53 protein-coding genes and 1 pseudogene (1 of these 54 running past the window's edge) are annotated in these 57671 nt (G+C 45.2%); 46 read left to right on the top strand and 8 right to left on the bottom strand.

What is annotated here, in order from left to right:
• Together ppx and ppk1 are read right to left on the bottom strand one after the other, a co-directional pair.
• A protein-coding gene (gene ppx / locus AB6D58_RS16105; protein ID WP_136978151.1) for an exopolyphosphatase crosses the window boundary here: on the bottom strand, window positions 1–1047 show its 5' portion. 465 nt of this gene lie to the left of the window's left edge; 1047 of the gene's 1512 nt are visible here — the first part of the coding sequence; its start codon is at window positions 1045–1047; the stop codon falls past the left edge of the window.
• Window positions 1038–3134: a polyphosphate kinase 1 gene (gene ppk1 / locus AB6D58_RS16100; RefSeq protein WP_372157771.1), complete on the bottom strand. Its 2097-nt coding sequence runs from the start codon at window positions 3132–3134 to the stop codon at window positions 1038–1040. Before ppk1 ends, ppx begins: the two co-directional genes overlap by 10 nt.
• 200 nt (window positions 3135–3334) lie before the next feature.
• Here ppk1 and AB6D58_RS16095 point away from each other — a divergent pair, with 200 nt between their 5' ends.
• The 4 genes from AB6D58_RS16095 (at window position 3335) to phoU (ending at window position 8963) form a co-directional block, all read left to right on the top strand.
• On the top strand, window positions 3335–5551 hold the full coding sequence (locus AB6D58_RS16095; RefSeq protein ID WP_372157768.1) for an ABC transporter permease subunit: 2217 nt from the start codon (window positions 3335–3337) through the stop codon (window positions 5549–5551).
• 111 nt (window positions 5552–5662) lie between these two features.
• Window positions 5663–7372 (top strand): phosphate ABC transporter permease PstA, encoded by a 1710-nt coding sequence (pstA, locus tag AB6D58_RS16090; protein WP_029235348.1) that lies wholly within the window; start codon window positions 5663–5665, stop codon window positions 7370–7372.
• The gene (pstB, locus tag AB6D58_RS16085; RefSeq protein ID WP_009848269.1) at window positions 7373–8191 is read left to right on the top strand and encodes a phosphate ABC transporter ATP-binding protein PstB; all 819 of its coding nucleotides are present in this window, start codon (window positions 7373–7375) and stop codon (window positions 8189–8191) included. It begins immediately after the preceding gene.
• Window positions 8192–8264: 73 nt separating this feature from the next.
• Window positions 8265–8963, top strand: a complete 699-nt coding sequence (gene phoU, locus AB6D58_RS16080; protein ID WP_009848270.1) for a phosphate signaling complex protein PhoU — start codon at window positions 8265–8267, stop codon at window positions 8961–8963.
• A 9-nt stretch (window positions 8964–8972) separates the two neighbouring features.
• Here phoU and AB6D58_RS16075 read toward each other — a convergent pair.
• The 3 genes and pseudogenes from AB6D58_RS16075 to AB6D58_RS16065 form a co-directional block, all read right to left on the bottom strand.
• Window positions 8973–9236: pseudogene (locus tag AB6D58_RS16075) on the bottom strand (hypothetical protein); the annotation flags it as partial.
• A 146-nt stretch (window positions 9237–9382) separates the two neighbouring features.
• Entirely contained in the window at window positions 9383–10126 is a 744-nt protein-coding gene (locus AB6D58_RS16070) for a copper homeostasis protein CutC (protein WP_372157766.1), read from the bottom strand.
• Between the two features lie 311 nt (window positions 10127–10437).
• The gene (locus AB6D58_RS16065) at window positions 10438–11046 is read right to left on the bottom strand and encodes a peroxiredoxin C (RefSeq protein ID WP_004740353.1); all 609 of its coding nucleotides are present in this window, start codon (window positions 11044–11046) and stop codon (window positions 10438–10440) included.
• Window positions 11047–11256: 210 nt separating this feature from the next.
• On the opposite strand from AB6D58_RS16065, the gene AB6D58_RS16060 reads away from it, so the two are divergent.
• Entirely contained in the window at window positions 11257–12162 is a 906-nt protein-coding gene (locus AB6D58_RS16060) for a hydrogen peroxide-inducible genes activator (RefSeq protein ID WP_372157764.1), read from the top strand.
• 69 nt (window positions 12163–12231) lie between these two features.
• On the opposite strand, the gene AB6D58_RS16055 is transcribed toward AB6D58_RS16060, so the two are convergent.
• Complete coding sequence (locus AB6D58_RS16055; RefSeq protein WP_017062524.1) at window positions 12232–12678, bottom strand: CBS domain-containing protein; 447 nt, start codon at window positions 12676–12678, stop codon at window positions 12232–12234.
• Between the two features lie 334 nt (window positions 12679–13012).
• Here AB6D58_RS16055 and queA point away from each other — a divergent pair, with 334 nt between their 5' ends.
• From queA to secF, 5 genes are all read left to right on the top strand, one after another.
• A complete protein-coding gene (gene queA / locus AB6D58_RS16050) occupies window positions 13013–14065 on the top strand; it encodes a tRNA preQ1(34) S-adenosylmethionine ribosyltransferase-isomerase QueA (protein WP_017062523.1) in 1053 nt (350 codons plus the stop codon).
• A 195-nt stretch (window positions 14066–14260) separates the two neighbouring features.
• Window positions 14261–15397 (top strand): tRNA guanosine(34) transglycosylase Tgt, encoded by a 1137-nt coding sequence (gene tgt, locus AB6D58_RS16045; RefSeq protein WP_017056177.1) that lies wholly within the window; start codon window positions 14261–14263, stop codon window positions 15395–15397.
• Between the two features lie 111 nt (window positions 15398–15508).
• Window positions 15509–15838: a preprotein translocase subunit YajC gene (yajC, locus tag AB6D58_RS16040; protein WP_010440492.1), complete on the top strand. Its 330-nt coding sequence runs from the start codon at window positions 15509–15511 to the stop codon at window positions 15836–15838.
• Window positions 15839–15858: 20 nt separating this feature from the next.
• A complete protein-coding gene (gene secD, locus AB6D58_RS16035; protein WP_102320714.1) occupies window positions 15859–17715 on the top strand; it encodes a protein translocase subunit SecD in 1857 nt (618 codons plus the stop codon).
• 14 nt (window positions 17716–17729) lie between these two features.
• The gene (secF, locus tag AB6D58_RS16030; protein ID WP_017062837.1) at window positions 17730–18677 is read left to right on the top strand and encodes a protein translocase subunit SecF; all 948 of its coding nucleotides are present in this window, start codon (window positions 17730–17732) and stop codon (window positions 18675–18677) included.
• A gap of 286 nt (window positions 18678–18963) precedes the next feature.
• Here the strand turns inward: secF and suhB are convergent, their stop codons facing one another.
• Window positions 18964–19767, bottom strand: coding sequence for an inositol-1-monophosphatase (gene suhB, locus AB6D58_RS16025; protein ID WP_017062836.1), 804 nt, complete (start codon window positions 19765–19767; stop codon window positions 18964–18966).
• Between the two features lie 181 nt (window positions 19768–19948).
• Here suhB and trmJ point away from each other — a divergent pair, with 181 nt between their 5' ends.
• The 34 genes from trmJ to ureG all read left to right on the top strand — a co-directional run bounded on the left by trmJ (window position 19949) and on the right by ureG (window position 52470).
• A complete protein-coding gene (trmJ, locus tag AB6D58_RS16020) occupies window positions 19949–20677 on the top strand; it encodes a tRNA (cytosine(32)/uridine(32)-2'-O)-methyltransferase TrmJ (protein ID WP_004735091.1) in 729 nt (242 codons plus the stop codon).
• A 116-nt stretch (window positions 20678–20793) separates the two neighbouring features.
• Window positions 20794–21315, top strand: coding sequence for a Fe-S cluster assembly transcriptional regulator IscR (gene iscR, locus AB6D58_RS16015; protein WP_010440512.1), 522 nt, complete (start codon window positions 20794–20796; stop codon window positions 21313–21315).
• A gap of 27 nt (window positions 21316–21342) precedes the next feature.
• Window positions 21343–22557 carry an IscS subfamily cysteine desulfurase gene (locus AB6D58_RS16010; protein WP_372057527.1) on the top strand — a complete coding sequence of 405 codons (1215 nt, stop codon included), beginning with the start codon at window positions 21343–21345 and terminating at the stop codon, window positions 22555–22557.
• A gap of 33 nt (window positions 22558–22590) precedes the next feature.
• Window positions 22591–22968 (top strand): Fe-S cluster assembly scaffold IscU, encoded by a 378-nt coding sequence (iscU, locus tag AB6D58_RS16005; protein ID WP_004740340.1) that lies wholly within the window; start codon window positions 22591–22593, stop codon window positions 22966–22968.
• Window positions 22969–23065: 97 nt separating this feature from the next.
• Window positions 23066–23389: an iron-sulfur cluster assembly protein IscA gene (gene iscA, locus AB6D58_RS16000; protein WP_010440519.1), complete on the top strand. Its 324-nt coding sequence runs from the start codon at window positions 23066–23068 to the stop codon at window positions 23387–23389.
• 84 nt (window positions 23390–23473) lie between these two features.
• Window positions 23474–23989: a co-chaperone HscB gene (hscB, locus tag AB6D58_RS15995; protein WP_048608145.1), complete on the top strand. Its 516-nt coding sequence runs from the start codon at window positions 23474–23476 to the stop codon at window positions 23987–23989.
• A gap of 22 nt (window positions 23990–24011) precedes the next feature.
• A complete protein-coding gene (hscA, locus tag AB6D58_RS15990; RefSeq protein ID WP_372097130.1) occupies window positions 24012–25862 on the top strand; it encodes a Fe-S protein assembly chaperone HscA in 1851 nt (616 codons plus the stop codon).
• Window positions 25863–25882: 20 nt separating this feature from the next.
• On the top strand, window positions 25883–26221 hold the full coding sequence (fdx, locus tag AB6D58_RS15985; protein WP_010440525.1) for an ISC system 2Fe-2S type ferredoxin: 339 nt from the start codon (window positions 25883–25885) through the stop codon (window positions 26219–26221).
• A 134-nt stretch (window positions 26222–26355) separates the two neighbouring features.
• Complete coding sequence (gene iscX / locus AB6D58_RS15980) at window positions 26356–26556, top strand: Fe-S cluster assembly protein IscX (protein WP_004740335.1); 201 nt, start codon at window positions 26356–26358, stop codon at window positions 26554–26556.
• Window positions 26557–26762: 206 nt separating this feature from the next.
• A complete protein-coding gene (gene pepB, locus AB6D58_RS15975; RefSeq protein WP_017062517.1) occupies window positions 26763–28058 on the top strand; it encodes an aminopeptidase PepB in 1296 nt (431 codons plus the stop codon).
• 106 nt (window positions 28059–28164) lie between these two features.
• Entirely contained in the window at window positions 28165–28599 is a 435-nt protein-coding gene (gene ndk, locus AB6D58_RS15970; RefSeq protein ID WP_016797173.1) for a nucleoside-diphosphate kinase, read from the top strand.
• Between the two features lie 441 nt (window positions 28600–29040).
• The gene (locus tag AB6D58_RS15965; protein ID WP_017062516.1) at window positions 29041–30183 is read left to right on the top strand and encodes a bifunctional tRNA (adenosine(37)-C2)-methyltransferase TrmG/ribosomal RNA large subunit methyltransferase RlmN; all 1143 of its coding nucleotides are present in this window, start codon (window positions 29041–29043) and stop codon (window positions 30181–30183) included.
• A 440-nt stretch (window positions 30184–30623) separates the two neighbouring features.
• Entirely contained in the window at window positions 30624–31580 is a 957-nt protein-coding gene (gene rodZ, locus AB6D58_RS15960; RefSeq protein WP_017062515.1) for a cytoskeleton protein RodZ, read from the top strand.
• A 7-nt stretch (window positions 31581–31587) separates the two neighbouring features.
• Complete coding sequence (ispG, locus tag AB6D58_RS15955) at window positions 31588–32709, top strand: flavodoxin-dependent (E)-4-hydroxy-3-methylbut-2-enyl-diphosphate synthase (protein WP_009848294.1); 1122 nt, start codon at window positions 31588–31590, stop codon at window positions 32707–32709.
• 70 nt (window positions 32710–32779) lie between these two features.
• On the top strand, window positions 32780–34048 hold the full coding sequence (gene hisS, locus AB6D58_RS15950) for a histidine--tRNA ligase (protein ID WP_017062514.1): 1269 nt from the start codon (window positions 32780–32782) through the stop codon (window positions 34046–34048).
• A gap of 79 nt (window positions 34049–34127) precedes the next feature.
• On the top strand, window positions 34128–34742 hold the full coding sequence (locus tag AB6D58_RS15945; protein ID WP_102320710.1) for a YfgM family protein: 615 nt from the start codon (window positions 34128–34130) through the stop codon (window positions 34740–34742).
• 10 nt (window positions 34743–34752) lie between these two features.
• Window positions 34753–35913, top strand: a complete 1161-nt coding sequence (gene bamB / locus AB6D58_RS15940; protein ID WP_372157761.1) for an outer membrane protein assembly factor BamB — start codon at window positions 34753–34755, stop codon at window positions 35911–35913.
• Between the two features lie 158 nt (window positions 35914–36071).
• A complete protein-coding gene (der, locus tag AB6D58_RS15935) occupies window positions 36072–37553 on the top strand; it encodes a ribosome biogenesis GTPase Der (RefSeq protein ID WP_017062511.1) in 1482 nt (493 codons plus the stop codon).
• Between the two features lie 131 nt (window positions 37554–37684).
• Window positions 37685–38587: an alanyl-tRNA editing protein gene (locus AB6D58_RS15930; RefSeq protein WP_372157758.1), complete on the top strand. Its 903-nt coding sequence runs from the start codon at window positions 37685–37687 to the stop codon at window positions 38585–38587.
• Window positions 38588–38876: 289 nt separating this feature from the next.
• Entirely contained in the window at window positions 38877–39878 is a 1002-nt protein-coding gene (locus AB6D58_RS15925; RefSeq protein ID WP_372157756.1) for a diguanylate cyclase, read from the top strand.
• A gap of 36 nt (window positions 39879–39914) precedes the next feature.
• Window positions 39915–40142 carry a zinc ribbon domain-containing protein gene (locus AB6D58_RS15920; protein WP_017062829.1) on the top strand — a complete coding sequence of 76 codons (228 nt, stop codon included), beginning with the start codon at window positions 39915–39917 and terminating at the stop codon, window positions 40140–40142.
• Window positions 40143–40435: 293 nt separating this feature from the next.
• On the top strand, window positions 40436–41722 hold the full coding sequence (gene urtA / locus AB6D58_RS15915) for an urea ABC transporter substrate-binding protein (RefSeq protein ID WP_017069306.1): 1287 nt from the start codon (window positions 40436–40438) through the stop codon (window positions 41720–41722).
• Window positions 41723–41882: 160 nt separating this feature from the next.
• Window positions 41883–43511, top strand: coding sequence for an urea ABC transporter permease subunit UrtB (gene urtB / locus AB6D58_RS15910; RefSeq protein WP_372157753.1), 1629 nt, complete (start codon window positions 41883–41885; stop codon window positions 43509–43511).
• Between the two features lie 10 nt (window positions 43512–43521).
• A complete protein-coding gene (urtC, locus tag AB6D58_RS15905) occupies window positions 43522–44694 on the top strand; it encodes an urea ABC transporter permease subunit UrtC (protein WP_372083902.1) in 1173 nt (390 codons plus the stop codon).
• On the top strand, window positions 44691–45533 hold the full coding sequence (gene urtD / locus AB6D58_RS15900) for an urea ABC transporter ATP-binding protein UrtD (protein ID WP_017056203.1): 843 nt from the start codon (window positions 44691–44693) through the stop codon (window positions 45531–45533). Before urtC ends, urtD begins: the two co-directional genes overlap by 4 nt.
• 1 nt (window position 45534) lies before the next feature.
• Window positions 45535–46230: an urea ABC transporter ATP-binding subunit UrtE gene (gene urtE / locus AB6D58_RS15895; RefSeq protein WP_017062505.1), complete on the top strand. Its 696-nt coding sequence runs from the start codon at window positions 45535–45537 to the stop codon at window positions 46228–46230.
• Complete coding sequence (locus AB6D58_RS15890; protein ID WP_017071843.1) at window positions 46227–47174, top strand: urease accessory protein UreD; 948 nt, start codon at window positions 46227–46229, stop codon at window positions 47172–47174. Before urtE ends, AB6D58_RS15890 begins: the two co-directional genes overlap by 4 nt.
• Window positions 47175–47307: 133 nt before the next feature.
• Entirely contained in the window at window positions 47308–47610 is a 303-nt protein-coding gene (gene ureA / locus AB6D58_RS15885) for an urease subunit gamma (RefSeq protein WP_004735119.1), read from the top strand.
• Window positions 47611–47621: 11 nt separating this feature from the next.
• Entirely contained in the window at window positions 47622–47957 is a 336-nt protein-coding gene (locus tag AB6D58_RS15880; RefSeq protein ID WP_017062503.1) for an urease subunit beta, read from the top strand.
• Window positions 47958–47996: 39 nt separating this feature from the next.
• Entirely contained in the window at window positions 47997–49700 is a 1704-nt protein-coding gene (gene ureC, locus AB6D58_RS15875; protein ID WP_017071844.1) for an urease subunit alpha, read from the top strand.
• Window positions 49701–49777: 77 nt separating this feature from the next.
• Window positions 49778–50230 (top strand): urease accessory protein UreE, encoded by a 453-nt coding sequence (gene ureE / locus AB6D58_RS15870; RefSeq protein WP_017062501.1) that lies wholly within the window; start codon window positions 49778–49780, stop codon window positions 50228–50230.
• Window positions 50231–50465: 235 nt separating this feature from the next.
• A complete protein-coding gene (locus tag AB6D58_RS15865; protein ID WP_372157749.1) occupies window positions 50466–51062 on the top strand; it encodes a HupE/UreJ family protein in 597 nt (198 codons plus the stop codon).
• 42 nt (window positions 51063–51104) lie between these two features.
• Window positions 51105–51785 (top strand): urease accessory protein UreF, encoded by a 681-nt coding sequence (locus tag AB6D58_RS15860; protein ID WP_372157746.1) that lies wholly within the window; start codon window positions 51105–51107, stop codon window positions 51783–51785.
• Between the two features lie 46 nt (window positions 51786–51831).
• Window positions 51832–52470, top strand: coding sequence for an urease accessory protein UreG (gene ureG, locus AB6D58_RS15855; protein ID WP_017062498.1), 639 nt, complete (start codon window positions 51832–51834; stop codon window positions 52468–52470).
• A 93-nt stretch (window positions 52471–52563) separates the two neighbouring features.
• On the opposite strand, the gene xseA is transcribed toward ureG, so the two are convergent.
• A complete protein-coding gene (gene xseA, locus AB6D58_RS15850) occupies window positions 52564–53910 on the bottom strand; it encodes an exodeoxyribonuclease VII large subunit (RefSeq protein ID WP_065584650.1) in 1347 nt (448 codons plus the stop codon).
• A 244-nt stretch (window positions 53911–54154) separates the two neighbouring features.
• Here xseA and guaB point away from each other — a divergent pair, with 244 nt between their 5' ends.
• Both guaB and guaA read left to right on the top strand, forming a co-directional pair.
• Window positions 54155–55618, top strand: a complete 1464-nt coding sequence (gene guaB, locus AB6D58_RS15845) for an IMP dehydrogenase (protein ID WP_017062496.1) — start codon at window positions 54155–54157, stop codon at window positions 55616–55618.
• Between the two features lie 378 nt (window positions 55619–55996).
• On the top strand, window positions 55997–57550 hold the full coding sequence (gene guaA, locus AB6D58_RS15840; RefSeq protein WP_372121939.1) for a glutamine-hydrolyzing GMP synthase: 1554 nt from the start codon (window positions 55997–55999) through the stop codon (window positions 57548–57550).
• The last annotated feature ends 121 nt before the right edge of the window (window positions 57551–57671 follow it).

Raw genomic sequence — 57671 nt, 5'->3', positions numbered from 1 at the left:
TTGAGGCTGTACTTGTTTCAGCAATGAAAGAGCGAGCACTTTCACTTTCTCGCCATGAGTTACGTCTACATGGTATCGAGAGACGAGCGTTTCGGCAGTTCTTGTTCGAATATCAATATCTTTAAACCTATCCTCCATGTCATAAAGAACGCCTTCTCTCAGGGCACCATCAGAAAAATGTAACTCCTTGATGTCTAGCGTATCCATTGCTGCTGAAAGAATGGTGACGCCTGCAGCAAACACAGGCTTTCTCTCATCACTTAAGCCTGAAAGATTTACGGTGTTGGATGATGAAAACTCACATAAGTGATTCTTTAAATAGGACAGGCGTTGGGGCGTAATGAGACCATCGGTGAACCCTAAGCCAATGAGTACTTCTTTTATTGATTTCGTGGTACCAGATGAGCCAAAAGCGATTTCCCAAGGGGCTTTTGTGTATTCTTCAATCAATGGCATCAATAGACGAGTAGCTGCGGTATAAGCATCTGAGAAGTGTCGTGAAGTTAGCCCTTCGTCAGCAAAGAAACGTTGAGTGAAGTTGACGCATCCCATCGGTAAACTGCGCATAATTAGAGGAGTAAAGCCTTGTCCGGCGACGAGTTCCGTACTCCCTCCACCGATATCAATAACCAACTTAGATTCAGAAGCGGTTTGAGTGTGTTCTGCTCCGTTATAGATTATTCGAGCTTCTTCTTGACCGGAAATGATCTCTATTGGAAAAGGAAACAGTGGCTTGGCTTGCTCTAAGAAGTCTTTAGCGTTTTTGGCTTTTCTTAGGGTATGAGTCGCAACAACTCTGACATCATCAAGCTCAAAATCCGCCAGTCGTTCTGCGAACACCTTGAGGCATTCTAGGCCTCGCTCGATAGCGCTTTCAGATAGGACGTTACGTTCATCCAATCCATCACCTAATCTCACTTTCTGTTTGTGTCTGCTGACTAATTGCAGGTGTTGATCGAATACTCGTGCAACCACCATATGAAAGCTGTTCGAACCTAAATCGATAGCGGCAATACATCGAGAATGTTTGTTATCAATTAGCGGCATGATTTCTTCTCTTGTTTGTACTTCTTGCGAGCAAGTTTCTCCATACGTTTAATATAGTGGTAAGTGGAGAGTTGTGACGTCGGGTATTCGAGTTGGTTTGCTGGTGCTTCTATGTAAGGGTTGCTCATCGCTTGGTCTAGCACTCGAGCTTTGTTGCTGTCATCGAAATGAAATTCGGTGATATCGATAATGGTTTGCTTGATATTTGGATCTAAAATTGGAGTGGCGACTTCGATCCGATGATCGAAGTTTCGCATCATCCAGTCAGCTGAAGATATATAGACTTTCGGCTTTCCAGCGTTACCAAAGATCATCACTCTTGGGTGTTCAAGAAAACGATCGACCACACTGACAATCTCAATATGGTCACTGATGTTGGGTATGCCAGGGACAAGAGAGCACATGCCGCGAATGACCATTCTCACTTTTACATTGGCTTGGCTAGCCTGATAGAGCTTTTCAATGATCTCTCGATCGACCAAGTTGTTGAGTTTTAGAGTGATGCTTGCAGGTTTACCTTCTATCGCGTTTTGTATTTCATTATCTATCAATTGGTACAGACGTTTTCTAGTATTCTTTGGTGACACAATCAGTTGCTTGAACTGGGACTTTTGATAAGGGTTTTCAATATACTTAAAGACTTGTCTCACCTCTTGAGTCAAATCTTCATTCGCAGTGAGCAGAGAAAAATCGGTATACACGCGCGCTGTAACTTCATGGAAGTTGCCAGTGCCAATATGGGCATAATGCTCGGTATGCTTGCCTTCTTTTCGTTTGATGAGCAGCAACTTGGAATGGATCTTCAAACTTGGGATGCCATGGATGACTTTTACACCCGCTTCTTGAAGTTTCTTGGTCCATTGAATGTTGGCTTGCTCATCAAAGCGTGCTTGCAGCTCGACAACCACAGTGACCTTTTTGCCATTGTGCGCCGCATCGATGATCGAGCTGAGGAGTTTTGAGCCTTCCGCAACACGGTAAACGTTTATTTTTATGGAGGTTACTTTCGGGTCAAAGGAAGCCTGCCTCACGAGCTCAGTGATGTGATTAAAGGTGTGATAAGGGTAATGCAACAAGATGTCACGAGCTTTGATCGCTTCGAAATAGTTTGGGTAATGGCTGAAATGCGCGCACTTAATCGCGGGTAGAGGACGATTAACTAAATCACGTCGGTTAAGGCTTGGGAACTCAGAGAAATGTTTGAAGTTATGATAGCGACCACCTGCGATGACACTGTCATAGTCAGACAGTTTAAGTCTGACTTGTAAGAAGTTGAGCATTTCAGTTGGCATTTCAGATTCATAGATCAGACGTATCGGCAGTGCCGTTAAGCGCTGTTCTAAACCTAAAGACATCGATTCTAATAGGTTATTTTCATTGTCCTCTTGCAGATCATAATCGGCATCACGTGTCATTTTTATCGCAAAACAACGCAATGAGTCATACTCAAAGAATCCTTTAAGTAAGTCATCCAAACAAAATCGAACTATATTATCTAACAAGATCAAAGTTGTACGCTGCGAACCCGAAGTTTCCGGTAACTTAACAAATCGAGGGAGTGCTTCTGATGGGATTTCGAGTAAGACATATTGAGATGATGCATCACGCTCGATGTCGATGGCTAAGTAACTTTGTTCATCTTTGAGAATATTAAGTAACTGGCTATCTTCGTTCAAGAGAATCGGAGTTAAGTGTGGCAGCACTTTTTTCTTAAAGTACTTTTTTATCCAGCCACTTTGTTCTTCGCTGATTTTTTGTTCGTTGACCAGAAAAATACGATTGCGTATCAATTCCAATAGCAAGTCGTTATACAGTTCATGGAATTGAGCATCGAGCTTGCTTGCTTTGCTCTGCATTTTAGTCAGTAGGCTTTTCGGCGAGTTGGAGGTTAGCTGTGGATCTTGAAGTAAGATCTTTCGCTTCACATCAGCAAATCGGACTTTGTAAAACTCATCGAGGTTTTTCGAGTAAATACCTAAAAAACGAACTCTTTCGATTAAGGGGACTGACTTATCTGCCGCTTCTTGGAGCACTCTTTCGTTGAAGGATAACCAGCTAAGTTCTTTTGTGACATAGTCTTTTTCCATCGAGATGAGAATCCTTGAGTACTGGCTATAGAGCTGATTACTTTAAATTAGAATGGCAAAATTCACAAAATCTATGATCTTACTTTAAGAAATATGGCTAACAAACTTGTTATTAGTTTCAGTTGTTTAACGTAACTTGTAATATAATTGTCATCTAACGTACATATTATGTCAGTAGCTAAAAAAAGGTAGATAAACAGATGGCATCAGCCCAATTTTCATTGAAAGAGCGCGACAAAAAAAGATGGTTGAAAGATCGTCTCGTCCGTTTTTCGGTGACATGTGGCGCGGTCAGTGTTCTAGCTGCTCTGGTATTGATCTTTGTTTACTTGGCGATGGTCATTTTACCGGTGTTTTCTGATACTGGTTTAGAGACAGACCAAGCCGTAAAGACCGTTGCTGTAGAAAAGCCTATCGCCTTATCTGTTGATGAATACGGTCAGCATGCATTTACTATCGAAAAATCTGGTTTGGTACAGTTTTGGGATTTAGAGTCTCAAAATACACACTCTTACTTTGAGCGTGATGTTGTAGCCAACCCCATCGCCTTTTCTCGAAACACCCCATCTGAAAACTGGTTTGCCTTTGCCGACAGCGCAAGCAATCTTACTTTTTTCTATCCTGAGTATAGTGCGCCTGTGCTGAAAAAGGGCAGTGAAGCCGATCCTAAAATTGAGCAAATCGATCTCCCAGAACCATTTTTAAATGATGAACCCTCAAATGGGGCGACGATCGACAAATTCGCGTTCTCTAAGAATGGACGTGGGATTACGGTTGCCGCGCAGTTAAGTGACCAACGAGTCTTGGTTAAGTGGTATCAGAGTGACCTTACTGGTCAGTATGTTTTTCAGAAGAGCCAATGGCTATCGGATAAGTTGGGCTTGCAGCAGCAACTGCTTGTCACACCTGATGGGCAAACCTTATACCTACGAGCACAATCGGATTTGGTTGTTTTGAAACTATCAGATAACGGTTTTGATGTTCGTGAAGTGATTGATCTTAGCTTAAATGATGCGAAGCATTCCGTGAAAAGCATCGATTTATTGTCTGGCGCATACTCGTTGTTGGTTACGCATGAGGACGGACAGGTTTCTCAATGGTTCGATGTACTCAAAGATGAAAAGCATAGCCTGACCCATATTCGAGACTTCCAACTTGCTGAACAAGTGCAATTTATTCTTCCTGATACTTATAGAAAGGGTTTTTATAGCTTCTATAAGAACGGCACATTACAAAGCCACTATACGACCAGTGAAAAGCTGTCGTTGTTTGAACGCGCATTTGATAAATCACCACAACTAGCCGCTATGTCTGCCAATGAACTGCATCTGGCAACGTTGATTGATGGCATCATCAGTGTGGCTAAAGTCGATAATGAATACCCGCAAATATCATTCTCATCGCTTTGGCAAAAAGTCTGGTACGAAAGCTACCCTGAGCCACAATATGTTTGGCAATCAACCTCGGCGAATGATGACTTTGAAGAGAAATTCAGTTTAGTACCCATTACGTTCGGTACCATTAAGGCCGCTCTGTTTGCGATGATGTTTGCCGTGCCGGTTGCTGTGCTCGGAGCCATTTACACCGCATACTTCATGTCTCCACGCATGCGAAGAGTGGTGAAGCCTTCGATAGAACTGATGGAAGCACTTCCGACCGTGATCATCGGATTCTTGGCCGGGCTTTGGTTTGCTCCAATTGTCGAAACGCATTTAACGGCCGTCTTCTCATTAATGGTGTTATTACCGTTGAGTACATTGTTGACGGGGTTAGTTTGGTTCTGCTTACCGAAGATGGTGACGAGTCGTTTCTCTAACGGTTTGCATGCCCTAATATTGATCCCGGTATTGGTGATTACGGTGGTGGCTGTCTTTGCTGGTGGAAACAGCATTGAAGCCTTGTTGTTTGGTGGTGATATTCGTACTTTCTTAGCGAGTTATGGCATCGACTTTGACCAACGCAATGCGCTGGTGGTTGGTTTTGCTATGGGCTTTGCGGTCATCCCAACGATTTTCACTATTGCTGAAGATGCTATTTTCTCTGTACCTAAACATTTATCTGATGGCTCATTAGCGTTGGGTGCGACGGCGTGGCAGACGCTTATTTATGTGGTGTTATTGACGGCGAGTCCAGGTATCTTTTCAGCGGTTATGATGGGCCTAGGTCGAGCGGTTGGCGAAACCATGATCGTCTTGATGGCGACAGGTAACACTCCAATTCTTGACTGGAATATTTTGGAAGGGATGAGAACCTTATCGGCAACGATTGCTGTTGAGCTACCAGAATCAGAAGTAGGCGGTTCTCATTTCCGCTTGCTGTTCTTGGCTGCACTCTTGCTGTTTATCTTTACATTCGCGGTGAACTCAGTTGCTGAGTGGGTTAGACAAAGACTGAGAGATAAATATCGTGCGCTGTAGTTTTAAAGGTTTGCCTCAATGTGTATCAATGGCTTTTAGTGGCTTGACTAGCGTGTCTCTTGATCTTTGCAGCTCCTTGATTTCAGCACGCCAAGAGCAAGGTCGATCATGATGAATAAACTGAAGTCATTATTATCTTGGGTTAAATCGGGCTCTCCGTGGATCTGGCTTACGGGCGGGGCGGTGAGCATCAGTATGCTTTCTGTTCTTGGCCTAATGCTGCTGATTGGTTGGAAGGGCTTAACCTATTTTTGGCCCGCACCTTTGTATCAATGGCAAGTTGACTCCAAAGACTTATCGCTAGTGGTCGATCTTGACGAAACCGTATCAAAACAAGATGTATTGGTTGGTCAGTTATATGAACGAAAATACATCCCGATAGAGCAAGTTCCACAAGTCCATGACCTTTTGTCTCCTCAAAATTTGTCGACTGGGCTGATACAGCGCTTAAGCATCAAAGTTGCTAACAGAGAACTGTACCCTGCGGACTTTGTTTCTATTCTGGATGTTAACTTACGTGAACCCACTACCCCGCTTGATTGGGTTGTGATTGAACGAAGTCGAGGTGGTTATTTCTTTGGTAAGCCGGTGGGTTTTAAAACCGCTTCTGGCACCTTTGATTCGAACATAGACCAAAAGCTCGAACAAGGCTTGGCGTTCGCTGATGCGCTACGTAAAGAAACGTCGCGTGTCGTGAACCAAGAAATTCGCAATATCAGCTGGCAATTGGAAAACCTGCGCTTAGAAAAGCGTAAGCTTGAACTCAATGAGTCAGTGAGCGATGAATACCTTAAAACCTATACTCAAACTAAACTGGAATTAAACCGCCAGTTAGGTGAAGCCGAAGTTAAGCTTGAGCACCTTAGAACGCAACTTAATGTCGAAAGCTTACTCGTTGAGGATATGACAGGCGAGCAGGTCGAGATTTCGCTAAGTCACATTCTGGATTATTGGTACCCAAATAATATGTCTTACCTAGAAAAGGTTGGGCACTGGGGCAAACAAGTTTGGAAGTTCTTATCAGAGAACCCACGAGACTCAAACTCTGAAGGCGGTGTGTTTCCTGCTATTTTTGGCACAGTACTGTTGGTTATTCTCATGTCGATCGTCGTGATGCCTCTTGGGGTAGTCGCTGCGATATATCTTCATGAATACGCAAAAAACAACGCACTAACACGTTTAATTCGTATCGCCGTGATTAACTTGGCGGGTGTACCGTCGATTGTGTATGGCGTTTTTGGTTTAGGCTTTTTCGTCTATACCATTGGTGGCTCGATTGATACGTTGTTCTATGCAGAGCGATTGCCAGCACCGACATTTGGTACGCCGGGTCTACTTTGGTCAGCACTAACCTTAGCGGTCTTGACGCTTCCAGTCGTTATCGTAACCACGGAAGAGGGCTTAACGCGTATTCCTAGTGCAGTGAGGCACGGTTCATTAGCGCTTGGTGCGACTCAATTTGAGACGCTTTGGCGCATTGTTTTACCGATGGCAAGCCCAGCGATTATCACTGGTTTAATTTTGGCAATCGCGAGAGCCGCGGGGGAAGTTGCACCACTTATGCTGGTGGGTGTTGTTAAATTGGCATCTAGCTTGCCAGTCGATGGTCAGTTTCCGTATTTACACTTAGATAGAAAGTTCATGCATTTAGGCTTTCATATCTATGATGTTGGTTTTCAAACCTCTAATATCGAAGCGGCACGACCTTTAGTGTATGCGACTTCATTTTTATTGGTTACGGTGATTGTTGGGTTGAACTTAACAGCCATCAATATCCGTAATAACTTGCGTGAAAAATACCGAACCTTAGGACAAGATTAGATGTTCTCGATTAATGAAACCTTGGGTTACCAAGCACCACTTGATGTTCACAATCTGAAGGATGAGCAAATTGCTATCTCGATCGAAGGGCTAAATCTTTACTATAAAGAGAGCCAAGCACTTGATGATATCTCGATGCAGATCCCGAAGGGGCAGGTGACGGCGTTTATCGGCCCTTCTGGGTGTGGTAAGTCGACTCTGCTGCGCTGCATTAATCGCATGAACGATCTTGTTGAAGGCTGTAAGGTTTCCGGGAAAGTGAAGCTTCATGGCAAGAACGTCTATCACCCTAAGGTGGATGTTGCGACCTTACGACGCCGTGTGGGTATGGTATTCCAGCGTCCAAACCCTTTTCCTAAATCTATCTATGAGAATGTGGTTTATGGCTTGAGGCTACAAGGCGTTAGCAACAGCCGAGACCTTGATGATGCGGTTGAACGCTCTCTGCGCGCTGCTGCGTTATGGGATGAAGTGAAAGATCGGTTGCATGAGAATGCTTTTGGTTTATCTGGCGGTCAACAGCAGCGTTTGGTTATCGCTCGTGCGGTTGCGATTGAGCCTGAAGTGCTGTTGTTAGATGAGCCGACATCGGCACTCGATCCGATTTCTACTTTGACGATTGAAGAGTTGATCAACGATCTCAAAACGCAATACACAGTGGTGATTGTTACCCACAACATGCAACAAGCCGCGCGTGTAAGTGACCATACTGCCTTTATTCATATGGGAAAATTGATCGAGTACTCAGATACGGACTCAATTTTTACGTCTCCATTGAAAAACCAGACGGAAGACTACATTACTGGTAGATATGGCTAACCTCTCCAAAGGTGTCACTAGAGCTAAGTCACTCTACAAAAATGGCTTTCTTCATTTCTTTCAAGGAGCAAGTATGCATTTCGGTCGCCACATTTCAGGGCAATTCAATGTCGAGTTAGAATCGATCCGTACTCATGTATTGACCATGGGCGGGTTAGTGGAGCAGCAACTCTCGTTTGCAATGCAGGCGCTTCATAAAGACGATGTTGAATTGGCCAAAAAAGTGATTCGTGATGACCACAAAGTGAATGCGATGGAAGTGTCGATTGATGAGGCGTGTACTCGAATCATTGCAAAGCGTCAGCCGACAGCGAAGGATCTGCGTTTGATTATGGCGATCATCAAAACCATTACCGATCTGGAACGTATTGGCGATGTTGCTTCTAAAATTGCGCAAGGTGCTATTGAGATCCCTTCAACCAAAGAGCAAAAATTCCATGTTTCGTTAGAGCCTCTTTGCCGTCAGGCAATCACCATGCTTCACCAAGTGTTAGATGCTTTTGCTCGTATGGATGTTGATGCGGCTGCTGAAGTTCACAAACTTGATGATAAGTTGGATGCGGAATACGAAGCCGTTATTCGTCAGTTAATGACCTATATGATGGAAGACCCTAAGAACATCCCTAATATTTTGCAGGTGATGTGGTCAGCTCGTGCGATTGAGCGAGTGGGAGACCGCTGCCAAAATATCTGCGAATACATTATTTACTTTGTGAAGGGTAAAGATGTACGTCACCTCGGTGATCAAAGCCTTGATGACGCACTAAAATAGAGCTTATCTTTAGAAACTAATAATGGCACCAAGATTGAAATTGACCGTTGTGTCGTAAGGCACAAAGGTTTTGTTGTGATCAAAAATATTCATATCAACACCAGCACGTAATCCAAGCATTGGTGTCGCTTGGTAAACGTAGGCACCACCTAGGCTTATACCATGTGTTGTTTTCTCTTCTACTTCGCCTGAGCGCGTTTTCGTACCGTCATAACTTGCCACGCCAATTTCAGCCTGAAAGCCGTGGATTTGGTTTCTTCCAAACATGTTTTGCTTCGTAACAGGTTTAAATCAAGAGAGCTGAATAAGTCTTTAGCCATATCTATCCATGAAAATTTTCTGCGCTATTAAATCTAATATACGTCAGTCAGTTAGATTAGTCAGCGAGGTTCTCTGGATTTATGCTGGCGACTATTGCCCTAAGCGGTGAGGGCGGCTCTCACACTGGATATCTTGCTAGCATCAGTTACTGGTATCTGATAATCATCAATATCATCACTGCCCATTTGAGCACTTGAGTTGTTTTCCATTAGACTCGGCCTTGTCGATTTACCTGAAAGGTGAAGAGCAGGTACTTGGGTAGCGCTTTGAATCATTTTGGCATTCGCAGCGTTAACGCCAGCCCCCGCCATGATATCAATTCGTCCATCGGCTTGTTTGACCATTGCAGCCAATACATCGATACCTTGCTCAGCATTAGCAGCAAGCCCTGATGTCAGGACTCTTTCGCATCCAAGTGTAATGATTTGTTCTAATGCTGCTTGGAAATCAGAGCTTTGATCGATGGCTCTGTGGAAGGTAATCCCAAGCTTTAACAAGTGCGCTTTGTCAGCCAGTTGTTGCATCTTTGGCATATCAATACTTCCGTTCGGCGCTAACACACCAAGTACGACCCCATCCAATCCTGCATTTGCGCAAGCTTCAATATCTTCAAGCATACAGAGCATATCGTCGTTATCGAAAATGAAGTCGCCTTGTCTTGGGCGTATCATAGCGTAGACCGGAACCGACGAAACTATTGCCGCTTGTTTCATCATTCCGAAGCTTGGAGTTAATCCGCCAAGTGCTAATGAAGAGCAAAGCTCAATTCGATTCGCGCCACCAGATAGTGCGTTATGAAGAGATTCTAAGTTATCGATACAGACTTCAATTTCGGTGTTCATCGTGTTTATCCGTTCAAAAAGATACTGATGAAATAATAGCAATCTAGGTGTGATTCTGAATAGATGGGGATAAGGGAAAATAGAGGTAAAGTTTAGGTTTATCGCTACCTCAATTATCTATTACAAGAGTCAGTCTAGGGGAGCGAGGAGGGGGAAAACAAAAAGCCCGAAGCGTTAACTTCGGGCTTTTAATAGGACTTTACTTCTTAACTGATTGGCGGTGCGCTTTGCGCTATTAGCTTATGCTTTATGTCTCTTTAAAGAGAATCTTCCAACCATTAACCCGCGTTGAGTTCGGGCTTAAGAGGTAATTACTTGCTTAGGTCGTCAGCGTGCTCAGATAGGAATGCTGCAACACCTTTTGGAGATGCGTCCATACCTGATTTGCCTTCTTCCCATTGTGCAGGACAAACTTCACCGTTCTTCTCGTGGAAGTTTAGTGCGTCTACCATGCGTAGCATTTCGTCGATGTTACGACCTAGTGGAAGATCGTTAACTACTTGGTGACGTACAAGGCCGTCAGCGTCGATTAGGAAAGAACCACGGAAAGCAACGCCTGCTTCTGGGTGCTCAACATCGTATGCTTTGCAGATCTCGTGCTTAACGTCAGCAACTAGAGGGTATTTAACTTGACCGATACCGCCATCAGCGATAGCAGTGTTACGCCATGCGTTGTGAGAGAATTGAGAATCGATAGAAACACCGATTACTTCAACGCCTTTAGCTTGGAAATCTTCAAGACGGTTGTCGAAAGCGATTAGCTCTGAAGGACAAACGAAAGTGAAGTCTAGTGGGTAGAAGAAAACTACAGCTTTCTTACCTTTAGTGAATTCTGCGAAGTTGAAGTTATCAACGATCTCACCGTTACCTAGAACAGCTGCTGCAGTAAAGTCAGGGGCTTGACGACCTACTAGTACCATTTTGGAATCTCCTAAAAAATTAGTTGGCCCAACACATCTTTGTTTGGGCTCCGTTTCTACGCGACAAACTATAGTACAATCGGTACTATAGAAAAAAGCGAATTAAATAGATTAAGTTAATCGAAAAAAGCGATAAGCTTATTCTTTGTCCTGTCCTTAGGTCGAATGACCTTTACCTAACTTATCCTACTCATATTACAAAGTAATTTCATGAATAAATGGCCAAGTCTTAAGCAACTTCACTATCTTGTTACTCTTCACGAAACTCGTCATTTCAGTGATGCCGCAGATCGCTGTTTCGTCAGTCAATCTACGCTAAGTAAAGGCATTCAAAACCTAGAAAAGCTGATTGGTTGCCCGCTTTATGAGAAGAAAGATAAAAAGAGCCCGCTAGTTTTCACGCAAGCAGGTGAGCTGGTGGTCAAGCACGGTCGAGAGCTACTAGCGAAAGGACAAGATCTCGTAGAGCTTGGAAATCTATGTAACGGGGATGCGATGCAAGGGCAGCTGCGAGTCGGGTGTATTCCTACTATAGCGCCGTTCCTTTTGTGCGATTTGGTACAGGAAGCCAACCAGCGCTTTCCACAATTAAATTTGCTGTTACGTGAAGACACAACGACCAACCTATTGGCTGCGCTGCGTCATGGAGACTTAGATGTGCTGATTCTGGCTTTGCCTGTCGATATCGACAATATGGAAAGCCAAGTTGTTGGGCAAGACCCTTTCCGGATGGTGATCAGTCGCAATCAAGCTGATGGTATTCGCGTTCCGATTAAATACGATGACCTGCCAGACGAATCTGTATTTTTGTTGGAGAACGAGCATTGCTTAACCGAGCATGCTGTGTCGGCTTGTAAGTTAACGGATAAAGAGAAGATCAACCCGTTCACTGCGACGAGCCTTCACACATTGGTGCAAATGGTGGCCAATGGTTTAGGAACCACCTTTATTCCGCAAATGGCGATCGACCACGGTTTATTGGAAAACCAGAATCTCGTTGTGATCGATCCTCCTGGTCAGCAGGCCTACCGAGATATTGGCCTTGTCTGGCGACCAAGCTCTTCGCGTCGTGAGACATTCCATCAATTAGCGGATGTGGTATCTGAGCTTCTATAATAATCCGCTGCGACAACAATCCCTCTGAGCGGCTGAATTGGCCGCTCTTCTTTATATCAATTCCGAGCGTTACTCTACTTCTGCTTCTTCTGGCTCTACTTCTTCTTGCAGCTCCAGTAAATTGATCGCTATCGTGACAAAATCGCTGTCTGTAATAATGCCTACTAGTTCGTGGTTTTCTACGACAGGTAAACAGCCCACTTTATGTTTCTGCATGTAGATAGCCGATTCTTTTAATCCTGCACGCGGCTCTACCGACATAACACTTTTGTGCATGATGTCGTTGAGGGGAGTAGCAAGAGTAAAAGATTGAGCTTGTGGGATGTTTTGTAGGCTGGATTCTTGAGCGGCGAGAACGTCTCGTTGTGTGACGACACCTAGTAGTTGCCTGTCGGAATCGACGACCGGAATATGGCGGATATCAAGTGCTTCCATCATGTGCTTAGCATCGGCCAGTGAGTGTGAGCGCAATAGGGTATGAGGGTTGCGAGTCATCATATCTTCAACCTTGATCATACGAACCTCCTTCTTTTTTATTTGTTGCTATTACTATAGTTTTTTATCCAAAAAATAACTGAGATCTGACGCATTCTTGGGTGAGTTTTATGCAACTAATTCTTTAGCTTGAGGAGGTGAATCAGTCGCATTATTTTACGCCTCTTTACAATAATCCAGTGCTGTAAACCTTGCTATTGCGGCTCGTGTGCCTATACTAGCCCACTGCGAAATTTTTAGTCGTGTTTGCGATGTGTTTCTGGTAACGATTGACTTACCGTAACGATTATCCAGCAACTACGATTTATGATTCGTCAACGGCACAAATCTCATCAACTAAGACAAGACTAGACACATGCAAGTTTCAGATTTTCACTTTGACCTACCAGATGAACTCATTGCTCGCTACCCTCAAGAGGAGCGTACAGCAAGCCGCCTGCTTAAATTAGATGGCAACAGCGGTAACCTAGCTGATGGTTCGTTTAAAGACGTTTTAGACTTGGTTGAGCCAGGCGATCTTGTTGTTTTCAATAACACTCGAGTGATTCCAGCTCGTGTATTTGGTCGCAAGGCATCAGGCGGTAAGCTTGAAGTGCTGGTTGAACGTATGCTTGATGAGAAAAGCATTCTTGCGCATGTTCGTTGTTCTAAATCACCGAAGCCGGGTACCAAGTTGTTCCTTGGTGAGAACGATGAATATGAAGCTGAAATGGTGGCGCGTCACGATGCGTTATTCGAAATCCATTTCACATCTGATCAAAGCGTTTTAGAGATTCTTAACAGTGTTGGTCACATGCCACTGCCTCCTTACATCGATCGTCCTGATGAAGATGCAGATAAAGAGCGCTACCAGACTGTCTATAATGAAAAGCCGGGTGCGGTTGCAGCGCCAACAGCAGGCCTTCACTTTGATGACAAGCTAATGGCTGACATGAAAGAAAAAGGTGTTGAGTTTGCTTACGTGACGCTTCATGTTGGTGCTGGTACGTTCCAGCCAGTAAAAGTTGATAATATTAACGATCACCACATGCATGCTGAGTACGTTGAAGTGCCGCAAGAAGTGGTTGACGCCGTAGCTGCAGCAAAAGCCCGTGGCGGCCGTATTATTGCTGTTGGTACAACATCAGTACGCTCACTAGAAAGTGCAGCTCAAGATGCATTGAAGAAAGGCACTGAGCTCGTTCCTTTCTTTGGTGATACAGAAATCTTCATCTTCCCTGGCTATGAATACCAGTTGGTGGATTGCTTGATTACCAACTTCCACTTGCCAGAATCAACACTGATTATGTTGGTGAGTGCATTTGCAGGTTACGACAACGTGATGGGCGCATACGATCACGCAGTGAAGAGCGAATATCGTTTCTTCAGCTACGGTGATGCCATGTTCATCAATAAGAAAACAAGCTAATTTAAGCTAGTTATAAACGATATACATTAGAATTTACGGGTGCTAGCAGTAAGCTAGGAGTCGGGCAGGGTGTCTGTCTAATCTCTCGCAAGGAATACGCGACCGCTCCTCATAGAACCCACTAGACTGAACTTTTGTTTGGCCTAAGGTTCTGAATTAACAGTCAGATTGTTTCTCTGGCATATTGGAGGCTTCGTGAAATTAAAATACGAACTTAAAAAAACTAATAGCGGCGCACGTCGTGGTCAACTTCAGTTTGAACGCGGTACCGTTGAAACCCCAGCATTCATGCCTGTAGGTACTTACGGTACTGTTAAAGGTATGACACCTGAAGAAGTAAAAGACACAGGTGCTGAAATCCTATTAGGTAACACATTCCACCTATGGCTACGTCCTGGTCAAGAAATCATGAAAATGCACGGTGACCTGCACGATTTCATGAACTGGCACGGTCCTATCCTGACTGATTCAGGCGGCTTTCAAGTATTCAGCCTAGGTGCAATGCGTAAAATCACTGAAGAGGGTGTTCATTTCCGTAACCCTGTAAACGGTGACAAGATCTTCATGGACGCTGAGAAGTCTATGGAAATCCAAAAAGATTTAGGTTCAGACATCGTAATGATCTTCGATGAGTGTACGCCTTACCCTGCGACACACAAAGAAGCAAAAGACTCAATGGAGATGTCTCTTCGTTGGGCTGAGCGTTCACGTAACCACTTCGACAAACTTGAAAACCCGAACTCACTGTTCGGTATCGTTCAAGGTGGCGTGTACGAAGACCTTCGTGATGTATCCGTTAAAGGCCTAACAGAAATTGGTTTTGACGGTTACGCAGTAGGTGGCCTAGCAGTAGGCGAACCAAAAGAAGATATGCACCGCATTCTTGAGCACACATGTCCTCAACTGCCAGAAGATAAGCCACGTTACCTAATGGGCGTAGGCAAACCGGAAGACTTGGTTGAAGGTGTTCGTCGCGGTATCGACATGTTTGACTGTGTAATGCCAACGCGAAATGCACGTAACGGCCACCTGTTTGTGACTGAAGGTGTGATCAAGATCCGTAATGCGAAGCATAAAACCGATACAACACCACTAGATTCAGAGTGTGACTGTTACACTTGTAAGAACTACAGCAAGTCGTACTTACACCATTTGGATCGTTGTAACGAAATCCTAGGTGCTCGACTGAACACGATTCATAACCTGCGTTTCTACCAACGAGTAATGTCAGACATTCGTCAGTCTATCGATGAAGACCGCTTTGAAGAGTTCGTTGCAGAGTTCTACGCAAGAATGGGGCGTGAAGTGCCACCACTAGGTAAAGAATCTTAGTATTTCTTTTTTGCGAGCCCTATCTCTCTTCCGAGTGATGGGGCTTGAAAATAAAGGGATGCAACCCAATTAGACAAACAATTACGAAAATATAAATAGAGGATGTTTTAAATGTTTATTTCTCAAGCTCACGCAGCAGCAGAAGGTGCACCAGCAGGCGGCGGTTTCGAAATGCTTATCATGCTAGGTATGTTCGCTGTGATCTTCTACTTCATGATCTACCGTCCACAAGCTAAGCGTGTTAAAGAGCACAAGAACCTTATGTCTTCTATGGGCAAAGGCGATGAAGTTCTTACAAGCGGCGGCCTAATCGGCAAGATCACTAAGATTGCAGAAGACAGTGACTACGTTGCTATCGAACTGAATGCAAACAACGAAGTAGTTATCAAGAAAGACTTCGTTACAGCAGTGCTACCAAAAGGTACTCTGAAATCTCTATAAACAGCTAGAGGATCCTCGCTGTGCTAAACCGTTACCCGTTATGGAAGTACCTGATGGTGGTGTTTACTATCGCCATCGCTGCGTTGTACGCACTTCCGAATATATACGGTGAAGATCCGGCAGTTCAAGTTACAGGGGCGCGCGGCGCCTCTGTAGATATGTCTACGCTGGATGCTGTCACCAATGCTCTTGAAGCTGAAAACCTTTCTACTAAATCCGTTGCTCTAGAAAACGGTTCCATTCTTGTTCGCTTTAACGATACAGACTCTCAAATTAGTGCTCGTGATGTCATCACTGAAGCATTAGATGAAGACGTAATCGTTGCTTTAAACTTAGCTGCTTCAACTCCTGATTGGCTTGAATCTATTGGTGCTGCACCAATGAAGCTTGGTCTTGACCTACGTGGTGGTGTTCACTTCTTGATGGAAGTGGATATGGACGCTGCGATGCAAAAGCTGGTTGGCCAACAAGAAGAAGCGTTCCGTAGCGAACTTCGTGAAGAAAAAATCCGTTACCGTGCAATTCGCCCATCTGGTAAAGATGCGGTTGAAGTGATTCTACGTAACGCCGAGCAGCTTGCTGAAGCGAAATCGCTACTGCAATCTAAGCACCAAGACATGACGTTTGTAGATTCTGAATCTAATGGTCGTTTTTCTTTGGTTGCTAGCTTCACAGAGGCTCGTCTTCAAGAAATCCGCAACTATGCGGTAGAGCAAAACATTACCATTCTACGTAACCGTGTTAACGAACTTGGTGTTGCTGAACCTTTGGTTCAACGTCAAGGCTCTAGCCGTATCGTAGTGGAATTGCCTGGTGTTCAAGACACGGCTCGCGCTAAAGAAATTCTTGGTGCTACCGCGACGCTTGAGTTCCGTGAAGTGGATAGCAGTGCTGACTTAGCCGCTGCCGCTTCTGGTCGTGCCCCTGCGGGTAGCGAAATCAAGCAAGATCGTGATGGTCGTCCTGTGGTACTTAAGAAGCGCGTTATTCTAGGCGGCTCAAGTATTACTGATGCAAGCTCAAGTGTTGATGAATATGGTCGTCCTCAAGTTAACATCTCGCTAGACAGCGAAGGTGGTAGCAAGATGTCTGCATTCTCTCGTCAGAATATCGGTAAGCTAATGGCAACGGTATTTGCAGAGTACAAAGACAGCGGTCGTAAAACACCGGAAGGTCGAGTTATCTTGAGTAAGCACGAAGAAGTGATTAACCAAGCGACGATTCAATCTGCGCTAGGCCGTAACTTCCGTATTACTGGTATCGATTCAACGGCTGAAGCTCATAACTTGGCACTTCTACTGCGTGCTGGTGCATTGATTGCGCCTATCTCGATTGTAGAAGAACGTACCATTGGTCCATCTATGGGGCAGCAAAACATCGATATGGGTATCATGGCGATGGTTTGGGGTATGGCTGCTGTAATGCTGTTTACGCTGCTTTACTACCGTAGCTTTGGTCTGATTGCGAACGTTGCGCTAATGGCTAACTTGGTGTTGATTATCGGTGTTATGTCGATGATTCCGGGGGCTACCATGACCCTACCAGGTATTGCCGGTATCGTATTAACGGTTGGTATGGCGGTTGATGCGAACGTTCTGATCTTTGAGCGTATACGTGAAGAGCTTCGAGATGGACGCAGTCCACAACAAGCGATTCACCAAGGTTACGCGAACGCATTCAGCACAATCGCCGATGCCAACATCACCACACTACTAACAGCAATCATTCTATTTGCTGTGGGTACGGGTGCTATCAAAGGCTTCGCGGTAACGCTGTCTATCGGTATCTTGACTTCAATGTTTACAGCTATTATCGGAACACGTTGTATCGTGAACCTGATGTATGGCGGAAAACGTGTTAAAAAACTGTCGATCTAAGGCTAGGAATTAATATGTTTCAGATTCTAAAAGCAGACAAAATGATCGACTTTATGCGTTGGTCAAAGGTTGCCTTTGTTTTTTCTATCTTGATGATTGGTACTGCTATCTTCACCCTAACAACGAAATCGTTGAACTGGGGTCTAGATTTTACTGGCGGTACTCTGATTGAAGTTGGTTTTGAACAACCGGCACACCTTCCTGATATTCGTAGTGCACTAGAAGCCGAAGGCTTTGGTGATGCAACGGTACAGAACTTCGGTTCAGCTCGTGATGTGATGGTTCGTTTACGTCCACGTGATGGCGTAGCGGGCGAAACGCTTGGTAACCAAATCCTTTCTGCTATTGAGAATGGTACTGGTGAGCAAGTTGAAATGCGTCGTATCGAGTTCGTTGGTCCTAACGTGGGTGACGAATTAACAGAAGCGGGTGGCCTTGCTATTCTAGTTTCTCTTATCTGTATCTTGATCTACGTATCAGTGCGATTTGAATGGCGTTTGGCTGCGGGTGCAGTATTAGCACTGGCGCACGACGTTATCATCACTCTGGGTGTGTTCTCTCTAATGCAAATTGAGGTCGACCTTACCATCGTAGCAGCCTTGCTAACGGTCGTCGGTTACTCCCTCAACGATACCATTGTTGTATTCGACCGTATCCGTGAGAACTTCCGTAAGATGCGTAAGGGTGAAGCACCTGAAGTACTGAACAGCTCAATCACACAAACATTGAGCCGTACATTGATCACTTCTGGTACCACGTTATTCGTAGTTATCGCACTGTTCGTTCAGGGCGGCGCTATGATTCACGGCTTCGCGACTGCACTTCTACTGGGTATTACGGTTGGTACTTACTCTTCTATCTACGTTGCATCTGCACTGGCTATGAAGTTAGGTATTACGCGTGAACACCTAATGCCACCACAAGTGGACAAAGAAGGTGAAGAGTTTGACGAGATGCCTTAGGCCTTGGCTTAATAAGTTTCGCTAAACCAAAAAAACCGCTAGGCAACTAGCGGTTTTTTTACGTCTGTATTCTAGGGAAGCTCAATACAATTTAGCGTTGAAGTATGTTGAACTTCATTTCACTAAGAGACATCCTGATCGTATCTCGTATCTCGTATCTCGTATCTCGTATCTCGTATCTCGTATCTCGTATCGCAGATACAAAAAAGCCTCGCTATAGCTATATAGCGAGGCTTTGGAATTTTTATGCGCCCTTAAAATAGGGAGCGTTAACGTAAGGTCTGAATTACTTCAGCATACCTTCGTTAGCGTTCTCACGAACGTGCTTAAGAATAGACTTAACACCACGTGCGCTTGAAGCAACAACATTACCAGAAGTCATGTAATCAGTACCGCCAGCAAAGTCAGTCATGATAGCACCAGCTTCACGAGCGATTAGATCGCCAGCTGCTAGATCCCATGGCTTAAGGCCAAGTTCTAGGTAACCATCAACACGGCCAGCTGCTAGGTAACATAGGTCAAGAGCAGGAGAACCTGTACGACGGAAATCAGCACAGTCGATGAATAGACCAGAGATGATCTTCATGAAAGATTCAGAGTGTTGTTTTTGCTTGAATGGGAAACCAGTCGCTAGAACAGTACCTTGAAGGTCTTTTAGTTGAGTAACACGCATACGAGCGTTGTTAAGTTGAGCGCCAGCGCCACGTTGAGCTGTGAATAGCTCGTTTAGCATTGGGTCATAAACACAAGCAACTTCTGTACGACCGTTCATGCGAACAGCGATAGATACAGAGAAGTGAGGGAAACCTTTTACAAAGTTGTTGGTGCCATCCAGTGGGTCAACGATCCATTGTACATCAGAGTCTTTACCTTCAGTCAGGCCTTTCTCTTCAGAAATAATGCTGTGCTCTGGGTAAGATGCTTTGATTGTCTCAATGATCATGTACTCAGCTTCTTGAGCAATGTTAGTAACGTAATCGTTGTTACCTTTTAGAGACGATTCGATCTTATCAGTTGTTTCTAGAGATTTAGCAATATGGTTGCCAGCTTTACGCGCAGCGCGTATCGCAATGTTTAGCATTGGATGCATATGGTTTTTCCCACAAGATGTTAAAGAACAATTTAAAGCGGCGGCGAGTATACCAAAGTTTTACCAAAAGGGAAGTGGTTATTTTTTGAACTCTTGGTTTCACATTACGCGAAGGGTCTGACCATTTTACTTTGCTATGTGTTAATATCTCGCGATTATTTTTAAAGTGGTGTCATATAGCATGTTAGACAATGTAAAAGTCGTTCTGGTTGGTACGTCTCATTCGGGAAATATCGGATCAGCAGCTCGCGCAATGAAAGTGATGGGTTTGAGTCAATTAGTTCTTGTAGACCCTCAATGTGAAGTTGACGAGCAGACCTTAGCACTGGCTGCGGGTGCTGGTGACATCGCAGAAAACGCGACCATTGTGTCTACATTGGATGAAGCAGTAAAAGACTGTGGTTTGGTGGTTGGTTCAAGTGCTCGTTCAAGAACGCTTGAATGGCCAATGCTAGAGCCTCGTGAATGCGGACAAAAGTTTGCCGTTGAAGGTCAAAAGCACCCAGTCGCATTGGTCTTCGGCCGTGAGCGCACTGGCTTGACTAACGATGAGCTTCAGAAGTGCCACTTCCATGTATGTATCCCAGCCAACCCTGAATACAGTTCACTGAACCTAGCAATGGCGGTACAAACGCTAAGCTATGAAGTTCGCGTGGCACACCTTGATATGGTTGCGAGCCAATATCAACCACAGCAACAAGATGAGTACCCACGTCACGAAGAACTAGAAATGTTCTATGAACACCTTGAAAAAGTGATCATTGATACCCAATTTATCTCTAAGGATAAACCGGGTCAGGTGATGAATAAACTACGTCGTCTGTTCAGTCGAGCTCGTCCAGAGTTGCAAGAGATCAACACTCTACGCGGCATTTTGACTTCAATTGAGAAGAGCAAAAACGACAAATAAAAACCACACAAACTCTAAGGGTGAATACTTGACTAAAATAGTCAACTAAATACTTGACCAATTTAGTCAGGTATGGGAAGATTCCAACCACATAAACAATGTGGATTCGGTGTGATATGAAACTTACATCTAAAGGAAGATATGCGGTAACAGCTATGCTAGATGTAGCACTGCATTCGCAAAAAAGCCCAGTTCCTCTGGCTGATATTTCAGAGCGACAGGGCATCTCATTATCTTACTTAGAACAGCTATTTTCTAAGTTACGTAAAGCTGGCTTAGTTGCTAGTGTTCGTGGTCCTGGCGGTGGTTACCGTTTAGGTGCTGAAGCGAGCGACATCGCTGTCGGAACTGTAATTGCTGCAGTAGACGAATCAGTTGATGCAACTAAGTGTCACGGTCGAGCAGATTGCCAAGGTGGTAGTCGTTGTTTAACTCACACTCTTTGGCGTGATTTAAGCTCCCGAATCAGCAGCTTCTTAAATGACATTACGCTCGGTGAGCTAATGAAAGATAACGAAGTTTTAGAGATTTCTGATCGTCAAGATATCGATCTTGCGGTTAATAATGGTTTTGCACATAAAAATACGAGCACTACAACGATTAGTGCAGCACCTCACGGTGTTAATGCCCGCTCTTAGCGGTCAGTTTTTACATTGGAGTAGAAAATGAAACTGCCTATTTACTTTGACTATTCAGCTACATGCCCAGTCGATCCACGTGTTGCTGAAAAAATGGTTCAGTGCATGACGATGGACGGTAACTTCGGTAACCCTGCATCTCGTTCACACCGTTACGGCTGGCAGGCAGAAGAATCAGTAGATAATGCTCGTGAGCAAATTGCCGATCTACTAAATGCAGACCCACGTGAGATTGTTTTCACGTCAGGTGCTACAGAGTCAGACAACCTTGCTATCAAAGGTGCAGCGCACTTTTACGAGAAGAAAGGTAAGCACGTAATCACGTGTAAAACAGAACATAAAGCGGTTCTTGATCCATGTCGCCAACTAGAGCGTGAAGGTTTTGAGGTGACTTACCTTGAGCCTGAAGCAAACGGCATCATTGATTTAGACAAGCTACAAGCAGCAATGCGTGAAGATACGGTTCTTGTTTCTATCATGCACGTAAACAACGAGATTGGTGTAATCCAAGATATCTCTGCAATCGGCGAATTATGTCGTTCACGCAAGATCATCTTCCACGTTGATGCGGCTCAGTCTGCGGGTAAAATCCCACTAGATGTAAAAGAGATGAAAGTTGACCTTATCTCTCTTTCTGCACACAAAGCATACGGCCCTAAAGGCATTGGTGCTTTGTACGTTCGTCGTAAGCCACGTATTCGTCTTGAAGCACAGATGCACGGTGGAGGTCACGAACGTGGTTTCCGTTCTGGTACTCTTGCTACTCACCAAATCGTGGGTATGGGCGAAGCTTTTGCCATCGCTAAACAAGACATGCAGAAAGATTACGATCACGCACTAGCACTTCGTGAGCGCCTATTGAAAGGTGTTCAAGATCTAGAAGCGGTAACCGTAAACGGCGACCTAGACCAACGTGTACCACACAACCTAAACGTGAGCTTCGCTTTCGTTGAAGGTGAGTCTCTGCTTATGTCTCTAAAAGACCTAGCAGTATCATCAGGTTCTGCATGTACATCAGCAAGCCTCGAGCCTTCATACGTTCTACGTGCTCTTGGTCTGAACGATGAACTGGCACACAGCTCAGTACGTTTCTCATTCGGCCGTTTCACAACGGAAGAAGAAATCGACTACGCGATTGCACAAATTCGTGTAGCGGTAAACAAATTACGCGACATGTCTCCTCTATGGGATATGTATAAAGAAGGGATTGATTTGAACACTGTTGAGTGGGCTCATCACTAATCTCACGGAAATAGAGGATTCGAGGTAACTATCATGGCATATAGCGAAAAAGTAATTGATCACTACGAAAACCCACGTAACGTAGGTTCGTTTGATAAAGAAGACCCAAGTGTAGGTAGCGGCATGGTTGGCGCACCAGCTTGTGGTGACGTAATGAAACTGCAAATCAAGGTAACGCCAGAAGGTATTATCGAAGATGCAAAATTCAAAACTTACGGCTGCGGTAGCGCAATTGCTTCTAGCTCACTAGTAACTGAGTGGGTTAAAGGTAAAAGTATTGATGAAGCAGCAGCTATCAAAAACTCTGAAATCGCAGAAGAGCTAGAGTTGCCACCAGTGAAAGTGCACTGTTCAATTCTTGCTGAAGATGCAATCAAAGCAGCAGTTGCGGATTACAAAAAGAAGCGTTAATCGTTTCATTAAGTAATCACAAAAAATAAGCAATATTTGGGAGCATCCTTTGTGCTCCCCCTGAGTTCTCAATTTATATAAAACACAAGGTTGTAGTATGGCCATCACCATGACAGATACGGCAGCAAGCCGAGTTCAAGCTTTCCTAGATAACCGAGGTAAAGGTATCGGGTTGCGCTTAGCGGTAAAAACTACTGGCTGTTCGGGCATGGCGTATGTACTGGAATTCGTTGATGAGCTTAACGAAGAAGACGAAGTGTTTGAGCATTCAGGTGTTAAGGTCATCATTGATCCAAAGAGCCTAGTTTACCTAGACGGTACTGAGCTTGATTACGTAAAAGAAGGCCTAAACGAAGGTTTTGAATTCAACAACCCTAACGCGAAAGGCGAATGTGGTTGTGGTGAGAGCTTCAACGTATAAACGCTTCAATCGTTAAGCGTTTATAGTGAGCGAAGAATAAAATTAGGCTCTGATTGAAGAGCCTAAACTTAGGACCACCGTTACATGAATCATTTCGAATTATTTGGGCTACCACTTCAGTTTCAACTGGATGGTAGCCTTCTTTCTTCTCAGTTTAGAGATCTGCAACGCCAATTCCACCCTGATAAATTTGCCACTGCTTCTGAGCGTGATCGCCTATTAGCCGTGCAAAAAGCTGCGCAAATTAACGATGCGTACCAGGTGTTGAAGAATCCAATCAGTCGAGCTGAATACCTGTTAGTGCAACATGGTGAGGATATTCGCGGCGAGCAGCAGACCCTGCAAGATCCTATGTTCCTGATGGAGCAAATGGAATTGCGTGAAGAGCTTGAAGACATCGCCGACAGTTCTGATCCTGAAGATGCTTTGTTTGCATTTGAAGGAAAGGTTAGCAAAATGTATAAACAACAATTAAGCGCTATCCAACAAGAACTCGACAGTGAGGCTTGGTTAGAAGCTGCAGACCGAGTAAGAAAGCTTAAGTTTATTGCAAAATTAAAGAATGAAATCGAGTTAGTTGAAGATCGTCTGATCGGCTAGTTCGTATAACAAGGACACATCCATGGCACTACTTCAGATTGCAGAACCAGGGCAAAGCGCCGCTCCTCACCAGCACAAGCTTGCTGTGGGTATTGATTTAGGTACAACAAACTCATTGGTTGCGGCAGTGCGCAGTGGTGAGGCGAGCACACTGGTTGATCAACAAGGTCGCAGTATTCTTCCTTCCGTTGTTCACTATACGTCAGAGTCGTACACGACTGGTGATGAAGCTCGTGCAAATGCACAGACTGATCCTAAAAATACCATTATCTCAGTTAAGCGACTAATCGGTCGTTCATTGTCAGATATCCAACAGCGATACCCGTCTCTGCCATATCAGTTTGAAGAAAGTGATAATGGTCTGCCTATGATTCGCACAGAACAAGGCAACAAGAACCCAATTCAAGTATCTGCAGACATTCTGCGAGCGCTAGGTCAACGTGCTGAGTCTACATTAGGTGGTGAGCTATCTGGTGCTGTGATTACCGTTCCTGCGTACTTTGATGATGCCCAGCGTGCAGGTACGAAAGACGCGGCGCAACTTGCTGGTCTCCACGTGTTACGTCTTCTTAATGAACCGACTGCCGCTGCGATTGCTTACGGCCTGGATTCAGGTAAAGAAGGGGTAATTGCTGTTTATGACTTAGGTGGCGGTACGTTTGATATCTCTATCCTACGCCTATCTAAAGGTGTCTTCGAAGTTTTAGCAACAGGTGGTGACTCTGCATTAGGCGGCGACGACTTTGACCATTTAGTTGCGGATCATTTCCAAGAACAAATGGGCTTATCAGAGCTAACAGCAGAACAGAATCGTATTCTTCTAGATGCCGCAACAGAAGCGAAGATTGGCTTATCTGAAGCGGAAAGCGTTGATGTTGACGTACTCGATTGGTCTGGTTCATTAACTCGTGAAGAGTTTGAAGAGATCATCAAACCGCTCGTTAAGAAAACACTGCTTTCATGCCGTCGTGCACTAAAAGATGCGGAAGTTGATACAGATGAAGTTCTAGAAGTCGTGATGGTCGGCGGTTCAACTCGCACATTACTTGTACGTGAAATGGTCGGTGACTTCTTTGGTCGTACGCCACTAACCAGCATTAACCCTGATGAAGTGGTTGCAATTGGCGCATCGATTCAAGCGGATATCTTAGTGGGTAATAAGCCTGACTCTGAAATGCTACTACTGGACGTTATCCCTCTGTCTCTTGGTATCGAAACCATGGGCGGCTTGGTCGAAAAGATCATTCCTCGTAACACCACGATCCCTGTTGCTCGCGCACAAGAATTTACCACGTTCAAAGACGGTCAAACTGCAATGACAGTACACACCGTGCAAGGCGAACGTGAGATGGTTGACGACTGTCGTTCACTGGCTAGATTTGCTCTGAAAGGCATCCCGCCGATGACAGCAGGTGCAGCTCATATTCGTGTTACTTACCAAGTGGATGCTGATGGCCTGCTATCGGTTACCGCAATGGAGAAGAGCACTGGCGTTCAAGCTGAAATCCAAGTTAAGCCTTCTTACGGTCTAAGCGACAACGAAGTGGCTAGCATGCTGAAAGATTCGATGACGTTTGCAAAAGAAGACATGCAAGCGCGTGCTCTTGCTGAGCAACGCGTAGAAGCGGATCGCGTTATCGAAGGCCTTATCGCTGCAATGCAAGCCGACGGTGACGAGCTACTTGATGAGCAAGGCAAACAACAACTTGTTCAAGCGATTGAAGCACTGATTGAAGTGCGTAATGGCGACAACGCTGATGCCATTGAACTAGAAATTAAGAATACCGACAAAGCGAGCCAAGACTTTGCTTCTCGTCGTATGGATAAATCAATTCGTGCTGCACTGTCAGGTCAGTCAGTCGATAATATTTAATAGTTAGAGAATAGATAAACATGCCAAAGATTATTGTTTTACCTCACGAAGATCTATGTCCAGAAGGCGCTGTTTTAGAAGCAAAAACTGGTGAGACGGTTCTTGATGTTGCATTGAAGGCCGGTATTGGTATTGAACACGCATGTGAAAAATCGTGTGCATGTACAACATGTCACGTTGTGATTCGTGAAGGTTTTGATTCTTTAGAAGAGAGTGATGATCTAGAAGACGACATGCTAGATAAAGCATGGGGCTTAGAGATGGAATCTCGCTTGGGTTGCCAAGCTAAAGTGGCTGATACGGATCTTGTTGTAGAGATTCCCAAGTACACGTTGAACCTGGCTTCTGAAGACCATTAAGAACCTGTTCTCAGTCATGGCTAATACAGCGATGACTGAGAGAGTTATTGCTTAGACAAACATACTAAGAAAACTGGCCTAGAATATAGAGCATAAAGGTGACCAAGCGTCGCTAATAAATATAAGGAAGTGTTATGAGCTTGAAGTGGATTGATTCGCGAGATATCGCAATTGAGCTTTGTGATTTGTACCCTGATACTGATCCTAAAACGGTACGTTTTACCGATCTGCATCAATGGGTGCTAGACCTTGAAGAGTTCGACGACGAGCCTAACCACTCGAATGAGAAAATCTTAGAGGCTATTATTTTGTGCTGGATGGATGAGATGGATTAATCCTCTTGTCTAATGATTTGGTCGCGGGTTGGTATCAGTCCAATATAAAACGCAGCCAAGTTAACAATTCTTACTAAAAAAAGCGGACCTTATGGTCCGTTTTTTTATCAAAATGACATTTTCCTCCTACATAATGCTAACATCAGTGAGCTAATAAAAAATAATCAGAATCACACTCTCGAAGTGGTTCATGACAAGGAGAAATCATGTCTACACAGATGTCAGTATTTTTAAGTCAAGAAGCTGCCCAGCCTCAGTGGGGAGCAAGAGCTATTTTATCGTTCTCAGAAGCGGGAGCGACAATTCACATTGGTGAAGGCCACGATCTAGGCGCAGTTCAACGTGCGGGTCGTACGCTTGACGGACAAGGTATCGCATTCGTTTCACTTCGTGGTGAAGGTTGGGATCTAGAAAGCGTTTGGGCTTTCTACCAAGGCTACCGTGGACCAAAGAAAAAGAATGCATTGGAATGGGATGCACTTTCAGAAGCCGATCAAACTGAGCTTGAAGCTCGTATTCGCGCAACTGACTGGACGCGTGACATTATCAATAAAACCGCTGAAGAAGTGGCACCTCGTCAACTTGCGACAATGGCTGCAGAATACATCAAGTCAGTGGCGCCAGCGGGCACTGTTAAAGCGAAGATCGTTAAAGACAAGGATCTACTAACCGAAGGTTGGGAAGGCATCTACGCGGTCGGCCGTGGCTCTGAGCGTACATCAGCAATGCTGCAACTGGACTTCAACCCAACAGGCGATGAAAACGCACCTGTATTTGCCTGTTTAGTCGGTAAAGGTATTACGTTCGATTCGGGCGGTTACAGTATCAAGCCAGGCCAATTCATGACAGCGATGAAAGCTGACATGGGTGGCGCAGCAACGATTACTGGTGGCTTAGGTCTTGCGATTGAACGCGGTCTTAACAAGCGCATCAAGCTTATTCTATGTTGCGCAGAGAACATGATCTCTGGTCGCGCATTGAAGCTTGGCGATATCATTACCTACAAAAACGGTAAAACAGTTGAGATCATGAACACTGATGCGGAAGGTCGCTTAGTGCTAGCTGATGGCCTGATGTACGCAAGTGCACAAAGCCCTGAGCTGATCATCGACTGTGCAACGCTAACAGGCGCGGCTAAAAACGCATTAGGTAACGACTACCACGCACTATTAAGCTTCGATGATGAGTTGTCTCACCAAGCGCTAACAGCGGCAAACCAAGAGAAAGAAGGCTTATGGCCACTGCCTCTTGCTGATTTCCACCGTGGTATGTTGCCTTCAAACTTTGCTGATCTTTCAAACATCAGCACAGGCGATTACACACCGGGTGCAAGTACAGCAGCGGCATTCCTTTCTTACTTTGTAGATGATTACAAAAAAGGTTGGATTCATATGGATTGCGCGGGTACTTACCGTAAGTCAGCAAGTGACAAGTGGGCGGCAGGCGCAACGGGTATGGGCGTTCGCACACTGGCTCGTCTTCTTATCGACCAAGCAAAATAATAATAAGGGTGAGCGGTATTTTGTGCCGCTCATTCATAAAGCTCAGATCGAAAGATCTCAGTAATTTCAGTATTTAATAACAAAAAAATGAAGTGAAGGAATCCCTATGGCTCTAGAAAGAACGTTCTCAATTGTTAAGCCGGATGCAGTTAAGCGTAACCTTGTTGGTGAAATCTACCACCGTATCGAAAAAGCAGGCCTAGAAATTATTGCTGCTAAAATGGTTCGTCTTACTGAAGAGCAAGCGAGTGGCTTCTACGCTGAACATGAAGGCAAAGAGTTCTTCCCAGCTCTTAAAGAGTTTATGACTTCTGGTCCTATCATGGTTCAAGTGCTTGAAGGCGAAAACGCTATCGCTCGTTACCGTGAACTTATGGGTAAAACAAACCCAGAAGAAGCGGCATGCGGTACTATCCGTGCTGACTACGCAATCAGCATGCGTTACAACTCAGTTCACGGCAGCGACAGCCCTGAGTCTGCAGCTCGCGAAATCGAATTCTTCTTCCCAGAATCTGAAATTTGCCCACGCCCAGCTCAATAATCGGCACTGCAAATTATTCTAAAGGCTTCACCTCGGTGAGGTCTTTTTTGTAAGTGGATTTTACGCTCTCGATAATCAATTTAGTCGTCATTCTCGAAAGCGACGAAGGAGCGTAATCGGGAATCTGTTTTTGTTATTGGAGATTCCAGATACTTCGTTCCTCAGTTCTGGAATGACGGGGAACTTTGGAGCAACCATCTCGTGGTAAATATTATCGAGCAATTGGTGATTATTTACGTCATTCCCGAAAGCGACGAAGGAGTGTAATCGGGAATCTTTGTTTAAATTGGGTAATCTCAGGTCGATAAATACAATTGTTCAAATTTTAATCGCTTAAGTTTGAATGTCTTAATAAACACAGGGTTTTACAATGCTTGTTGAAGTTGCGTAAAGCCTGTACAATTCGCGCCCTTAATTATTGTTCCGTCATTGAGAGGCATCATGACCACAGCTAAAGTCAATCTACTCGATTTTGATCGTAAAGGTCTTCGTAAATTTTTCACAGAAGAACTGAATGAGAAAGCGTTTCGAGCAGAGCAAGTGATGAAGTGGATTTATCACTTCGGTGTCGATGACTTCGAACAAATGAATAACATCAACAAAAAGTTACGTGAGAAACTTCAACGTCGCTGTGAGATTGTTGCACCTGTTGTTTCTGAAGCTCAACACTCTTCAGATGGCACAATTAAATGGGCGATGAGCGTTGGCGACCAAGACGTTGAAACGGTATACATCCCAGATGGTGACCGTGCGACGCTATGTGTATCTTCACAGGTTGGTTGTGCACTTGAATGTAAGTTCTGTTCTACAGCTCAACAAGGCTTCAACCGTAACCTAAAAGTTTCAGAGATTGTTGGCCAAATCTGGCGTGCATCTCGCGAAATAGGCCTAGAAAAAGAAACCGGTCGTCGTCCAATTACTAACGTTGTAATGATGGGTATGGGCGAGCCTCTATTGAACATGAAGAACCTAATGCCATCATTAGAAATCATGCTTGATGATCTAGGTTTCGCACTGTCTAAGCGTCGTGTAACCGTATCAACTTCTGGTGTTGTTTCTGGCCTTGACCAAATGACAGACAACATCGATGTCGCATTGGCTATTTCTCTACATGCGCCAAACGATGCACTACGTAGCCAAATCATGCCGATCAACGACCGTTGGGATATCCAAGACTTCCTAGCATCTGTTCGTCGTTACATTGCATCTTCAAATGCTAACCGCGGTAAAGTAACGGTTGAGTACGTGTTATTGGATCATGTGAATGATGATATGGACCACGCACGTGAACTTGCTGAGCTAATGAAAGAGACGCCTTGTAAGATCAACTTGATTCCATTCAACCCTTACCCGGGGTCGCCTTATAAGAAGCCAAGCAACTCTCGTATTGATCGCTTCCAAAAAACGCTGATGGAATACAACTACACAGTAACCGTTCGTAAGACTCGTGGTGATGATATTGATGCCGCGTGTGGTCAGTTAGTCGGTGATGTGATTGATAGAACCAAGCGTACTAAAATGCTTAAAGCAGCCTCTGAAGCGAACTTGATTGCCGGTGGTGTGATTGAAGTAAAAGCGGTATAAAACGCGATTAGAACCTAAACAAGCCAGAAGTCTTACTTCTGGCTTGTTGCTTTTCTGGGGTGCAGTTTTTGATTTTTTGGACTTCTTGTCCACGCTTTCTTACATTTTTCGTCAAATTTTGGACAAAACCATGAGCTGACGGTAAATTTTGTTTAAAGTGTTTTTGCCTTGTAATGGCATTAGCTTATGATTAACTAATCTTAAATTAATTTAAGTGCTCGCTTGCTACTGATCATCAATATGTCTATTTAGGTTGGCTACTTGATAAACTAGCTTCCTGAGAAGGTCATCCATAATAAATGAATGATGTTCGCCTTTAAGGGTTGATGATTTAGATAGCAGGAAAAATTCCACATAACGTGGGTTGTTAGATTGAGCTTAAACGACAATAAGAAAACGCTCTCCTCAACCTGCGATAATACTTTAGAAGTTCACTCTCTATGAACACAGAACAAGATACACAAGCGCAAGAAAACGTAGCTCCAGCTTTGGAAGCGGGAACGCTGCTTAAGAACAAACGAGAATCTCTTGGTTTAACGCAAAAGCAGATTTCTGATCGCTTGAAACTTCGCGTTACTCTGATCCAACAAATTGAAGAAAACCAATTCGAGTCAGATCAAGTGGCGACGTTTATGCGTGGCTATATTCGTTCATACGCGAAATACGTCAATCTTGACGAAAAAGTCGTATTGAGTGCGCTGCATCATGCCGGTGATGCTCAGCATCAAGAGCAAGAAATGCTGAGTTTTTCTCGTAAGACCAAAACCGAGAAGCACAACAGCCGTATTATGATCCTGACTTGGAGCATTTTTGCGGTCATTGCGGGTATCTCCTCACTTTGGTGGTGGCAGAACCAACAGCAAGACACCCTATCTCAATCTTTAGCGAATACTGAAAGCTCAGAAGAGCTAGCGGTAGAAGAATCACTTGCCCCTGAATTCACCTCTTTAGAAGTGATTGAAGCTGAACAAAACGAAGCGGGTGCTTCTGTTGTTGAAGGTGCTGAAGGCCTTGCTGCGATAAGCGATGCGGAAGAAAGTTCAGATGCTGTTACTCCAGCTGACGAAACTTCTGCACAACAAACAACAGAGACTGAACCAACTGCTGAAGCTGCTGCGAATGCAGAAACGGTTGAAGCTAGCACGGCTCCTGAAGCTGTGGCTAACGAACTAGTGATGCAGTTCACCGCTGATTGCTGGATCCAAGTAAAAGATGCAACGGGTAAAACCTTGTCGACTGGCATCAAAAAAGCAGGTCAGTCGTTAAATCTATCAGGAACTGCGCCATATAAAGTGATTCTAGGTGCGCCAGAAGGCGTATCAATGACATTTGCAAGTGAACCTGTCGACCTTTCTGGGTATACTTCAGGCAAAGTAGCTAGAATAACCTTACCTTAGAGTTAATATGCAACACGAATCTCCTATTATTCGTCGCAAATCAACCCGTATTTATGTGGGTGATGTGCCGATCGGTGATGGTGCACCAATTGCTGTGCAATCCATGACCAACACAAGAACAACAGATGTAGCCGCGACCGTTGCTCAAATTAGAGCTCTGGAAAAAGTTGGCGCTGATATCGTTCGCGTATCTGTACCGACTATGGATGCAGCTGAAGCCTTTAAGCTAATCAAGCAGCAGGTCTCTGTTCCTTTGGTTGCTGATATTCACTTCGACTACCGTATCGCACTTAAAGTGGCGGAATACGGCGTTGACTGTCTGCGTATCAACCCAGGTAACATCGGTAACGAAAGCCGTATCCGCTCAGTTGTTGATTGTGCACGTGATATGAATATTCCGATTCGTATTGGTGTTAACGGCGGTTCTCTTGAGAAAGAGATCCAAGAGAAATACACAGAACCTACAGCAGAAGCGCTTGTTGAATCAGCAATGCGTCATGTAGATATCCTAGACCGTCTGAACTTTGATCAATTCAAAGTCAGCGTGAAGGCTTCTGATGTATTCCTTGCTGTCGGTTCTTACCGTTTGCTGGCTAAGCAGATTGATCAACCTCTCCACCTTGGTATTACCGAAGCGGGTGGTGCGCGTGCAGGCTCTGTGAAGTCAGCGGTAGGTTTAGGAATGCTTCTTTCTGAAGGTATCGGCGATACGCTGCGTATATCGCTAGCGGCTGATCCGGTTGAAGAGATCAAAGTTGGCTTTGATATTCTTAAATCTTTGCGCATTCGTTCGCGTGGCATCAACTTCATTGCGTGTCCGAGCTGTTCTCGTCAAGAGTTCGATGTTATTAACACCGTTAATGCCCTTGAAGAGCGCCTAGAAGACGTGATCACTCCAATGGACGTATCTATCATCGGTTGTGTGGTTAACGGCCCTGGTGAAGCTGAAGTGTCTCACTTAGGTTTAGCTGGTAGTGCACGTAAGAGTGCCTTCTACGAAGATGGTAAGCGTCAGAAAGAGCGCTTCGACAACGATGACCTTGTCGACAAACTTGAAGCTAAGATTCGTGCAAAAGCGTCAGTGCTTGATAAAGCAAATCGCATTGATGTAGAAAACTTAGAAGATTAATACAACGCGATGGGGTGTGATTGTCTATTCGCACTAACACCTGGTCGTGAGAAATTACGGAATAAATACTGTGGCTAAAAATATCCAAGCAATTCGAGGCATGAACGACTGCCTTCCAACTCAATCACCACTGTGGCAGAAAGTAGAAAGCGCAGTTAAAAACGTGGTGAGTGCATACGGTTACAACGAAGTACGTATGCCTATCGTTGAAGAAACAAACCTATTTAGCCGTGCAGTTGGTGAAGAGACAGACGTTGTTTCTAAAGAGATGTACACCTTTGACGACCGCAATGGCGATAGCCTAACGCTGCGTCCAGAAGGCACAGCAGGTTGTGTACGTTCATGTATTCAAAATAGCCTTATCAACCGTGATGAACAGCGCCTATGGTACATGGGTCCAATGTTCCGTCACGAGCGTCCTCAAAAAGGTCGTTACCGTCAATTCCACCAATGTGGTGTTGAGGTGTTTGGCCTAGACGGTCCAGACGTTGACGCAGAACTTATCATGATGACAGCACGTCTATGGCGTGAGCTAGGTATCGATAAGCACGTTCGCCTAGAGCTTAACTCAATCGGTTCTCAAGAAGATCGCGTAAGCTACCGCACTGCGTTAGTGGCTTTCCTTGAGCAACATATTGATGTGCTTGACGAAGACTGCAAACGTCGCATGCACACTAACCCTCTACGTGTACTTGATACTAAGAACCCTGATGTTCAAGCTATCTTAGGTGACGCACCTCGACTATCTGAATATCTAGGTGAAGAATCGAAGCAACATTTTGCTGGTTTGTGTGAACTTCTTGACGCTGTTGGTATCGAATACCAAGTTAATGAGCGTCTAGTACGTGGCCTAGATTACTACAACCGCACCGTATTTGAGTGGATCACAGATAGCCTTGGTGCTCAAGGTACAGTATGTGGCGGCGGTCGTTACGATGGTCTTGTTGAGCAACTAGGCGGCAAAGCAACAAATGCAGTTGGCTTCGCAATGGGTCTAGAGCGTCTGGTTCTGATGATGGAAACGCTAGAGCTAACAGAAGTTCGTCGTAGCGTTGATGTATACGTAGTTGCTGCTGGCGAAGGTACTATGATCGCGGGCATGCAGTTAGCGAATCAGTTACGCGACACCGTTGAAGGCGTGCGTGTAATGAACCACTTCGGTGGTGGTAACTTCAAGAAGCAATTCAAACGTGCTGACAAAGTAGGTGCTGTTGTGGCGCTGGTACTTGGTGAGAACGAAGTTGCTGACAATACAGTTGTGTTAAAAGATCTGGTTGGCGGCGAGCAAGAAACCGTGTCTCAAACGGAAGTTGCAGAGAAAGTTGCTGCGCTAATCTAATTAGCCATTGAGCAAACGCTCATAATGAATACTAACGTCAGCACTATGCTGGCGTTTAAAGAATTAAAGAGGACAGGAAGTGGAACTTTACGATAGCGAAGAGCAACAAGTTGAAGCCATTAAAGATTGGTGGAAAGAGAACGGTAAAGCCGTAATCTTTGGTGCGGTTATTGGTTTAGGTGGTCTATTTGGCTGGCGCTATTACCAAGATTCAGTAGTTGAAGCGCGTGAAGCAGCTTCAGAAAGCTACACCTCTGTAATTTCAGCTCTTGATGTTAAGGGTGTTGATGCTCAATCTGATATTCAAGCTTTCATCGACGCAAACAAAGATGCTGAGTACTCAGTACTTGCTGCTATGCAACTAGCAAAAGTACAAGTACAAGCAGGCGATCTAGCGGCGGCACTTGAACAGCTCGAGTGGGCAAAATCGGCAACTAAGGACGCGGCACTTGCGCCACTACTTACTTACCGTATTGCACGTATTAAAGCTGAGCAAGGTGAATTTGACGCAGCACTGACTGATCTTGCTGCTATGACAGACGAATCTTGGAAAGGCCGTGTTGCTGAACTGCGTGGTGATATCTCACTTCGTAAAGGCGACACAGACGCAGCATACAGTGCTTACACAGAAGCACAGCAAGCTGTTGACGCTAGCCAAACGCTTCAAATCAAACTTGACGACCTAGCTAAATAAGGCGCTTTGAATGAAGAAGATGTTTCCAAAAGCGGCGTTGTGTGCGATTGCTCTTGGCCTACTAGCTGGCTGTGCGGGTGAAGAAGACACCGTAATCATGGCTCCAGTCCCAACGGTAAACAGCGAGTTCACTCCTAGTCAGGAATGGTCTACGTCGGTTGGTGATGGTATTGGTCACTACTTTTCAAAACTAACGCCAGAATTGGCTTACGACAAAGTGTTTGTTGCAAGCCGTGAAGGTATGGTTAAAGCGCTTGATCCTGATACAGGTAAAGCGCTGTGGAAAGTCGATCTTGAGAAAGACGTATTGGCTCGTTTATCGGGTGGCTTAACGGCGGCTTACGGTAAAGTTTTTGTTGGTTCTGAAAATGGCGAAGTGATCGCACTGGAAGAATCGACCGGTGAAGAGCTGTGGCGTGTATCAGTCAATGGCGAGGTGCTTGCATCCCCAGCAACTGATAGCAACATGGTCATTGTTCATACCAGTCGCGGTATGTTGATCGCGTTAGATCAAGCAAGCGGTGAACAAAAATGGACCATCAGTACGGAAGTACCAAGCCTAACACTGCGTGGCGATAGCTCGCCTGTTGCAGTTTCTGGTGGTGTATTCTGGGGTACAGCAAATGGTCGTCTAGCTGCGGCTATCGTTGATCGTGGTCAGCTTATTTGGCAACAGCCAGTAGGCACACCAAAAGGTGCAACGGAAATTGATCGTTTGGTTGATGTTGATGCATCTCCAATTGTTCTTGGTGGCACCCTGTATACCGTAGGTATCAATGGTCAGCTGATTGCTATCGACCTTCGTTCTGGTAAGCCAATTTGGAAACGTAACTACTCATCAGCGATTGATTTAGCAAGTGATGGTAGCCGTTTGTTCGTTGTTACCGACAAAGACCATGTGGTTGCGGTTGATGCGCGTAGTGGTACTGAACTGTGGAGCACTCCATTGTTAGAAAACCGCTTACTGACAGCACCTGCTATTATTAATGGTTATGTAGTCGTGGGTGATACTGAAGGTTATCTGCACTGGTTGGATCGTTCATCGGGTGAGTTTGTTGCTCAACAGCTTGTCGATGATAGCGGCTTTGCGGTTGCACCAATTGAACTGCCTGAAGGCTACTTAGTGACGACTCGCAATGGCGATGTAAAGAAACTAACGATTAGCCAATAAAAGCGTGATATAATTCACAGTCGGCTCCTGGTTGGTAACAGCCAGGAGCCGTTTTGTTGTTAAAAATTAATAAACCGTGTGGTTATAGGTAAGAGTTTAAACTTGCGAACAAGTGCTTACCTATAACTACATTTAGAGAAGAAATTGTAGAGGTTGTTATGGTACCTGTTGTTGCTCTAGTAGGGCGTCCGAACGTAGGTAAATCTACGTTATTTAACCGATTGACTCGAACTCGTGATGCATTGGTTGCGGATTTCCCTGGCTTAACGCGTGACCGTAAATACGGTCATGCTCATTTTAGCGAGCATGACTTTATTGTTATTGACACTGGCGGTATCGACGGTACTGAAGAAGGTGTTGAAACTAAAATGGCTGAGCAGTCGCTAGCGGCGATTGATGAAGCTGATGTCGTTCTATTTATGGTAGATGGCCGTGCGGGTCTAACACCTTCAGACGTGGCGATTGCTAAGCACCTACGTCAACTAGAAAAGCCTTCAATGCTAGTAGTAAACAAGGTTGATGGTATCGACCCTGATGCTGCAAGTGCTGACTTCTGGCAACTAGGTGTAGAAGACATGTACCAAATCGCTGCGGCGCATGGTCGTGGTGTTACTGCACTTATTGACCTTGCTCTTAACCCATTCGCAGAAGCGCTAAAAGCTGAGAATGGCGAAGTAAGCGACTTAACTGAGTTTGAAGACGAAGAAGAAGAGCAGGTTGAATTTACAGAAGAAGAAGCTGAAGCAGAATTCAAGCGTCTTCAAGATCAACCGATCAAACTAGCGATCATTGGCCGTCCTAACGTAGGTAAATCAACGCTAACGAACCGTATTCTTGGTGAAGAGCGTGTGGTTGTTTACGATATGCCAGGTACGACTCGTGACTCTATCTACATCCCAATGCAGCGTGACGAGCGTGAATACGTTCTAATCGATACTGCGGGTGTTCGTCGTCGTAAAAACATCAACGAAACGGTAGAGAAGTTCTCAGTGGTTAAAACACTGAAAGCGATTGAAGATGCTAACGTTGTATTGCTGCTTATCGATGCTCGCGAAAACATCTCTGATCAAGATCTAAGCTTGCTAGGCTTTGCGTTGAACGCTGGTCGTTCAATTGTTATTGCCGTAAACAAGTGGGATGGCCTAGATAACGACGTTAAAGAACGCGTTAAGAAAGAGCTAGACCGTCGCTTAGGCTTCGTTGATTTCGCACGTATTCACTTTATCTCTGCACTTCACGGTACAGGTGTTGGTCACTTGTTTGAGTCTGTACAAGAAGCTTACAAGTCAGCGACTACTCGTGTTGGTACTTCTGTGCTAACTCGTATCATGAAGATGGCGACTGATGATCACCAACCGCCTATGGTTCGTGGCCGTCGTGTGAAACTGAAATACGCGCACGCTGGTGGCTACAACCCACCGATTATCGTTATCCACGGCAACCAAGTTCGTAACTTGCCAGATTCATACAAACGATTCTTGATGAACTACTACCGTCGTTCACTAGAAATCATGGGTACACCTATTCGCATTCAATTCCAGAACAGCGAGAACCCATTTGAAGCTAAGACTAACAAGCTGACAATTTCTCAAGAACGTAAACGTAAACGTATGATGAGCATGGTTAAAGGTCGTAAGTAAACCTTTCCAATAGATTTGATACCCGAGCCTGTCTCGGGTATTTTTTTAAGCAAAATTCACGTTAAGCCATAACAATACGTTTTTATCATCATGGCTCAACGAATCAGACTAGATTCCAGAAGAAGAACGATATGACTACTAGCGATTTGATTACACCTGTGTCAGCAATCACACCAACCATCACTCAATTTTGTCATCAGGCTTGGCAGCTCAATGCTAAAGCGCAGTACGTTGAAAGCGATGACAGCAAAACTTACCTGATCACCGACGTGACACCTTTCCACCCAGTGAGTCATATTTGGCCCGATCACCCTGCAGACCAAGGCTTTGTGAATGTTGGTGACGTGCAATTTCCCGTTGAAGACTGCCTTGTTGGTGCTATAGAACAATCTACTGGCAAGCTTCATATCGCAGCAGATATCCCTGTTAAGCGTGATACGGAAGGGTGGGCGTTTGTTGTTGTCCACCAGCTACCTACATCTGCTTCTATGATTAAGGTTAACGACGAAGTCGTGTTGTCGGTTGATAAAGAGTACCAAGCCAGTTTGAGCCGTGGTCACAGTGCTGGCCACATCGCTTTCCTAGCCTTGAATAAAGTATTGGCTGAGAGCTACTGGCGTAAAGATGCGGACAGAAAAGATCCGCTTGGCAGTTACGACTTCAATAGTTATGCACAAGTGACGAGCTTTGTGACTCCAGAGCTGTGTACCGATAAGTATCGCTTAGGCAAAACCCTGAAGAAGCGCGGTTTGAACGTTGCAGACATGCTAGCAAATCTTGATGACATCGAAGCTGATATCAACCAAATGCTTGCGGGCTGGCTTGCAGAGCCGACGCCAGTTGCGATGAGACTAGAAGGCGAGGCGTTAACAGACTCTCGTTACTGGGAGTGGCAGCTTGACGCAGATACTCAGGTCACTATTCCTTGTGGTGGTACTCACATTGAGAACACCTCAGAACTTAAGGCATTATCCGTTAAGTTAATCCAGTTAGACGACCAGCATATTGAAATGCTGACGCATGTAATTCGATGATTTAGACTACAGATCGAAATGGCTTGTGCTGTTTATTTTATTTTTACATGTCACTTTTGATATAAATGACTATTTGAAATTGAAATGCAGCATATGTAACTTATGCTTTCGGTGTGTGGTGATATAAATATTCTTTTTGGGGTAGATCGCTGATCAAAATAGATAAAGCGAAAGATCAACCTATGATCTTCGATTGTGTGTCGTACTAATTTAGTGTGTTATTATTAACCAATAACAAGCTTGCATAAGAACAAGTTGTACCCGATTACACAATTGAAAGCCTTAGTGAATGGAACAACAATTTTTATTAGAAGGTCATCGAGCCGTCAATAGCTTGCTACGGAAGCTTGCGCTTGGGATGGATCGCAAAGATTTAAATCACAAGATTATTCAGCTTACCGAGCAGCTTTTTGGGCAGCGCATGGCTTCAATTCTACTGCTCAACTCAGAGTCTAAAACGTTACACCTTGAATATGCCCCAAACCTGCCTGATTTTTACAATCAACAGATTGAAGGGGTAGGAATTGGTGCGGGGATAGGCTCTTGTGGCGAGGCAGCTGCGCTTAAGAAAGCAGTGATGATCTCCAACATAAATGCACACCCAAACTGGGCACCTTTTCTGGTCTTAACCAATCAAGCGAATTTACATGCCTGTTGGTCGGTCCCCATTATCTCGTCGCGCGGTAATGTGTTGGTTACCTTCGCTATTTATAGCCAGTACATCTCTGAACCACATGAATTTGAGCTCGAGATCTTAGAGCTACTGGCTTCCCTGTATTCGGTAGCACTAGAGAAGTTTGAGCTGGAGAACCAGCTAAACTTTTTCGCTAATCGAGATTCTTTAACCCATTGCTTGAATCGTCGCGCATTGTTTAATGAAGCGGAGAAAGTGTTGGCCAAGCGATGCTTTTCTGAAAAGGTGATGGCGTGTTTGTTTGTTGATGTCGATAAGTTCAAATCAATAAATGATACCTATGGCCATAGTTTCGGTGACGATGTGTTGCTGGCGGTTGCCGAAGTTCTTGATGAGGCAACCACAGCATGTGCCAAGATAGGGCGTTATGGTGGTGATGAGTTTGTGGTGTTCTCATGTTTTGATGATCAAGAAAGCGTTGTTAGCTTCTACCACAGCTTAGAGAAAGCACTGCAACAAGCGCTTTATATCAATGATGTGCAATTCTCGGTGAGTGTCGGGCTTTCTTGTGACAAAGATCCTCAAGGATTAGACCAGTTGATCGCACAAGCTGATAAGAACATGTATCAAATCAAGCAAGCCAAGTCTCAACAGTAGTAGATTGTAAAAATAGTAGTAAATTAGGAAATGCTAATGAGTGAAAATATCTGCCCTAAATGCCAGTCTGAGCTAGCTTGGGATGGCAAGTATCACTGTGAAAGTTGTCAGGCTCACTTTACTAAAGTTGGGTTTTGTCCTGAGTGCAGCAGCCAACTTGAGAAGCTTCAAGCCTGTGGTGCGGCGAGCTATTTTTGCAACGGTGATTGCAACGAGTTGAAATCTAAGTCGAGAGTAAAATTCGAATTTAAACCAGCGGAATAGCCTTAAACTCATGGTTTGAACGACCATCGGTGATGTTATACCAGAGACTCAATACTAAAGTGTTGGGTCTTTTTTGTATCTGAAGAACAGGAATGTGTCATCTTGGTTCATTCCCACCGTCACTGCACCAGTATGAAACATAGTTACATGATTGCTATGCACTCTATTGGTGTGAGTTTCTTTTAAATTCTATTAATACAATTGCTTATAAATAATTTCATTGGTTTATAAGTTTGGCACTCTTCTTGTAACTCTGTAATTGAATAACAAAAATACAATTATGGAGTAATATCATGAACAAGGTGTTCAATTTATCGCTAGCTGCACTGTGTACAACACTTTCATTTTCTTCTGCAACAGTGTTTGCTGCTGATGAGACCATCAAGGTCGGTGTTCTACACTCACTCTCTGGCACCATGGCGATCAGTGAGACAACGCTAAAAGATACCGTGCTAATGCTCATCGAAGAGCAGAACAAAAAGGGCGGTTTGCTTGGTAAGAAGCTAGAGCCTGTCGTGGTTGACCCTGCGTCAAACTGGCCGCTATTTGCTGAGAAAGCGCGTGAGCTTATCGAAAAAGAGAAAGTGGATGTGGTGTTCGGTGGTTGGACGTCGGTATCACGTAAATCCATGCTACCAGTCTTTGAAGAACTCAACAGCATCCTTTTCTACCCAGTACAGTATGAAGGTGAAGAGTCTTCTAAAAACGTTTTCTACACCGGTGCCGCGCCAAACCAACAAGCGATCCCAGCAGTGGATTACTTGATGGAAGAGCTTGAAGTCGAGCGCTGGGTACTTGCAGGTACCGATTACGTTTATCCACGTACAACCAATAAGATCTTAGAAGCCTACCTAAAAGATAAAGGTGTCGCAGAAGAAGACATCATGATCAACTACACGCCATTTGGTCACTCTGATTGGCAATCTATCGTTTCAGACATCAAAAAGTTCGGTGAAGCTGGCAAGAAAACCGCTGTGGTTTCTACTGTAAACGGCGATGCGAACGTACCTTTCTATAAAGAGCTAGGCGCTCAAGGCATTTCATCTGAAGACATCCCAGTTATTGCATTCTCTGTTGGTGAAGAAGAACTGTCAGGCATGGACACAGAACCATTGGTTGGTCATCTAGCGGCATGGAACTACTTCATGAGTGTTGATACTGAAGCTAATGAAGAGTTCGTTGAAACGTGGCAGTCGTTCATCAAGAGTGAAAAGCGTGTCACCAATGACCCAATGGAAGCGCACTATGTTGGCTTCAATATGTGGGCTCAAGCGGTCACTAATGCGGGCACAACCGATCCTGAATCTGTGCAAGATGCCTTGATTGGCGTGTCTGTACCTAACCTTTCTGGCGGCTACTCTACCATGCTGCCAAACCACCACATTACTAAACCAGTCCTGATCGGTGAAATCCAAGGCGATGGTCAATTCGATATCGTTTGGGAAACCACTGGACTAGTGGCGGGTGATGCTTGGTCGAGTTACTTACCTGAATCGGCAAAACTGTTCTCTAGCTGGTCGAAGCCATTCTCATGTGGTGCGTTTAACGTCGAAACGAAGAAGTGTTCTGGCGGTAACTAGATCGTCAATTCAGGAATATTGAGCCTTCCGGTTTGGGAAGAATGCGTCTGTTTAACGGGCGAAGCGAACGGAAGGCTCATCGTTTCAGGTAACAACCACTATCCACACATCCTCCAAGTAAAAATAACAATATCTAACTTGGTTGGTTAAGGAAGCAGGGATGAAAAACGTATTAAACGTATTTAAAGCGCTGTTGCTCATGGCAGTCAGTGCTCAGTTGGCTTTTGCTGGAATAACGGATGAAGCTAGCTTTACCAAGACGCTAGTTGGTAAGAAAACATCGGATAAAGAATTAGCTATCGATTGGGTGATTGAGACGCAAACGGGAGACGTGTCGAAAGCTATTTTAGATGGCTGGTTAAACGGAAACCTTTACTACTTCAATGAGAAACAGAGCGAGCAGTACAAACAGCTCTACCTCATTCAAAGTATCAAAACAGCGACGTCAGCTCAGTCAGTATGGGATGATTCAACGCTTAATATCGAGAATGCGAGACAGTTTAAAAAGGTTCGTGTGAATAACAAACTTCGCGGGATATTACGCGGGGAAATAGCCTCGATTGGACTGAACAGCGGCAACCCTGATGTGCGTTATAAGGCGGTTTTGGATTTGTTAGGAACCAAAGACGCTGACATTATCGAACGACTAACTGAACTCAGAGCCAATGAATCAGATGGCAAAGTAGCTGAGCTAATGGATTTGTCGTTAGCGATTGCCACTTCTCTTAATAACAGTGCCACCATTGAAGATCGTGTGGCTTCAATTGAACGAGTTGGCGACTTCAAACACTCGGTCGTTCTGAAAACACTGAACCAACTACTGAACAGTGAGCAAGATCCAAGCATTGCCGCTGCAGCAGAACGTGCGATGGATAGCTATCAACAAAGCCAAGCACTCTATTCGGGTGTAGAAACAGTATTCTTCGGTTTGAGTTTAGGCTCGGTATTGGTACTGGCAGGCATTGGCTTAGCGATTACCTTTGGTGTGATGGGCGTTATCAACATGGCTCATGGCGAGCTGATCATGATTGGCGCTTACACCACCTACGTATTGCAGTTGTTGATGCCGAATCATATTGGCCTAGCGCTGATACTTTCCATTCCAGCGGCATTCATTGTTTCTGGTTTAGTGGGCATTGCGATTGAGCGAAGTGTGATTCGTCATCTTTATGGTCGCCCATTGGAAACCTTACTCGCGACCTTTGGTATTAGCTTAATCTTGCAGCAGGCTGTTCGTTCTATTTTCTCTCCTTTGAACCGCTCAGTGAGCACGCCTGAATGGATGTCTGGAGCACTTCAATTAAACCCAATGTTGTCCCTGACCTACAACCGCCTTTACATCATTCTCTTCTGTGGTTTGGTGTTTATGGGCTTATTAATGGTTCTGAAAAAGACACCACTAGGTTTGCAGGTTCGTGCGGTTTCTCAAAACCGTGGCATGGCTCGTGCGATGGGTATTCGTTCAGAGCGAGTTGATGCGATGACCTTCGGTTTAGGCTCTGGCGTTGCGGGTGTTGCAGGCGTGGCACTGTCTCAACTGACCAACGTTGGCCCTAATATGGGACAGGCGTACATCATCGACTCATTCATGGTGGTGGTATTCGGCGGTGTTGGCAACCTATGGGGCACGCTAGTCGCAGGCTTAAGCCTTGGTCTGTTCAATAAAATTTTAGAACCATGGGCTGGTGCGGTTCTCGCCAAGATTCTGGTACTGGTTTTCATCATTCTATTTATTCAAAAACGCCCACGCGGACTCTTCCCGCAACGTGGTCGTGCGGCTGAAGGTTAAGGACAACATCATGCAGTCAAAATCATTTGTACTTTCGGCAATGCGTGGTGACAAAGGTGGCCAACTGACCATCCTTGCCATTCTAGCGGCCGTTATTCTTATCCCACTGGCTAACACCATGTTACCAAGTGGGCACCCGCTCCATGTCGAGACTTTTACTATCTCGCTGATGGGCAAATATCTGAGCTACGCAATGTTGGCGTTGGCGCTCGATCTGGTGTGGGGCTATCTCGGAATCTTGAGCCTTGGCCACGGTGCTTTCTTTGCGCTTGGTGGTTATGCGATGGGCATGTACTTGATGCGTCAGATTGGTGACCGTGGGGTTTATGGTGATCCAGTCTTACCAGATTTCATGGTGTTCCTTGATTGGTCTGCGTTGCCGTGGTTCTGGCATGGCTTTGACCAGTTCTGGTTTGCTTGCCTGATGGTGGTGCTAGTGCCGGGCGCATTGGCTTACTTGTTCGGTTATTTAGCTTTCCGCTCTCGTGTGTCCGGGGTGTATCTTTCTATCATGACTCAGGCATTAACTTACGCATTGATGCTGGCATTTTTCCGCAACGAAATGGGCTTTGGTGGCAACAACGGACTGACGGATTTCAAAGACATCATCGGTCTGAGTTTGCAGAGTGATGCGGTCAAGATAGGTCTGTTTGTCGCGACTGGTATTGCGCTTATTCTCAGCTACATAGCTTGTCGCATGGTGGTGACCAGTCGATTAGGTCGTGTGGCATTAGCGATTCGTGATACGGAATCCCGCACTCGCTTTATGGGCTATGACGTCGATGGCATCAAGCTGTGGGTCTTCGTTCTTTCTGCGGTTATCGCCGGTATTGCCGGGGCTTTATATGTCCCTCAAGTGGGTATTATCAATCCGGGAGAATTTGCTCCTCTTAACTCGATTGAGATTGTGGTTTGGGTAGCCTTAGGCGGTCGTGCCACTCTGTTTGGTGCCATTGTCGGTGCATTGATCATCAACTACGCCAAGAGTTGGTTTACGGTTGAGTTCCCGGAGGTGTGGCTGTTTGCTCTGGGTGGACTATTCGTACTCTCAACCATGTACTTCCCACAAGGTGTGATTGGCTTTGTCAGTGAAAAGTGGCAGCAGCTGCGCAAGGCATCAAATGGGAAAAACCAAGATAAAGATAAGGATGATCAGCACAAGGCCAAGGAGGTGATCGCATGACCACATTTAATAGCGTAAAGGAATCGGTTCAGGCGTTCACTCGTCGAGACGAAGTCTTTGATTACCTCAAACCCGATATTCATCCTGCCATCGATACTCGACATAACGTGCTGTTGTATGTCGAAGGCGTCAACAAAAGCTTCGATGGTTTCCAAGCGATAAACGACCTCAACCTTTACATCAAAGAGGGAGAGCTACGCTGCATCATCGGCCCTAATGGCGCAGGTAAAACAACCATGATGGACATCATTACCGGGAAAACTAAGCCAGATACTGGCGAAGTGTGGTTAGGTTCGAACATCAATCTACTCAAGATGAACGAAGCTGAAATTGCTAACGCAGGCGTTGGGCGTAAGTTCCAAAAGCCGACCGTGATTGAATGTTTAACTGTGTGGCAGAACCTTGAATTAGCCATGGCAGGTGATCGCTCGGTGTGGGCAACTTTCACTGCCGTGATGTCTGGCGAGCAGAAAGACAAACTCACCTCGGTACTAGAGCTTATTCACCTTAAAGACGAAGCGGCGAATTTGGCAGGTAACCTGTCTCACGGTCAGAAACAGTGGTTAGAGATAGGCATGTTATTGATGCAAAACCCTAGGCTATTGCTGGTGGATGAACCCGTGGCAGGTATGACTCACCAAGAAATGGATCGCACCTCTGAGTTACTTAACTCACTGGCAGGTAAGCACTCGGTTGTGGTCGTTGAACACGATATGGATTTCGTTCGTTCTATCGCCAGCCATGTCACCGTGCTTCATCAAGGTCATGTGTTGGCTGAAGGCACTATGGATCAAGTGCAGGCTCACCCTGAAGTTAAACAAGTTTATCTCGGAGAATAGGATGTTAGAGGTTAAATCAGTTAATCAATATTACGGTGAGAGCCACACGCTGTGGGATTTGGATATGCAGATCCCAGAAGGTAAATGCACGGTGCTAATGGGGCGAAATGGTGTCGGTAAAACGACGTTGCTGCAATGCATCATGGGGTTGGTTAAGGTCGAAAGCGGTGACATCTCCTTATCGGGTGAGTCACTTTTGAAAACCGATGCCGAGGACCGTCCACGCCAAGGGATCGGCTATGTACCGCAAGGTCGCCAGATCTTCCCAATGCTCACTGTTCAAGAAAATCTAGAGGTCGGTTTACCGATTCGTAAAAAGGGTGACCGCAAGATCCCTGAATTCATCTTCGATATTTTCCCAGTGTTAAAAGAGATGCTACATCGTCGCGGTGGTGATTTATCGGGTGGCCAGCAGCAACAGCTTGCGATTGGGCGTGCGCTGGTGGTTAATCCAAAGCTATTGATCTTGGATGAGCCGACGGAGGGTATTCAACCCAATATTGTGCAAGAGATTGGCGACATCATTCGCATGCTCAACGAGAAAATGGGGCTCACGGTTCTGTTGGTTGAACAGAAGCTGCCGTTTGCAAGAAAGGTCGGTGACCGTTTTTGCATTATCGACCGTGGACGCCAAGTGGCAGAAGGTGAAATGACAGGGCTCGATGAGTCCTTGATAAAGGAGTACCTAACCGTATGAATTCTCTCTTTTCTCCGAATGAAGTAAGCAAGGCTTCTTTAGTTGAAGCTTTATCTTTGAATGAGACCATCGAACAAGATATTCGTGATGGTTGGCAAGCGAGTTTAAACCTCACCTTTGTCGATCGAGGTGATAAAACCGTATTAAAGAATCGTCAGCAGTCTGGTCCGCTTGCGGTGCAACGCCCCCTGTATCCTGATGGGGAAACGTGTCACACCTACTTACTCCATCCCCCCGGCGGAGTGGTAGGTGGTGACACTCTCAATATTAACGTGAATCTTGAGCACGGTGCTCACGCGTTGATTACCACACCCGGTGCGACCAAGTTTTATCGCTCAAACAACAAGTACGCCAAGCAGAAGCAGACCCTACGAGTGAAGAAAGATGCACGCTTGGAATGGATGCCGCAAGAGAACATCTTTTTCCCCAATGCACACGTTCGTTTAGATACTGAAATTCGCCTAGAAAAGGGTGCACAGTTTTGGGGTTGGGAGATGCACTGTTTTGGACGCCCTGCACAGAGTGAGGGATTCGAGCATGGTCATCTCGTTGGGAAAACAGAAATCTATCTTGATAATCAAAGGCTTCTGACTGAAGGCTTTAATTTTCATGGTGGCGATAAGTTAATGATAAATATGGGGTTACTTGATTATTCAATGATGGGAACCTTTTATATCACCTCAAATGAGAAGCAAGATCTAGAGTTGGTACAGAGCTTGCTCATATCTATTACACAGCAAGCTTCACAGCAATCAGTTACATCAAAAACGTCGAGTGAACCCACATTAATATTGGGTGCTACTCAGATAGAAGGATTGATTGTGGTGCGAGCCTTGGGTAATTGGAGTGAAGATATCCTCCAAGCCTTTGGTCAGATTTGGCAAGCAACTCGCTCTCATTTATGTGGTACGACTCCTGATTTACCAAGGATTTGGGCGACTTAGCGATTAGCCCTTTTTGTACCTAGGGTGACTTCCGACCCTAGGTACATTTTTTCAAGCTTGCTGTGATTGAATCCCACTTACTGCTCATGCGTTTTTGAGCAATAAGAAAACAACACTAACAGCGGGCGGCTAAATGGAATTAACACCAAGAGAAAAAGATAAGCTACTTATCTTCTGCGCAGGAATGCTGGCACAGCAGCGCAAACAAAAAGGCTTAAAGCTCAACTACCCAGAATCTATCGCACTGATCAGCAGTGCCATTCTCGAAGGTGCCCGCGAGGGTAAAACCGTTTCAGAATTAATGGATTTTGGACGCACACTTCTTACTGTCGATGACGTTATGGAGGGGATCCCTTCCATGATCCCTGATGTACAAGTCGAAGCCACTTTTCCTGATGGCACCAAGCTGGTGACCGTTCATGAACCTATCGTGTAGGGAGAAGTAATATGGCTGGTTCCACAAAACAATACTCAGGATTCGTTCCCGGAAAAGTAGAAACCGCACCGGGTGACATCACTCTCAATGAAGGCCGAGACACAACGTCCGTTAAGGTGCAAAACATTGGCGATCGTCCTGTCCAAATTGGCTCTCATTACCACTTCTATGAAGCAAACCCTTCGCTGATCTTTAACCGAGAAGTCACTAAAGGCTTTCGACTCAATATTCCTGCGGGTACTGCAACCCGCTTTGAGCCGGGTCAGTCGCGCAGCGTCGAGTTAGTGCGTTACGCCGGTAAGTTAGAGATCTATGGCTTCCAAGGAAAGGTGATGGGCAAGCTCTAAGCGCTCCCACGGAATAATGAAAATAACAAAGGATTGAACATGGCGACGATATCCAGACAGGCTTATGCCGAAATGTTTGGGCCAACAGTCGGTGACCGAGTGCGTCTTGCTGACACTGATTTATGGCTAGAAGTTGAAAACGATTACACCGTATACGGCGACGAAGTGAAATTCGGCGGCGGCAAAGTTATCCGTGATGGACAAGGGCAAAGCCAACGTCCAAGTGCCGAAACTCCAGATTTGGTGATCACTAACGCGATTGTGTTGGATTACTGGGGCATCGTAAAAGCCGATGTCGCAGTCAAAGATGGTCGAGTTCAGGCATTGGGCAAAGCGGGCAACCCAGATGTTCAACCGGGCGTTGATATTGTGATTGGCCCGGGCACGGAAATTTTAGCAGGCGAAGGTTCAATCTTGACTGCTGGTGGTATTGATTCACACATTCATTTTATTTGCCCACAACAGATTGAAGAAGCACTGGCGTCAGGTGTGACAACCATGATCGGCGGTGGCACTGGACCAAACACAGGTACTAACGCGACCACATGCACACCGGGACCTTGGAACATGCACCGCATGCTAGAGTCACTCGATCAATTCCCGATGAACTTTGGTTTGTTAGGCAAAGGCAATGCCAGTCAGCCAGAAGCACTACGTGAGCAAGTAGCGGCAGGCGCGGTGGGTTTGAAGTTACACGAAGACTGGGGAACCACTCCCGCTTCAATCGATACCTGTTTGAGTGTGGCTGACGAGATGGACGTACAAGTTGCGATTCATACCGACACTCTGAATGAATCTGGTTTTGTTGAATCGACACTTGGCGCAATCGGCGACCGCGTGATTCATACCTATCACACCGAAGGTGCGGGCGGTGGTCATGCTCCCGATATTATTCGTGCTGCAGGTGAGCCGAACGTTTTGCCTTCCTCAACCAATCCAACACGCCCTTACACCATCAATACCGTCGATGAGCACTTAGACATGTTGATGGTCTGTCATCACTTGTCACCATCGATTGCTGAAGATGTCGCGTTCGCAGAGTCACGTATCCGCCGTGAAACCATTGCCGCAGAAGACATTCTTCATGACTTAGGCGCGTTCTCGATGATCGCTTCGGATTCACAAGCTATGGGGCGAGTGGGTGAAGTAATAACTCGAACTTGGCAAACCGCGCACAAGATGAAAGTTCAGCGTGGCAGCCTAAAAGAAGATTCTGATTACAGCGATAACTTTCGTTTAAGACGTTATGTCGCTAAGTACACCATCAACCCTGCTATCACGCATGGCATGTCTCATGAAATCGGTTCTATCGAAGCAGGGAAGTTAGCTGATCTAGTGTTGTGGAAGCCCGCTTTTTTTGGTGTGAAGCCCAGCGTGATTTTGAAAGGCGGCATGATCGCCATGGCACCAATGGGAGATCCAAACGCTTCTATCCCAACCCCTCAACCTGTTCACTATCGCTCTATGTTTGGTAGCTATGGCAAGGCGTGTCAGAACACATCGATGTTGTTTGTCTCTAAAGAAGCCAAAGCGCAGAACATCGACAAGCAATTGGGTCTGCAGAGCTTGATTGGTGTTGTGAGCAACTGCCGAAACATCAGCAAAGCCGACATGAAGCTCAATGATTGGATGCCGAAGATTGAAGTCGACTCTCAGACGTACCAAGTGCGCGCCGATGGTGAACTACTCACGTGTGAGCCTGCTGAAGAGCTGCCAATGGCTCAGCGGTACTTTCTATTCTAAGCCTTTGACTAAAGAATCTTATTTTAGTGACCCTATTTTGAACGTTATAAATCTCACAAGGAGATTGAGGTAATAGCATGATTGAACTGACTCAACTGAATACTCAAATACAAAATGCACCGGACGGCTACTTAAGCCTGCCGATCGATAGCCGCATTAAGAGCCGTCTTAAGGTGATGCTCGATGACGGGCGCAATGCCGGACTGTTTCTACCACGAGGTCATATCTTGCGTGGTGGCGAACAACTCTCAAGTAAATGCGGTTTAGTCGTAGAAGTGAAAGCGGCACCAGAAACCGTTTCGACTGTTTACTGTGAAGACTTGCTCCTGTTAACGCGAGTGGCGTATCACCTTGGTAACCGTCATGTTCCGCTGCAAGTGGAAGCGGGTTGGGTTCGTTATCAACACGACCATGTTTTAGATGAAATGGTTGAAGGCTTAGGCGCGAAAGTGACCACTGAGAAACAACCCTTTGAACCAGAAGGCGGTGCTTATGGCGGTCGCTCTGGTGGACATCATCACCATCATTAATCGAGTCATTGATGACTCACTAAACGATTTATATAACAACGATATTAATAACAATAATACCAATCACAGTAAGTAAGTGATCAACAATAGCGCAGAAAAAAGGCTTGAGAACAAGGCATAATTTTTCGATAAGTAGTTATTCTACAATCAAAAATTATAACGCAGTTATCGAGCATTTTAGCAAGCTAGGGTGAGCAATTATTTACTACGATTGGTATAAAGCAAGGAACTCGCGATGAACTTTAAAACAGCTGCAGGCTTATGCACTTTCACAATAGCTTTTCTAACAACATCAACGATGGCTTTCGCTCACCCAGGACATGGGGCGCATTCAGTTCATGAGTCTCACTCGTTTATGTCTGGCTTAACTCACCCTGTGACTGGCATGGATCATCTGATCATGCTGATCGCTTTCGGTCTGTTAATTGGCGCACTGTCATTTTCCACCAAGACAAAAGCAGCTCTGATTGGCGGTGGATTGGTGTCTTTAGTGGTAGGGCTTATCGCAGGCCAAGCCCTAGGTTTCTCTGTGATTGTTGAGCCTGCCATTATCGCTTCTCTGTTTGTCGTCAGCTTATGTTTATGGCATGTATTCTCACCATCAACCAAGCGTGTAAACAGCGTATTAGTTGCTTCGATTGCTATGTTGTTTTTCCATGGTTACGCACACGGCGTTGAAGCCGCGAGCAACCTGACTCAGTTCGCAACAGGCATGAGTATCAGTGCTTTGGCTCTGATGGTTATCGGTACTTTTGTTGGTCGCGCGGTTTACTCTAAATGGTTGTCAGTCGGCGTGGCTTCAGCAAGCGCACTATTGCTGTTAGGCGCGTAGGCTCTCGAACTTATTTGATTCTGGAAGACTGAGGGCACGGTTATGACCACAACAGAAAATGTCGCCGTCTATCGCCTGTTTCAATTGATCAGTCCATCGTTGCCGATTGGTGGGTTCACTTATTCGCAAGGCTTAGAGTTAGCGGTTGAAGCGGGGTGGGTGACCGATCGCAACAGCATGGAACAGTGGCTCAACACCATCGTCAACTCCAGTGTCGCGACCTTGGAATTGCCTATATTAGAGCGTCTTTACCACGCTCTAGAAAAGGGTGAACTCGATGAGATTGAGCACTGGTGTAATTACCTGTACTCAAGCCGTGAAACCAGTGAATTGCGAGCGGAAGAGAAACAGCGTGGGCAAGCATTGAATACTTTGTTGAAGCGCTTAGATATCGATATTTCACAGGTGGACTCTGTTGATAGTCACCCAAACCAATTGTTGGGCATGTGTATGGCGGCTCAGCATTGGGGCATTGATTTAGAAAGCCTCAAGCAAGGTTACTTATGGAGCTGGCTTGAAAATATCGTTACCGCAGGCGTGAAACTGGTGCCTTTAGGTCAAACCGACGGGCAGTTGGCATTGATTAATATCACCAACACCTTTCCTGAGGTGATCGAAAAGGCCCACGCGATAGAAGATTGGATGGTAGGCAGTTTTTCGCCATCAATGGCATTAGCAAGTTCACTGCACGAAACACAATACACACGACTATTTCGTTCGTAGCGGTCAGCTCGAACGGTATAGTAAAAAGAATATAAGGAAGTAGACAATGGAAAGTTATAAGCAACCACTTCGAATTGGTATTGGCGGCCCGGTAGGGTCTGGTAAAACAGCGCTATTAGAAGTGCTTTGTAAAGCGATTCGCGACAAGCTCAATATCGCAGTGGTAACCAACGACATCTACACTCAAGAAGATGCCAAGATACTTACGCGAGCAGAGGCTCTAGAACCAGATCGTATTATTGGTGTTGAAACGGGTGGCTGTCCGCACACGGCGATCCGTGAAGATGCGTCGATGAACTTAGCTGCGGTAGAAGAGCTTGCCAAGCTGCATAAGAACCTCGATGTGGTATTCGTCGAAAGTGGCGGTGATAACTTGAGTGCGACGTTCAGCCCTGAATTAGCCGATCTTACCATCTACGTGATTGATGTAGCGGAAGGGGAGAAGATCCCACGTAAAGGCGGACCGGGTATTACGCGTTCTGATCTGCTGGTTATCAATAAGATCGATTTAGCACCATATGTGGGTGCGTCACTTGAGGTGATGGAGCAAGACACACAACGCATGCGTCCAACCAAGCCATACGTGTTCACCAACCTCAAAGAGAGCCAAGGGCTAGACTTCATCATCAACTTTATTGTGACTGAAGGGATGCTAACCATGAAGGAGCCTTCTACTACTGAGTAGGGTTGGAATAGGTTAGTTTTTTGAAAGCGTTAGATACTAAAAAGCCCTGTCGATTATCGATAGGGCTTTCTGGTTTGAAACGTTAGGTCGAACTTAAAGCTCGCTCTTAGTCACTCTTGTGGTCACTTGCGACTCAATCACACCGTCTTCAACTTGAGTGGTGATCACTTCACCGACTTCGACATCGTTAATCGATGATACCGTCTTGCTCGATTCTGAATGAGTAATGCTGTAGCCACGCTTTAGGGTTGCCAGTGGACTTACTGTTTCTAACTTCTCGGCAGCCATGGCTAGTTGGTGGCGAGTAGTTAGTAATGTCTTGTCCATTGCATCCAATAGCTTTTGCTCTGAACGTTGCAGATGCAGTTTCTGTTCGCCAAGGCGTTTCACTGGCGAGTTCAATTGAAGCTGGTGCTGTTTACGTTCAACACGCTGTGCATGCTGTTTTAGGTATTGAGTCATACCACGACGCAAACGCATATCTAGGTCATCAAGCTGCTGACTCTGCTTTTGAAGTTGGTAGCTAGGGTGTTGCTTCTCTAAGCGGTATTTCAACGTTTGAGTTGATTGCGCCTGTTTGATTAACACATGACGAATCGCACTGACTAAGCGAGCACGTTTAGACGCGAAAGCTTGTTCTTTATGACTGTTATCACGGCTAACCAATTCTGCGGCAGCTGATGGCGTTGGGGCACGCATATCGGCAACGAAATCAGCGATAGTGACATCCACTTCGTGGCCAACGGCGCTGATAATCGGGATTTGGCTTGCTGCGATTGTGCGAGCTACGATCTCGTTATTGAAGCACCATAGGTCTTCCAGTGAGCCGCCACCACGGCCGACGATTAACACATCACATTCATTGCGTTCGTTAGCGCGTCCAATCGCTTGGGCAATCTGAATCGCCGCCTCTTCGCCTTGAACCATGGTCGGGTAAACCACAACCGGTAGCGAAGGATCGCGCCTTTTTAGTACATCAAGAATATCAAACAGCGCTGCACCGGTTTTAGATGTGATAACGCCAACACGTTTTGGGTGTTCAGGAAGAGCTTGCTTACTTGATTGAGCAAACAGTCCTTCTGCGGCAAGGTTCATCTTCAGCTTTTCAAATTCTTGCTGAAGTTTACCGTCACCCTCTGGCTGCATGCTTTCGATGATCAGTTGGTAGTCACCGCGTGGCTCGTAAAGAGATAGGCGAGCTTTGACTAAAACTTGATTGCCGTTCTGAGGCTTAAAGGTCACACGGCGGTTATTGCCACGAAACATGGCGCATTTAACTTGAGCGCGAGAGTCTTTTAGCGTGAGGTACCAGTGACCAGAGACAGGTGCAGAGAAGTTTGAGATTTCACCAACGAGCCAGACTATTCCCATTTCGTTTTCTAATAGGAGACGAACCTCTGAGTTGAGGCGAGAAACAGTAAAGATGTTTGGATTAGTCATAGAAGCACTATCTTTCCTTGAAGGAAGGTCTTTCTTGGAATCTCACAGGGCGTGAGTATGGAAGATAGCGGCAATATAATACATAGCAAGGGGGTAAATGCAAATTAAAAATACAAAAATGTGTAGCCAAGCGATTTCGCCGTGCGTATAATCCGTCTGCAATATCAAATCCAAATCACTTTATTATGCGAAACGATAAAGTTGGGTTTACTCCTTTTAACACCTTTGTTGTGAGATATTGCAAATGCTACGAATCGCAAAAGAAGCTTTAACTTTTGATGACGTTTTACTCGTCCCAGCACACTCAACCGTTCTTCCGAACACAGCTGATCTTCGCACTCAGTTAACGAAAAACATTTCTTTAAACATCCCAATGATCTCTGCATCGATGGATACTGTTACGGAAGCACGCCTAGCAATTGCCCTTGCGCAAGAAGGTGGTATTGGCTTTATTCATAAGAATATGTCAATCGAGCAGCAAGCTGAAATGGTTCGCCAGGTTAAAATTTACGAAGCTGGTGTGGTTTCTCACCCAGTAACTGTAAGCCCTGACGCGACAATCGCTGATGTTGTAGCCCTTACTCAAAAACACGGCTTCGCCGGTTTCCCTGTTGTTACTGAAACAAACGAATTGGTTGGTATCATTACTGGCCGTGACGTTCGCTTTGTTACTGACCTTTCTAAGAAAGTTGATGTAGTAATGACGCCTAAAGCTCGCCTTGCTTCTGTTAAAGAAGGTGCAACTCGTGAAGAAGTTCAAGAGAAAATGCACGAAGCGCGTGTTGAAAAAGTTCTTGTTGTAAATGATGACTTCCAACTTACTGGAATGATCACTGCAAAAGATTTCCACAAAGCAGAACGTAAACCAAACGCATGTAAAGATGAGCGCGGCAGCCTACGTGTAGGTGCAGCTGTTGGTGCTGGTGCTGGTAACGAAGAGCGTGTTGCTGCTCTAGTTGAAGCTGGCGTAGACGTTCTACTTATCGACTCTTCACACGGTCACTCTGAAGGCGTACTTAACCGTATCCGCGAAACTCGCGCTGCATACCCTGATCTACAAATCATCGGTGGTAACGTAGCAACTGGTGCTGGCGCACGTGCTCTTATCGAAGCGGGTGTTAGTGCAGTTAAAGTTGGTATCGGCCCAGGTTCAATCTGTACGACTCGTATCGTTACTGGTGTTGGTGTTCCTCAAGTAACAGCAATCGCAGACGCAGCGGAAGTTGCAAACGAATACGGTATTCCAGTAATCGCAGATGGCGGTATCCGCTTCTCTGGCGATATCTGTAAAGCTATCGTTGCTGGCGCATCTTGTGTGATGGTTGGTTCAATGTTCGCGGGTACTGAAGAAGCACCGGGTGAAGTTATTCTTTACAACGGTCGTTCTTACAAGTCTTACCGTGGTATGGGTTCTCTTGGCGCTATGTCTCAAGGCTCTTCTGACCGTTACTTCCAATCTGACAACGCTGCAGACAAGCTTGTTCCAGAAGGTATTGAAGGTCGTATCGCATACAAAGGTCGTCTAAAAGAGATCGTTCACCAACAGATGGGCGGTCTACGCTCAAGCATGGGCCTAACGGGTTCTGCAACTGTTGAAGACATGCGTACTAAAGCTGAGTTTGTTCGTATCTCTGGTGCGGGCATGAAAGAATCTCACGTACACGATGTTCAAATCACGAAAGAAGCACCTAACTACCGTTTAGGTTAATAATACGTCCAAACGTTTGAATAATGTGCTGATTTAGTCGGCACATTAATATACCAATCGTAGTAAATAACTGGTCATCCTAGCTTGTTAAAAACCTCGATAACTTCGTTAGAATTTTTGATTGTAGAATAACTACTTATCAGAACTCTTTGTCGAATAGAGCAGCCTCGTTCTCAGGCTTTTTTCCTACGCTATTCCTGAACACTTACTTACTGTGATTGGTATTATATCTACCGCCTGTTTTGTTAAAAGTCCGATTGTCTCAAAACACGTGGTTAAAGATATCTAACGAAAACGTTTGCTTTATTTCTTGAAGAGTTAATCAGAGGTGAGTAAACTCACCTCCGTTTTATCACATAGCCAATAAGACTGCTTACAATGACTAAAAATATTCATGACCAACGTATTCTAATTCTAGACTTCGGTTCTCAATACACACAGCTAGTAGCTCGTCGTATTCGTGAGATCGGTGTTTACTGTGAACTTTGGAGCTGGGACGTAGAAGAAGCGGATATTCGTGAATTCAATCCAGACGGCATCATCCTATCTGGTGGTCCTGAAAGTGTAACGGAGGAGAACTCTCCACGTGCACCTCAGTACGTATTTGATTCAGGTGTTCCTGTATTCGGTATCTGCTACGGCATGCAAACTATGGCTGAGCAACTTGGCGGTAAAGTAGCAACGTCTACTGAACGCGAGTTCGGCTACGCTGCTGTACAAGTAACTGGTGAATCTGCACTTTTCGCTGACCTTGAGTCTACTCAAGATGTTTGGATGAGCCACGGCGACAAAGTAGTTGAGATTCCAGCTGATTTCACAAAGATCGCTGAAACAGACACTTGCCCATACGCTGCAATGGCAAACGAAGAGAAGAAGTACTTCGGTGTTCAATTCCACCCAGAAGTAACACACACTAAAAACGGCCTGAAAATGCTTGAGAACTTCGTTCTTAACGTATGTGGTTGTGAAGGTCTGTGGACTTCAGCTTCAATCATTGAAGATGCAGTTGCACGTATTAAAGAACAAGTAGGTGACGACGAAGTTATCCTTGGTCTTTCTGGTGGTGTTGATTCATCTGTAGTTGCGATGCTTGCTCACCGCGCTATCGGCGACAAACTAACATGTGTATTTGTTGATAACGGCCTTCTTCGTTTAAACGAAGGTGAGCAAGTTATGGATATGTTTGGTGACCAGTTCGGCCTAAACATCATCAAAGTCGATGCAGAAGATCGTTTCCTTAAAGCTCTGGAAGGCGAAGCTGAACCAGAAGCTAAGCGTAAAATCATCGGTCACGTATTCGTAGATATCTTCGATGAAGAGTCTAAGAAACTATCTAATGCTAAATGGCTTGCTCAGGGTACTATCTACCCAGACGTAATCGAGTCTGCAGCATCTAAGACAGGTAAAGCACACGTAATCAAATCTCACCACAACGTTGGTGGTCTTCCTGATGATATGGAAATGGGCCTTGTTGAGCCTCTACGTGAGTTGTTTAAAGATGAAGTACGTAAGATCGGTCTAGAGCTTGGTCTTCCATACAACATGCTTTACCGCCACCCATTCCCGGGTCCTGGTCTAGGTGTTCGTGTTCTTGGCGAAATCAAGAAAGAGTACTGTGATCTACTGCGTCGCGCAGATGCGATCTTCATTGAAGAGCTTCACGCTGCTGACCTTTACCACAAAGTATCTCAAGCATTCACGGTATTCCTACCAGTACGTTCAGTTGGCGTAATGGGCGATGGCCGTAAGTACGATTGGGTTGTATCTCTACGTGCCGTAGAAACTATCGACTTCATGACTGCTCACTGGGCACACCTACCATACGACTTCCTAGGTAAGGTTTCTAACCGTATTATCAACGAAGTTAACGGCATTTCACGTGTTGTTTACGATATTTCTGGTAAGCCACCAGCAACTATCGAGTGGGAATAATCTCTTAGAGATTTAACCAGCTTTGATTAAGATCTTAAGCCTCGAACTCAGTTCGGGGCTTTTTTCTTGTGCGCCGAGCATGGCGTTGATCTAGGAGGTGAAAGTCCTCTACGGGCTCAGT

Origin of the sequence: Vibrio sp. 10N.239.312.D08 (assembly GCF_041466145.1) — a bacterium.
Lineage (GTDB): Bacteria > Pseudomonadota > Gammaproteobacteria > Enterobacterales > Vibrionaceae > Vibrio > Vibrio crassostreae_C.
The sequence above is the reverse complement of the archived record's forward strand: the minus strand, read 5'-3'. Positions and strand labels throughout refer to the sequence as shown.

Bases quoted from the DNA above. Each gene is read 5' to 3' on its own strand.
- urtB (WP_372157753.1), top strand. From the start codon at position 41,883: ATGAAAAACGTATTAAACGTATTTAAAGCGCTGTTGCTCATGGCAGTC.
- yajC (WP_010440492.1), top strand. From the start codon at position 15,509: ATGTTTATTTCTCAAGCTCACGCAGCAGCAGAAGGTGCACCAGCAGGC.
- urtE (WP_017062505.1), top strand. From the start codon at position 45,535: ATGTTAGAGGTTAAATCAGTTAATCAATATTACGGTGAGAGCCACACG.
- iscR (WP_010440512.1), top strand. From the start codon at position 20,794: ATGAAACTTACATCTAAAGGAAGATATGCGGTAACAGCTATGCTAGAT.
- AB6D58_RS15930 (WP_372157758.1), top strand. From the start codon at position 37,685: ATGACTACTAGCGATTTGATTACACCTGTGTCAGCAATCACACCAACC.
- urtC (WP_372083902.1), top strand. From the start codon at position 43,522: ATGCAGTCAAAATCATTTGTACTTTCGGCAATGCGTGGTGACAAAGGT.
- ispG (WP_009848294.1), top strand. From the start codon at position 31,588: ATGCAACACGAATCTCCTATTATTCGTCGCAAATCAACCCGTATTTAT.
- pepB (WP_017062517.1), top strand. From the start codon at position 26,763: ATGTCTACACAGATGTCAGTATTTTTAAGTCAAGAAGCTGCCCAGCCT.
- xseA (WP_065584650.1), bottom strand. From the start codon at position 53,910: ATGACTAATCCAAACATCTTTACTGTTTCTCGCCTCAACTCAGAGGTT.
- ndk (WP_016797173.1), top strand. From the start codon at position 28,165: ATGGCTCTAGAAAGAACGTTCTCAATTGTTAAGCCGGATGCAGTTAAG.
- ureC (WP_017071844.1), top strand. From the start codon at position 47,997: ATGGCGACGATATCCAGACAGGCTTATGCCGAAATGTTTGGGCCAACA.
- iscU (WP_004740340.1), top strand. From the start codon at position 22,591: ATGGCATATAGCGAAAAAGTAATTGATCACTACGAAAACCCACGTAAC.
- rodZ (WP_017062515.1), top strand. From the start codon at position 30,624: ATGAACACAGAACAAGATACACAAGCGCAAGAAAACGTAGCTCCAGCT.
- AB6D58_RS16095 (WP_372157768.1), top strand. From the start codon at position 3,335: ATGGCATCAGCCCAATTTTCATTGAAAGAGCGCGACAAAAAAAGATGG.
- suhB (WP_017062836.1), bottom strand. From the start codon at position 19,767: ATGCATCCAATGCTAAACATTGCGATACGCGCTGCGCGTAAAGCTGGC.
- AB6D58_RS15865 (WP_372157749.1), top strand. From the start codon at position 50,466: ATGAACTTTAAAACAGCTGCAGGCTTATGCACTTTCACAATAGCTTTT.
- urtA (WP_017069306.1), top strand. From the start codon at position 40,436: ATGAACAAGGTGTTCAATTTATCGCTAGCTGCACTGTGTACAACACTT.
- ureA (WP_004735119.1), top strand. From the start codon at position 47,308: ATGGAATTAACACCAAGAGAAAAAGATAAGCTACTTATCTTCTGCGCA.
- AB6D58_RS16055 (WP_017062524.1), bottom strand. From the start codon at position 12,678: ATGATCAAGGTTGAAGATATGATGACTCGCAACCCTCATACCCTATTG.
- pstA (WP_029235348.1), top strand. From the start codon at position 5,663: ATGAATAAACTGAAGTCATTATTATCTTGGGTTAAATCGGGCTCTCCG.
- bamB (WP_372157761.1), top strand. From the start codon at position 34,753: ATGAAGAAGATGTTTCCAAAAGCGGCGTTGTGTGCGATTGCTCTTGGC.
- iscX (WP_004740335.1), top strand. From the start codon at position 26,356: ATGAGCTTGAAGTGGATTGATTCGCGAGATATCGCAATTGAGCTTTGT.
- AB6D58_RS16070 (WP_372157766.1), bottom strand. From the start codon at position 10,126: ATGAACACCGAAATTGAAGTCTGTATCGATAACTTAGAATCTCTTCAT.
- pstB (WP_009848269.1), top strand. From the start codon at position 7,373: ATGTTCTCGATTAATGAAACCTTGGGTTACCAAGCACCACTTGATGTT.
- ppk1 (WP_372157771.1), bottom strand. From the start codon at position 3,134: ATGGAAAAAGACTATGTCACAAAAGAACTTAGCTGGTTATCCTTCAAC.
- AB6D58_RS15925 (WP_372157756.1), top strand. From the start codon at position 38,877: ATGGAACAACAATTTTTATTAGAAGGTCATCGAGCCGTCAATAGCTTG.
- fdx (WP_010440525.1), top strand. From the start codon at position 25,883: ATGCCAAAGATTATTGTTTTACCTCACGAAGATCTATGTCCAGAAGGC.
- hscB (WP_048608145.1), top strand. From the start codon at position 23,474: ATGAATCATTTCGAATTATTTGGGCTACCACTTCAGTTTCAACTGGAT.
- AB6D58_RS15860 (WP_372157746.1), top strand. From the start codon at position 51,105: ATGACCACAACAGAAAATGTCGCCGTCTATCGCCTGTTTCAATTGATC.
- urtD (WP_017056203.1), top strand. From the start codon at position 44,691: ATGACCACATTTAATAGCGTAAAGGAATCGGTTCAGGCGTTCACTCGT.
- ureG (WP_017062498.1), top strand. From the start codon at position 51,832: ATGGAAAGTTATAAGCAACCACTTCGAATTGGTATTGGCGGCCCGGTA.
- AB6D58_RS15920 (WP_017062829.1), top strand. From the start codon at position 39,915: ATGAGTGAAAATATCTGCCCTAAATGCCAGTCTGAGCTAGCTTGGGAT.
- phoU (WP_009848270.1), top strand. From the start codon at position 8,265: ATGCATTTCGGTCGCCACATTTCAGGGCAATTCAATGTCGAGTTAGAA.
- queA (WP_017062523.1), top strand. From the start codon at position 13,013: ATGCAAGTTTCAGATTTTCACTTTGACCTACCAGATGAACTCATTGCT.
- trmJ (WP_004735091.1), top strand. From the start codon at position 19,949: ATGTTAGACAATGTAAAAGTCGTTCTGGTTGGTACGTCTCATTCGGGA.
- guaB (WP_017062496.1), top strand. From the start codon at position 54,155: ATGCTACGAATCGCAAAAGAAGCTTTAACTTTTGATGACGTTTTACTC.
- guaA (WP_372121939.1), top strand. From the start codon at position 55,997: ATGACTAAAAATATTCATGACCAACGTATTCTAATTCTAGACTTCGGT.
- AB6D58_RS16010 (WP_372057527.1), top strand. From the start codon at position 21,343: ATGAAACTGCCTATTTACTTTGACTATTCAGCTACATGCCCAGTCGAT.
- hscA (WP_372097130.1), top strand. From the start codon at position 24,012: ATGGCACTACTTCAGATTGCAGAACCAGGGCAAAGCGCCGCTCCTCAC.
- AB6D58_RS15880 (WP_017062503.1), top strand. From the start codon at position 47,622: ATGGCTGGTTCCACAAAACAATACTCAGGATTCGTTCCCGGAAAAGTA.
- iscA (WP_010440519.1), top strand. From the start codon at position 23,066: ATGGCCATCACCATGACAGATACGGCAGCAAGCCGAGTTCAAGCTTTC.
- secF (WP_017062837.1), top strand. From the start codon at position 17,730: ATGTTTCAGATTCTAAAAGCAGACAAAATGATCGACTTTATGCGTTGG.
- ureE (WP_017062501.1), top strand. From the start codon at position 49,778: ATGATTGAACTGACTCAACTGAATACTCAAATACAAAATGCACCGGAC.
- AB6D58_RS15965 (WP_017062516.1), top strand. From the start codon at position 29,041: ATGACCACAGCTAAAGTCAATCTACTCGATTTTGATCGTAAAGGTCTT.
- AB6D58_RS15890 (WP_017071843.1), top strand. From the start codon at position 46,227: ATGAATTCTCTCTTTTCTCCGAATGAAGTAAGCAAGGCTTCTTTAGTT.
- der (WP_017062511.1), top strand. From the start codon at position 36,072: ATGGTACCTGTTGTTGCTCTAGTAGGGCGTCCGAACGTAGGTAAATCT.
- AB6D58_RS16060 (WP_372157764.1), top strand. From the start codon at position 11,257: ATGAATAAATGGCCAAGTCTTAAGCAACTTCACTATCTTGTTACTCTT.
- AB6D58_RS16065 (WP_004740353.1), bottom strand. From the start codon at position 11,046: ATGGTACTAGTAGGTCGTCAAGCCCCTGACTTTACTGCAGCAGCTGTT.